General features: G+C 49.5%; 38 protein-coding genes and 1 other RNA gene. 22 read left to right on the forward strand and 17 right to left on the reverse strand.

The features are described from left to right. Positions 1-257: 257 nt before the first annotated feature. From LBF86_06725 to LBF86_06750, 6 genes are all read right to left on the reverse strand, one after another. On the reverse strand, positions 258-1,643 hold the full coding sequence (locus tag LBF86_06725; protein ID MDR0665197.1) for an efflux transporter outer membrane subunit: 1,386 nt from the start codon (positions 1,641-1,643) through the stop codon (positions 258-260). Further along, positions 1,636-4,770, reverse strand: a complete 3,135-nt coding sequence (locus LBF86_06730; protein MDR0665198.1) for a multidrug efflux RND transporter permease subunit — start codon at positions 4,768-4,770, stop codon at positions 1,636-1,638. Before LBF86_06730 ends, LBF86_06725 begins: the two co-directional genes overlap by 8 nt. Continuing rightward, entirely contained in the window at positions 4,771-5,844 is a 1,074-nt protein-coding gene (locus LBF86_06735) for an efflux RND transporter periplasmic adaptor subunit (GenBank protein MDR0665199.1), read from the reverse strand. Between the two features lie 96 nt (positions 5,845-5,940). Further along, complete coding sequence (locus LBF86_06740; GenBank protein MDR0665200.1) at positions 5,941-6,615, reverse strand: TetR/AcrR family transcriptional regulator; 675 nt, start codon at positions 6,613-6,615, stop codon at positions 5,941-5,943. Positions 6,616-6,620: 5 nt separating this feature from the next. Continuing rightward, complete coding sequence (locus tag LBF86_06745; GenBank protein ID MDR0665201.1) at positions 6,621-6,776, reverse strand: hypothetical protein; 156 nt, start codon at positions 6,774-6,776, stop codon at positions 6,621-6,623. Between the two features lie 175 nt (positions 6,777-6,951). Further along, on the reverse strand, positions 6,952-9,033 hold the full coding sequence (locus LBF86_06750; protein MDR0665202.1) for a TonB-dependent copper receptor: 2,082 nt from the start codon (positions 9,031-9,033) through the stop codon (positions 6,952-6,954). Between the two features lie 265 nt (positions 9,034-9,298). On the opposite strand from LBF86_06750, the gene polA reads away from it, so the two are divergent. The 3 genes from polA to LBF86_06765 all read left to right on the forward strand — a co-directional run bounded on the left by polA (position 9,299) and on the right by LBF86_06765 (position 13,853). After that, the gene (polA, locus tag LBF86_06755; GenBank protein MDR0665203.1) at positions 9,299-11,986 is read left to right on the forward strand and encodes a DNA polymerase I; all 2,688 of its coding nucleotides are present in this window, start codon (positions 9,299-9,301) and stop codon (positions 11,984-11,986) included. A 421-nt stretch (positions 11,987-12,407) separates the two neighbouring features. Next, positions 12,408-12,743, forward strand: coding sequence for a hypothetical protein (locus LBF86_06760; protein ID MDR0665204.1), 336 nt, complete (start codon positions 12,408-12,410; stop codon positions 12,741-12,743). Positions 12,744-12,872: 129 nt separating this feature from the next. Continuing rightward, positions 12,873-13,853, forward strand: a complete 981-nt coding sequence (locus tag LBF86_06765; protein MDR0665205.1) for a phosphatidylglycerol lysyltransferase domain-containing protein — start codon at positions 12,873-12,875, stop codon at positions 13,851-13,853. A 201-nt stretch (positions 13,854-14,054) separates the two neighbouring features. Here the strand turns inward: LBF86_06765 and LBF86_06770 are convergent, their stop codons facing one another. After that, positions 14,055-14,597: a 6-carboxytetrahydropterin synthase gene (locus LBF86_06770; protein ID MDR0665206.1), complete on the reverse strand. Its 543-nt coding sequence runs from the start codon at positions 14,595-14,597 to the stop codon at positions 14,055-14,057. Further along, a complete protein-coding gene (gene ruvC, locus LBF86_06775) occupies positions 14,598-15,074 on the reverse strand; it encodes a crossover junction endodeoxyribonuclease RuvC (protein ID MDR0665207.1) in 477 nt (158 codons plus the stop codon). Between the two features lie 103 nt (positions 15,075-15,177). Here ruvC and dnaA point away from each other — a divergent pair, with 103 nt between their 5' ends. The 5 genes from dnaA to queF all read left to right on the forward strand — a co-directional run bounded on the left by dnaA (position 15,178) and on the right by queF (position 21,621). Further along, positions 15,178-16,500: a chromosomal replication initiator protein DnaA gene (gene dnaA / locus LBF86_06780; protein MDR0665208.1), complete on the forward strand. Its 1,323-nt coding sequence runs from the start codon at positions 15,178-15,180 to the stop codon at positions 16,498-16,500. A gap of 130 nt (positions 16,501-16,630) precedes the next feature. Further along, a complete protein-coding gene (gene dnaN / locus LBF86_06785; protein ID MDR0665209.1) occupies positions 16,631-17,698 on the forward strand; it encodes a DNA polymerase III subunit beta in 1,068 nt (355 codons plus the stop codon). A gap of 21 nt (positions 17,699-17,719) precedes the next feature. After that, complete coding sequence (gene gyrB, locus LBF86_06790; GenBank protein ID MDR0665210.1) at positions 17,720-20,035, forward strand: DNA topoisomerase (ATP-hydrolyzing) subunit B; 2,316 nt, start codon at positions 17,720-17,722, stop codon at positions 20,033-20,035. Between the two features lie 12 nt (positions 20,036-20,047). After that, entirely contained in the window at positions 20,048-21,247 is a 1,200-nt protein-coding gene (locus LBF86_06795) for an HD domain-containing protein (protein ID MDR0665211.1), read from the forward strand. Next, on the forward strand, positions 21,244-21,621 hold the full coding sequence (queF, locus tag LBF86_06800) for a preQ(1) synthase (protein ID MDR0665212.1): 378 nt from the start codon (positions 21,244-21,246) through the stop codon (positions 21,619-21,621). Before LBF86_06795 ends, queF begins: the two co-directional genes overlap by 4 nt. Positions 21,622-21,762: 141 nt before the next feature. Here queF and ffs read toward each other — a convergent pair. Further along, positions 21,763-21,860: signal recognition particle sRNA small type (ffs, locus tag LBF86_06805), an RNA gene on the reverse strand. Positions 21,861-21,950: 90 nt separating this feature from the next. Between ffs and LBF86_06810 the strand changes: the two genes are divergently transcribed. Both LBF86_06810 and alaS read left to right on the forward strand, forming a co-directional pair. Continuing rightward, the gene (locus LBF86_06810; protein MDR0665213.1) at positions 21,951-22,496 is read left to right on the forward strand and encodes a flavin reductase family protein; all 546 of its coding nucleotides are present in this window, start codon (positions 21,951-21,953) and stop codon (positions 22,494-22,496) included. A 744-nt stretch (positions 22,497-23,240) separates the two neighbouring features. Then, positions 23,241-25,802, forward strand: coding sequence for an alanine--tRNA ligase (alaS, locus tag LBF86_06815; protein MDR0665214.1), 2,562 nt, complete (start codon positions 23,241-23,243; stop codon positions 25,800-25,802). Between the two features lie 600 nt (positions 25,803-26,402). On the opposite strand, the gene LBF86_06820 is transcribed toward alaS, so the two are convergent. Both LBF86_06820 and nusA read right to left on the reverse strand, forming a co-directional pair. After that, positions 26,403-26,900 carry a methyltransferase domain-containing protein gene (locus tag LBF86_06820; protein MDR0665215.1) on the reverse strand — a complete coding sequence of 166 codons (498 nt, stop codon included), beginning with the start codon at positions 26,898-26,900 and terminating at the stop codon, positions 26,403-26,405. A gap of 63 nt (positions 26,901-26,963) precedes the next feature. Beyond that, on the reverse strand, positions 26,964-28,070 hold the full coding sequence (gene nusA / locus LBF86_06825) for a transcription termination factor NusA (GenBank protein ID MDR0665216.1): 1,107 nt from the start codon (positions 28,068-28,070) through the stop codon (positions 26,964-26,966). Between the two features lie 84 nt (positions 28,071-28,154). Between nusA and LBF86_06830 the strand changes: the two genes are divergently transcribed. From LBF86_06830 to LBF86_06865, 8 genes are read left to right on the forward strand one after another with little or no spacing between them, the layout of a single operon-like run. Beyond that, on the forward strand, positions 28,155-28,397 hold the full coding sequence (locus LBF86_06830) for a hypothetical protein (GenBank protein MDR0665217.1): 243 nt from the start codon (positions 28,155-28,157) through the stop codon (positions 28,395-28,397). 6 nt (positions 28,398-28,403) lie between these two features. Beyond that, the gene (gene miaB, locus LBF86_06835) at positions 28,404-29,681 is read left to right on the forward strand and encodes a tRNA (N6-isopentenyl adenosine(37)-C2)-methylthiotransferase MiaB (GenBank protein MDR0665218.1); all 1,278 of its coding nucleotides are present in this window, start codon (positions 28,404-28,406) and stop codon (positions 29,679-29,681) included. Then, the gene (locus LBF86_06840) at positions 29,674-30,327 is read left to right on the forward strand and encodes a lysophospholipid acyltransferase family protein (protein ID MDR0665219.1); all 654 of its coding nucleotides are present in this window, start codon (positions 29,674-29,676) and stop codon (positions 30,325-30,327) included. The genes miaB and LBF86_06840 overlap by 8 nt, the downstream gene beginning before the upstream one ends. Continuing rightward, positions 30,278-30,787, forward strand: a complete 510-nt coding sequence (locus tag LBF86_06845; protein MDR0665220.1) for a hypothetical protein — start codon at positions 30,278-30,280, stop codon at positions 30,785-30,787. The genes LBF86_06840 and LBF86_06845 overlap by 50 nt, the downstream gene beginning before the upstream one ends. Then, positions 30,726-31,586 carry a tyrosine-type recombinase/integrase gene (locus LBF86_06850; GenBank protein ID MDR0665221.1) on the forward strand — a complete coding sequence of 287 codons (861 nt, stop codon included), beginning with the start codon at positions 30,726-30,728 and terminating at the stop codon, positions 31,584-31,586. The genes LBF86_06845 and LBF86_06850 overlap by 62 nt, the downstream gene beginning before the upstream one ends. Next, positions 31,583-32,647: a hypothetical protein gene (locus LBF86_06855; protein MDR0665222.1), complete on the forward strand. Its 1,065-nt coding sequence runs from the start codon at positions 31,583-31,585 to the stop codon at positions 32,645-32,647. The genes LBF86_06850 and LBF86_06855 overlap by 4 nt, the downstream gene beginning before the upstream one ends. Continuing rightward, entirely contained in the window at positions 32,644-33,174 is a 531-nt protein-coding gene (locus LBF86_06860) for a hypothetical protein (protein ID MDR0665223.1), read from the forward strand. The genes LBF86_06855 and LBF86_06860 overlap by 4 nt, the downstream gene beginning before the upstream one ends. Further along, a complete protein-coding gene (locus tag LBF86_06865) occupies positions 33,161-33,718 on the forward strand; it encodes a hypothetical protein (protein MDR0665224.1) in 558 nt (185 codons plus the stop codon). Before LBF86_06860 ends, LBF86_06865 begins: the two co-directional genes overlap by 14 nt. Here LBF86_06865 and tilS read toward each other — a convergent pair. From tilS to LBF86_06890, 5 genes are all read right to left on the reverse strand, one after another. Next, a complete protein-coding gene (gene tilS / locus LBF86_06870; protein ID MDR0665225.1) occupies positions 33,636-34,655 on the reverse strand; it encodes a tRNA lysidine(34) synthetase TilS in 1,020 nt (339 codons plus the stop codon). The two genes, LBF86_06865 and tilS, sit on opposite strands and share 83 nt — an antisense overlap. Then, entirely contained in the window at positions 34,652-35,359 is a 708-nt protein-coding gene (gene cmoA / locus LBF86_06875) for a carboxy-S-adenosyl-L-methionine synthase CmoA (protein ID MDR0665226.1), read from the reverse strand. Before cmoA ends, tilS begins: the two co-directional genes overlap by 4 nt. Before the next feature lie 27 nt (positions 35,360-35,386). After that, positions 35,387-35,662: a 30S ribosomal protein S15 gene (rpsO, locus tag LBF86_06880; protein MDR0665227.1), complete on the reverse strand. Its 276-nt coding sequence runs from the start codon at positions 35,660-35,662 to the stop codon at positions 35,387-35,389. 103 nt (positions 35,663-35,765) lie between these two features. After that, entirely contained in the window at positions 35,766-36,836 is a 1,071-nt protein-coding gene (locus LBF86_06885; protein ID MDR0665228.1) for an iron-containing alcohol dehydrogenase family protein, read from the reverse strand. Beyond that, on the reverse strand, positions 36,833-37,486 hold the full coding sequence (locus LBF86_06890; protein MDR0665229.1) for an MtnX-like HAD-IB family phosphatase: 654 nt from the start codon (positions 37,484-37,486) through the stop codon (positions 36,833-36,835). Before LBF86_06890 ends, LBF86_06885 begins: the two co-directional genes overlap by 4 nt. 128 nt (positions 37,487-37,614) lie before the next feature. On the opposite strand from LBF86_06890, the gene LBF86_06895 reads away from it, so the two are divergent. Beyond that, positions 37,615-38,517, forward strand: a complete 903-nt coding sequence (locus LBF86_06895) for a DMT family transporter (GenBank protein MDR0665230.1) — start codon at positions 37,615-37,617, stop codon at positions 38,515-38,517. 178 nt (positions 38,518-38,695) lie between these two features. Here LBF86_06895 and LBF86_06900 read toward each other — a convergent pair whose 3' ends face one another. Further along, on the reverse strand, positions 38,696-38,908 hold the full coding sequence (locus LBF86_06900) for a transcriptional regulator (protein MDR0665231.1): 213 nt from the start codon (positions 38,906-38,908) through the stop codon (positions 38,696-38,698). Positions 38,909-39,063: 155 nt separating this feature from the next. Here LBF86_06900 and LBF86_06905 point away from each other — a divergent pair, with 155 nt between their 5' ends. The 3 genes from LBF86_06905 to LBF86_06915 are packed head-to-tail and all read left to right on the forward strand — an operon-like array spanning position 39,064 to position 41,013. Then, entirely contained in the window at positions 39,064-39,369 is a 306-nt protein-coding gene (locus LBF86_06905; protein ID MDR0665232.1) for a hypothetical protein, read from the forward strand. Between the two features lie 4 nt (positions 39,370-39,373). Next, positions 39,374-40,693: a radical SAM protein gene (locus tag LBF86_06910; protein ID MDR0665233.1), complete on the forward strand. Its 1,320-nt coding sequence runs from the start codon at positions 39,374-39,376 to the stop codon at positions 40,691-40,693. Next, positions 40,690-41,013: a hypothetical protein gene (locus LBF86_06915; GenBank protein ID MDR0665234.1), complete on the forward strand. Its 324-nt coding sequence runs from the start codon at positions 40,690-40,692 to the stop codon at positions 41,011-41,013. Before LBF86_06910 ends, LBF86_06915 begins: the two co-directional genes overlap by 4 nt. The last annotated feature ends 472 nt before the right edge of the window (positions 41,014-41,485 follow it).

The following is a 41,485-nucleotide window of genomic DNA, read 5'->3' on the forward strand; positions in this document are numbered from 1 at the left end:
TCATTTATATTCTCCTTAAAAGTCTATTCGTCCAAATCAAAAGTAACATTGATATCGCCGGTATTTTTAAAAACTTCAACACCCGAATCAATCCGCCCGATTTTTTGCATACCAAAACGCTCGCTATTTTACGTAATAGAAACGCCATGTTTTGTCCTAAGTTTTTCATGTTGGCTATGCCTTCCTCATCCTGCCGAACATCGCCCGGATTTGTACCGTAGGCCATGTTCCAGTAAGTGGAACCGACCGCAAGAGAGTTAGTTTTCCGTATTATCAACCTTGTAGCCGCCGCCAAGCGCTTTATACAGCTCTACTTGAGCGGCGATGTTTTCGGATTCCGCGCCGTTTAGGTTGAGCTGCGCGGTAAGCAGATCGGTTTCCGCGTCGATCACGGCTATATAGTCGCTGTAGCCCGCTTCGTATTGCTCTTTGGTAAGTTTCAGCGCTTGGCGCAGATATGACGCCTGCTCCTTGAGTTGCGTAAGGCGGGCGGCGGCTTGCTCCCTGCGGCTTAGCGCGTCTTTTACCTCGCTGAAGGCGGTTGCCACGCTCTTTTGGTACTGCGCGATCGCGATCTCTTTCGCCGCGCGCGCCGAATCGACCTGCGCGCCAATGCGCCCGAACGAGAAAATCGGCAGATTGATCCCGATCCCAGCTCTCGCGCTTTGCGACTCGCTATCAAACAGATCGCCAAGCTCGGCGCTCCCAAATCCAGCCGTCCCCGTGAGCGAAATGGAGGGCAGATATTGCGCTCTAGCCGATCCGATCGAGTAGTTAGCCGCCTTTAACTCCTCTTCGGCGGCTTGAATGTCCGGACGGCGCAAGATCAGATCGCTAGGCAGATTGGCGCTTGGAAGCGCGCTGGAGGGAAATCTGCCATTAAGCTTGGCTTTTTCCTCAAAAATCGCCTTAGGCGTTCGCCCAAGCAAAATAGCAAAAGCGTTCTGCGCCGCCTCTTTTTGGCGCTTAATATCGATTAGCTGCGCTCTCGTGCCGTTTAGATTCGCCGCTACCTGACTTAGGATCAGCTCGGTTAGCGCTCCCGCTTTGGCTTGCGATTTTCTAAGCGCGTAGGCTCGCTCTTTGCCCTGCAACATCTCCTCTATATCGCGCTCGTTGTAGGTCAGCGCGAGCAGAGCGTAATAACTCTCAATCGCGCCGCTGATCAGCGAAAGCCTGATCGACTCCTGCGTGGCTTGCATAGCCAGCAGTTGCGAGAGCGCCGATTTTTTGCTATCGCCAAGCCTAGACCACAGATCAACCTCGTAACTAAGCGTTCCGCTCAAAGCGAAGCTGTCGCTATCGATAAACTTGGAGCTGTCCGTCGGATCGCGCCTCCATGCGCGAGCGCCTTCGCCCGAAGCCGAGAAATTCGGATAGCGCTGCGCCTTCGCCAACCCCAGAGCGGCGCGCGCGCGCGCCACGTTGCCCGCCGCGATCGCCAGATCGTAGTTGCGTTCTAAAGCCTCTTTTACGATCTCGTTGAGACTAGGATCGTTAAAACCCTCCCACCACGAATTGCCGATTTGCACGGCGTCGCTCGCGTTTGCGGGCAGTTCGTTTTTCGGCGCGACATAATTGGGCGCCAGCGAGCAACCGCAGAGAAAGAAAACGGTCGTCAATAATATAGAGAGGTTACGCATTGGCGCCCTTTTTGAACAATTTCGCAAAAAAGTCTCCTATCTTGCCCATATGGACATAAAACAACGGGATGTAAAAGACCGCGATAAAGGTCGCGGCGAGCATACCGCCGATCACGCCCGTGCCGATCGAGTGGCGAGAGGCTTCGCCCGCGCCGGAGCTAATAGCGAGCGGCAACACGCCCAGCATAAACGCGAGCGAGGTCATAATGATCGGGCGAAATCGCAGTTTCGCCGCCTCGATCGCCGCCTCGACGTGTCCGTAACCTTCCTCGCGCTTGTTCATCGCAAACTCGATAATAAGAATGGCGTTTTTCGCCGCAAGGGCGATCAGCACCACAAGCCCTATCTGAAAATAGATGTCGTTGTTAAGCCCTCTAAGCGCCACGGCGCAAATCGCGCCGAATACGGCAAACGGCACCGCCGCGACGACGGCAAGCGGCATTAGCCAGCGCTCGTATAGCCCCGCTAGGATTAAAAACACCAGTATTACGCCAAATACGAAGGCTTGGATGCCCGTGCCGCTCATCGCTTTTTCCTGATAAGAGCTACCAGACCACGCGAGCGTGTAACCTTCGGGCAATATCTTGGCGGCTATCTCCTCGATCGCCTCGATCGCCGCGCCGCTGCTGATCCCCGCTTTTGGCTCGCCCGTGATCTGCGCGCTATTGAACAGGTTGAAGCGTTGCACGACGTCCGGTCCCAACACGCGATTTACCGTTACTAGAGCGCTAAGCGGGATCATCTGACCCGTATTGGATCGCACAAACACGTCCTCGAGATTTTCGGGGCTTTTTCTGAAATCGCCCTGCGACTGCATCATTACGCGAAAGGCGCGGGCATACATATTGAAGTCGTTGACGTAATAGGCGCCAAACGTCGCCTGCATCGCGCCGAAGAGATCGCCTACCGATACCCCTAGCATTTTCGCCTTGTCGCGGTCAAGCTCGATCTGATATTGCGGCGTATCGACGTCGATTGTGCTTCGCACCTGCGTAAGCGACGGGTGTTGATTAGCCTCTCTGACAATCTCGTTTATATATTTCGCCAGATCGCGGACGCCGCCGCCCGTGCGATCTTGCACGTGCATCTCGAAGCCGCCGCCAATGCTTAGCCCCATAATAGGCGGCGGGTTTATAGCGAAGATCAGCGCGTTGGGATTGCGCATAAACTGCCCGATAAACTGCCCCGCCAACGCCTGCGAATGCTGTTCGGGTCTTGTGCGCTCCGACCAATCGATAAGGTTGATAAATCCAGCGCCCGCGCTAGGTTTAAGCGCGTTAGACATCATATCGATCCCGCTCATCAGCGTAGCGTATTGCACAAGAGGGTTTGCCGCCGCTATATCGGCGACTTCGTCCATCACCTCTTGCGTGCGCTCCAGCGACGAGGCGGGAGGCAGATTGGCGATCACCATCAAACCGCCTTTATCCTCCATTGGCACCAGCGCGCCCGGCACGCTGTCAAAGAGCCTGTAGGCGATATACATCAGCCCGATAAAGATCAGCACGAAAACCGCGCCGAAGCGCACCGTCTGACGAACCCCTTCGGAAAAATGCTGCGTAATCCACATAAACGCGCGGTTAAACAGACGAAGCGGCAGTATCGGCTCCGGATCGTGAGCGCGTAGCAGCACGCCGCACAGCGCGGGGGTAAGCGTCAGCGCCACGAAGCCGGAGATAATTACGCTAAGGACGATTGTCGTGGCAAACTGCTTATACATTTCGCCCGTGAAACCGCCCATCAGCGAGACGGGGATAAATACGGCGCACAACGTCAGCACGATCGCCACGATAGGACCCGTAACCTCGCTCATCGCTATGACCGTCGCCCGTTTGACGCTAAAATCGGGGTGCGTTCTAAGTATCCGCTCGACGTTCTCGATCACGATAATCGCGTCGTCCACCACGATCCCAATCGCCAACACCAGCGCGAAAAGCGTCAGCAGGTTGATCGAAAAACCTAGCGCGTAAAGTCCCGCGAACGCGCCGATGATCGACACCGGCACGGCGAGCATAGGTATAAGGGTGGCGCGCCAATTTTGTAAGAAAAAGTAGATGATTAGCATCACAAACAGAAGCGCCTCGACAATCGTTTTCATCACCTCGTTAATCGAAACGCGCACAAACTTTGTCGTGTCGTAAGGGATTACGTAACCGATCCCTTCGGGGAAGTTCTTGCTCAGGTTTTCCATAACGGCGGCTACCGCGTCGGCGGTCTCCAGCGCGTTCGCGCCCGATTGCAAAAAGATGCCGATCGGCACGGCGGGCTGCTTGTTTTGTCTGGCGTTGAAGCTGTAGTTTTGCGCGCCTAGCTCGATCGCGGCTACGTCCTTTAGCCGCAAAAAGGTTCCGTCCGCGTTGGCTTTTATAATGATATTGCCAAAACTTTCGGGGTCGGCGAGTCGCCCTTGCGAGACGATGGTGTAGGTGTACATCGCCGCGCCGTTTTCAAGCGGCGCCTGCCCAAATTGCCCCGGCGCGTATTGCGCGTTTTGCTCGCGGACGGCGTTTATCAGATCGGTGGGCGTAAGAGAGTATTTTGCCAAGAGATCGGGGCGCAGCCAGATTCGCATAGAGTAGTCTTTGCTGCCAAAAATCATCGCGTCGCCCACGCCTTTGATCCGTTTTAGATCGTCTAGCACGTTTAATAGCGCGTAGTTGCTGATATAGATGGCGTCGTAGCGATCCGGATCGCCGCGCATAGCGATAATCTCCAGCATAGTGTTGGTGCGTTTGCGCACCGTTACGCCCTGTTGCTGCACCTCTTGGGGCAGACGGGAGATCGCGCCTTGGACGCGGTTATATACGTTGATCGTCGCGTCGTCGGGATCGGTTCCCGTTTCAAAAAAGACGCTGATCATCACCTCGCCGCTCGCCGACGCGCTCGACTGCATATAGATCATATTCTCCACGCCGTTGATCGCCTGCTCGATAGGCGAGGCGACGGTGGCGGAAGCGGTCTCCGCCGACGCGCCCGGATAGCTAGTAAAGACCATAACCTGCGGCGGCACCACCTGCGGATACTCTTCGACAGGCAGGGATCGCATGGCGATCACGCCTCCAAGTACTATTATGATCGATATTACCGCCGCTAAAATCGGGCGATCGATAAAGATTTTCGAGAACATTTAGAGACCTTGCTCTGGCGTTTCGATTACGGGCGAGCCGGGGCGCAGTTTTTGCAGGTTGTTCAATATGATGCGATCGCCCTCTTTCAAGCCCGCGCTTATTATTAGGAAGCGATCGTTCTCGCCCTCTAGCGTTACGGCGCGCGTAACGGCTTTGCCGTTTTCGACCACATAAACGATCTTGCCTTCCGGCGTTTGCAACAACGCTTCCGAGGGAACGCGGAAGGCGTTCTTTCTGACGACGCCGCTTAACGCTACGCGCACAAACTGACCGGGCATAAGCTCTCCCTTGGGGTTTGGCATAACGGCGCGCGCTTTTACGCTTCCCGTATTCATATCGATCGACGCGTCGATAAAGTCGATTTTGCCCTCGTTTGGATACTCCTCGCCGCTTTCGCTCTTGACGAGAACCTTAACGCCTACGGGATTAGCCCAGCTGCCGTTTTCGATCGCGTATTGGGTTTTAAGTTTCTCTATGTTGGCAAAGGAAAACTCCGCGTGCAGAGGATCGGTCTTGGTGATCGTCGTTAATAGCGCGCCGGCGCTAATTAGGTTGCCCGCGTCATGTTCCGTCATGCCCGCAAAGCCGTCGATCGGCGCTTTTACGCGGGTATAGTCCAAATCCAGCGAGGCGTTTTTCAAAGCCGCCTCGGCGCTTTCGTAAGCCGCTAGAGTCGCGTCGCGATCCTTCTCGCTGATCGCGTTGCTAGAAAACAGCTGTCGCGCCCTGTTATACTCGCGGCTGGCTTGATTGAAGGCAGCCTGCGCCGCCGCTTTCGCCGCCTCATATTTGGCGGGATCGATGATAAACAAGAGCGCGTCTTTATCCACCCGCGCGCCCTCTTTATACTCGCGGCTAAGCAGAGCGCCGCCCACTTTGGCGCGCACCTCCACAAAACCCGAACTAACAAGTTTCGCGGGATACTCCAGCGCGATAGGCAGATCGCCGCCTTGCGCCGTAACGATTTTTACCGGTATGGGCGGCATTTGCGGCGCGCCGTCTTGCGCTTTGTCTTGCTTGCCTTCGCAACCTAGAAAAATTATACCGATCAGAACAATCAGCGCTTTTCTCATAATTGGTCCTTTTCTATTGTTTTCGACTCCCGATAATGTGTAACAATGGTTACACACTCAAAGCCGCTAATCCTACCCGATCTAAACTTAAACGAATTAGGCGTGAAAACCGTAAAGAAAAAAGCGCGTCGCCTCCGTAGCGAGCGCTTGCGTTTGCGACCTGTCCATAGTCTCCCACTCGCCCGTAACGATCGCGCGAATATGGCGCGATCCTTTTAGGCAGCCGACAAAGCGCATCGCCGCCACCAGCGGATCGCCCTCGCGGAGCAGCCCTTTTTCCTGTTGCTTTTGTATGTAGTCGGCGAGTATTTGCATATGCCCCTCGATCGCGGCTTTGGCTAACCTGCGCCCTAATTTCGCGTCGCCTTTGACTCCTTCGCTTATCAGCAAGCGGTGTATGCGCGCGGTTTTTTCGTTGAACATCAGTCCGAGAAGCTCCATCGCGAAAGCGTTTAAGCACTCCTCTAGCGGAGCGTCTTTGAAATGTTCGGCTACGCGCTCGAACTCCCGCGCAACACTTTGCATTTTATGCTCCAGCGCGGCGGCGAGCAACCCCTCTTTGCAACCAAACCACTTATAAACCGTGCTGAACGATCCGCCGCTTTTGCGGATAATTTCGCGCATGCCAACCTTGCTGAAGCCGCGATCCGCGAATTCGTCGAACGCCGCCTCCAAAAAGCGGTTGCGGTTGGGATATTGACGCTCCTCTTGACTCTCTTCCGCCCTACGCTCTTTTTTTAACTTTGAACGCAATAGTCTATCGATTATCATAGTTTTTAGTTCTCTTTGTAACTCGTAGATATTTTCTTGTAGTTTGCGAATCTTCCGAGCGCCGCATCCAAGAAGCGATCGCGCGGACGCCCCCCCCCCCCCCCGTTATAGGGCGCTCTTGTTAGTTGCGTTTGCTGTAGTTCAACTTTTGCCGTTTTCAAACCTTTCGCCATTTTTTCGCGGGCTCAACCCGTATCGGTCGCCTATAATACCTTAAATTCGCTATCGGCGGTTAAAAAATCGCTCTAAGGCGCGCGAACGCCGCTTTGGCGGCGCAAAAACGAAAACTCGCGCCGTTTGCCAAAACGAAAACAGACGCCTTTAACGCGACGAACGCTAATTTAGCGCGATTCGCGCTTGAAGCCATACCGTGCGACCGGGCTCGTTTATCCGTTTAGTTTGCTCGTAGCCCGCAACGTTCGATCCCGCTTTGCTGATAAACTCCGCGTAAGTTTTATCGAACAGGTTATCGACTCCCAGCGCGATCTCCGCCGTTTTGTTTAAGCGGTAGCCGACGTTAAGCGACGCTATACTGAACGACTTTGAGCTTCCTATATCCTGCCCTACGATATTGCCTTGTTTCTTGGCATATCGGGTTTGAGCGTCCGCGTAACGCCACGCCGCGCCCGCCGAAAAGGTCCCGTTGTCAAAATCTAGTCCAACGCGGCTTTCAAACGGCGGAATCTGCCCCAAAGGCTTATTGTCCGAATCGTTTTCGCCGCGCGTATAGGCGAGGCTCGTCGAAACCTTGAAGCTATCGCTTAAGCGGTAATCCAAGCCCGCTTCGCCGCCAAACGTCGTAGCGTCGATATTGCGCGCGATGCTTCTTGTGGCGGCGTCGATCAAAATATAGTCCGTAGCTTTGTTGTAAAACGTCGAAACAAAGGTTTGCAGCCGATCGGATTTGTAGGTAAAACCAATATCAAACTGATTGGTTTTTTCGGGATCTATCTCGTTAAAAGCGGCGTAATTCGAGGCGATCTTTTCGCTCTGCTTAATGACCTCCCAAAAATCGGGCGCCCTTTCGCTATGCCCAAACCCCGCGTAAGCCAAGCCGTTATCCAACACGCCAAACTCGTAGCGGATAAAGCCCGCAAATAGCGTTTCGTCTCGCTTTTTGCCCGCGGCGACGAGCGCGTTTTCTTTGCCCTCCGCTTCCCAAGCGTCGGCGCGCGCTCCGACAATCAGTTTATTCTCCGCGTCCGCTTGCCAAGCAAGCTCGCCGAATAGTCCGTAGTCTTTGAATAGGACGTTCTTGGCGAACTTATTTTTATCGTAAGGGTTCATAGCCGATCCCTGCGGAGCGCCGCTTCGACCTCTATGCAGATTGACCTCCATATCCGCGCCCGCTATCAGCGAAAGCGAGTCGGCGGGCAAAAAGGTAAGCTCCAGCCGTCCGCCTTCGGTTTTGCGATCGGGGTTGGAAACCATACCCATACCAGAGTTCGGACGCATACTGAAATTGTCCATAATATGATCGATGTAGTTATGGTAGGCTTGGGCTTTGATCTCGTATAGCGTTTTGCCTATTTCGGATTTATCGAATTTGATCGCGTAGTTTTCGCGATCGAACGCGCCTCCGTCCATGCCGCGATCGGCGTAAGCCGCGACCGCTTCGCTTCTTATGCCCGAAACCTCTAAGAGCGTATTTCTATCCGGCGTCCAGCCCAAAGCCGCGCTTACGCTTTCGCGCTCGTATTTTGAATGAACCTTTTCGCCGTCGCCGTCCTCGTAATCGCCCGATTTGGCGAAGCTATAAACGCTTTGGACGTATAAATCGGAATTGCCCGCTTTAATATCCGCGTATTGATCAAGGCGATCAAAACTTGCCGCCGTTAGCGCCAACGTAGCTTTCGCGCCCGCGCGCGCTCCAAACTCGTCGCGTTTTCGCTCGAACAACACCGAACCTGCCGAGGCGCCGGAGCCGTAGATAACGCTTTGCGGACCTTTTAGCAACGTTACTCGATCGTATGATTCGGGAAAAACGTAGGCGGTAGGCGGATCCATTCGCCCGCCGCAACCGCCAAGTATATGCGCGCCGTCAAGCAGTATATTTAAGCGGGACGCCGCCGCGCCGCGAAACATCGGATCGCCGTCCGTGCCGCCCTTGCGGGTTACGCTCACGCCGGGGATGTTTTTAAGAAAGCTCGCGCCGTCGTTTGCGGGCAGAGGCTGCTGCGGTTTTTTGGGATCTAGGCTAACCTCCAGCGCTTTGTTTGCCGTCGGCGCGGTAATAACGATCGGCTCGAACGATACGACCGAGGCGTTACGATCCGCGCCGTCGCCGATTGACTCGTTTTGATCGATATGCCCTTCATGATGCGCCTGCGCCGAAGAGGCAAAAAGCGCCGCCAACGCGACCGAGTAAGATATTTTTCGCGCAAAGATCGCGCTAAACGCGAATGTTGTCGAATGCATAACAACTCCTTTTTAAGTTTGAAAGGCGTTATCATATATAGTTGAACCTTAAATCTAAGAGTTAGGTTCAAGTTTTTTAGCGCTTATATCGGAGGAGACCGCGCGAATAGGCGTTTGAACGCGATACGCCAACGCTAAACAAGGCGGCGCTCGGCGATACGCGAAACGGGTTAAAGGCGGCTGGCGCGTAATCCGTTTACGCTCGTCTATGCCGATTCGGATTAGCCGTTACCGACTTTTTAAACGGCGGCGCTAAACTACGCCGATGAAAACAATTGAAATCATCGACGCCTTCGGCTTCTTTTTTCGCAGTTATCACGCTTTGCCCAAGCTAACAAGCTCCGGCGGCTTTCCGACGGGATTATTAACGGGTTTCGCCAACTTTATCGCTCGCCTATCAAAGGGCGGCGGCGATTATATTGTTTTTGCGTCCGAAAGTCCCGAAAAGACCTTTCGGCGCGAGATATTCGAGGGTTACAAAGCCAATCGCAAACCGCTGGAAGAGGATCTGGCGCGCCAGATTCCGATCGCGCTAGAGTGGATCGAAAAATCGGGCTTCGCGCTCGCGCGCAAAAGCGGCTTTGAAGCCGACGACGTTATCGCCTCGATCGCTACGCGGGCAAAAAACGACGGATTATTCGCGCGCGTAATTAGCGGCGATAAAGATATGTATCAACTGATCGACGACGGGCGAATCGCGGTTTTTGATCCGATCAAGCAAAGAGAGATAGACGGCGCGTTTTGCGTGGAAAAGTTCGGCGTGGAACCAAAGGATTTTATCGAGTTTCAAGCGATTCTAGGCGACTCCGCCGACAACGTGCCGGGCGTAAAAGGCATTGGTCAAAAGGGCGCGGCGAGACTGATCGTCGAATACAAAACGCTGGAGAACGTTTACGACAACATAGCGCGGATTACGCCCGAAAGAACGCGGCGACTGTTGATCGAGGGGAAAGAGGCGGCGTTTTTATCGCGCAAGCTGGTAACGCTGGATCTAAACGCCGTCGATCGGTTGAACTACGTCGATTTCGCGTTTCCGTCCGATCCTATCGCGCGAATCGCGGACGAGCTTATTAAATACGATATTAGATCGGCGTTAAAACGCGGCGAAGCGAGCCGTCCGATCGTAGCCGCGCCTCATAAAACTCGCCGCGAAAACGCCGCGAAAACGCTAACGAATCAGCCCTTTGAAAGCGTTCTGATCGCGGACGAAAAAACGCTGTTTGAAACGATCGACAGGGTTGCCGAAGGCGCGATCGTCGCCTTTGACACGGAAACCGACAGCCTCGATACGCGCGCGGCGCGATTGGCGGGCTTTAGCTTCGCTTGGCAAGAGGACAAAGGCTACTACGCCGCCGTCGGGCATCGCTATTTGGGCGCGCCGCCGCAAATATCGCTAGAAGCCGCGAAAGAGGCGATCAAAAGGCTGTTTGCCAAGGCTAAGATCATCGGGCAAAATCTTAAATTCGATCTGCATATCCTAAACCATACGCTAGGTCTTAGCGATCTGCCGTTTGAAAACGACACGCTTTTGATCGCGTGGCTGATCGATCCCGAAAAATCAATCGGACTTGACAAGTTGGCGCGGGAGTATCTAAACCATGAGACAATCAGCTTCAAAAGCGTTACGAAGGGCTTAAACGATTTTAGCGAGGTCGAGCTTGGCGCCGCTTGCCGTTACGCGAGCGAAGACGCGGTTATGACGTTAAGGCTCTATCCGATTTTGCTAAATCTGCTACGGACAAAAGACGAGGCGGCTCTGAAGATATTGCGCGAAATTGAACTGCCGTTTATGCGGGTTTTATTGGAGCTAGAGGATACGGGGCTGGAGATCGACGCGCCGTTTTTCGCCGCCTTGCAAACGAAAATGCAAGAGGAGATCGCCTATTTAACGGAGCGCATTTACGAGCTATCGGGCGAATATTTCAACATCAACTCCCCTCAACAGCTTGGCGTTATACTATTCGAGCGGCTAAAATTGCCTAGCGGCAAAAAGACGAGAACGGGCTACAGCACGGACGAATCTGTGCTGTCCGCTTTGGCGGCGGATTATCCGATCGCTGGCGAGATTTTGAGTTACCGCGAATTAACCAAGCTGCGATCAACCTATATCGAGCCGCTTTTGGCGATCGCCGCGCGCTCGAAGCGCGTTCATACGCACTTTTCGCAAATTGGCACGGCGACGGGCAGATTAAGCTCCAGCGAACCGAATCTGCAGAATATCCCGACGCGCACGGAAACGGGACGGCAGATACGGCGCGGTTTCGTAGCCAAAAAAGACTTTTTGCTACTTAGCGCCGATTACTCCCAGATTGAGTTGCGATTATTGGCGCATTTTAGCGGCGATCCGACGCTAATCGAAGCGTTCAAAAACCGCCGCGACATTCATTTGGAAACCGCCAAAGCGCTCTTTGGCGATCAGGCGCAAGCTATGCGGCACGTCGCCAAAAGCGTCAATTTCGGGCTGATCTACGGTATGGGGCGGCGCAAGCTCTCCGCCGACGTGGGCATTAGCGCCGAAGAGGCGAAAAGGGTGATCGACGACTACTTCGCAAAGTTTCCGACGATTAAATCGTATATCGATTCGATCAAGCGTAACGCGCATAAATACGGCTTTGTCTCCACGCTGTTCGGACGCAAGCGTTATTTTGATTTCGAGGGCGCGGGCGATCGGTTTGTCGCCGCGTTCGAGCGCGAAGCGGTCAATACGCTGTTTCAAGGAAGCGCGGCGGATCTGATCAAGCTCGCGATGCTAAATCTACGCCGCCTTTTTCGCGGCGACGATCGAATAAAAATGGCGTTGCAAATTCACGACGAGCTGCTCTTTGAAACGCGGGAGGATTTTGCGGACGAAGCGGCGAGAACTATCAAACTCGAAATGCAAAACGTTTACGCGCTAAACGTGCCGCTGGAGGTTTCGGTTTCGGCGGCGAAAAATTGGGCGGAGTTGAAATAATCGCCCAACGCCGCAGTCGTTGCCGTTTTTTTGCGCGCGTAAGGCGGGCGCTATCGAGCGCTTGTCAAACTTTATCTAACGGGAACTATGCCGCGCTATGCCTTCAAACGCCGATTTTGAAACTCCGCGCCCCCGTAAAGGCGCGAATAAAACGCGATGTAGCGGAAAATAAGAATAAAGCTATTCGCCGCGCCGATTTGTCGGCTTTTAAACCGCGTTTATCGCGCCCTTTGAGGGCGCGTTTCGTAATTCTGTCGATTGGTCGCGGCGCGAGCTTTTGCGCGATCGGTCAATATATACGGCGAGAGGTTCGCTTGCGTTAAAACGTTTTATGGCGCGGGTTATCGGCGCTTAAAGCCGTTTCTTGCTACATTGAGCAAATGGCGTTTTCGTAAACGCCGACTTCTCTAAAAGAGGAAAAATGCGGATTTTTTGGCTTGTTTTCGTAGCTCTAGCGCTTTGCGGGTGCGCCGCAAAATCGCCCAAATGGGAGGACCTCGGCGCGTGCTACGGTTACGGCTGCGAGCAATACGGACGCGCCAAAGCCATCGTGAGTTACGCGAGAGTTACCCGCTCGTCGGCGCAGGATTTGGAGCTGATATTGGACGACGGGCGGATATTTACCGTTTACGATTACGCGGCAAAACCGCGCTTTAAAATCGGGGATCGAGTGATTGTGGATTATCGTTTTCGCAACGCAAAAAAGATCGAGTTGATAGGCGACATATACGACGAGGGTTACTATTACGCCGATTGACGCGCGCAAAGCGATAGGGCGACGCCGCCTTAAATAAAAATTATGTAGCTTTTTAATGAAAAAACGCCGCAATTATTCGCAACTTTGCTATGCTTGCGCTCGCATTTTACCCTAACGTAAAGCCGACAAATGGTATCGCTTACTATCAAAGAATATCAACTGATCCCTTTTACCATCGAAGCTAAAGAGATTATGGAGCGCTATCTCTCCTTTGTTCAGACAGAGGCGAGCGACTATACTTTCGCCCAAAATTACGTATGGTTGAGCTACTCCAGCGGTTTTTACGCGATCGTGAAAGACGCGTTCTGTCTTTTTTTGCTAAGCGGCGAAGAGCTGACTATGCTTCTGCCTCCGCTTGGGAGTAAAGATCGCGTCAACGACGCGCTGATCGAGTGTTTCGCCATTATGAACGAGCATAACAGCTCGATCTACTATTCGCGCATAGATTACGTTTGCGAGTTCTTTTTGCAGGGTTTTGTCGATTATTTGGAAAAGGGCGCGGAGATTTTTGAAATTTTTGAAAATTTCCTCGTGGAAAAAAAATACGCCGATTATATCTATCTCGCAGACGATCTCATCGAGCTTAAAGGCAACGCGTTCCACGCTAAGCGCAACGAAATCAACAAGTTTCGCAAAACCTACCCGAACACGACGATCGAAATCCTAGAACCGCAAAAGCACGGCGAGGCGATCAACGAGCTTTTGAACCGCTGGATTGCCAACCGCATGCGATACCTGCCCAAAGATCAAACCGAACAGTTTTTAGACGGCATTAGCCACGAACGCTTTGCGATCAGGCGGATATTGAAACGCTATCGCGAGCTTTCGCTGATTGGAATCGTTTTGAAAATGGGCGAGGACACGGTTGGCTTCACCGTCGGGGAGAAGCTCGGCGAAACAAGCGCGAGCGTGCTGATTGAAAAAACCGATTTCGACGTGTTGGGCAGCGCGCAATACATTTTTCGCGAATTTTGCAAGATATTAAAAGCCGAATATAACTGTATCTATATCAACGTGGGCGACGATATGGGCTTTGAAAATCTGCGAAAAGTCAAACTTTCTTATCGCCCATATAAACTCGCGACAAAATACGCGATCTATCAAAAATAAATTGGTTGTCGCTGCGGCATATGCGTTTCTTTTGCCGCGCGAGATTTTATAGGACGCTTGCAAAACAATCCAATTTATAAAATATCGAGCGCGTAAATATGGCGGCGATATAGTTCCGTTTTTCGCGTTCCTAAAATATTAAAATCTAACCGTTTGCGGCGTTATTACAAATATAATTTAACGATAGTCGCATTAAAATCATTAAGATAAATCTAAAAATAATTTTTCAAAACGATCGCGTTTTTTCCAGTCTTTTCTAACCGCTTCCGAAAAACTAAAATCTTCATATTTTATAACGCCCATTTTTGGATTTGTTATATCCTCTTTAAACGCTTGGGCGTAGGAGCTTTGCGTTTCATGAACGATCACGCTGTTCACGTCGATATTTTTTTCGCCCTTTAGCGCGCGCCGCGCAAACCAAAATATAACTCTGGCAAACTGCTCCGCGCTTGGATTGACGGGCATAACGACCCATCGATCGCTATGCGCTTTCATAGCCTCGATATACGCGCTTTTATCTTTATTCCAAATCGCGACGCTATGATCGAAACTGTCTATAAACCAGCCGAACAACTCTTTAACTCTGGTAAAATCAAGCGCGATCTCGCCCGTTTTAAATCTGTCCGCCCAAAGCAACGTCTCAATTTTATAACTATGTCCATGAAGGCTTAGCGCGCACTTTTTACTAACCGATCCGCGGACGATATGCGCGTTTTCAAACGTAAACATTTTTCTTATAATCATCTACTTCCTTATTGCCGTTCGTTGCGCGTGCGTTATGGCTACGGCGATCGCGTCGGTTATATCGAGCGGTTTAATCTCGCGTTTTATGCCTAAAAGAACCTTAACCATATATGCCACCTGTTCTTTATTCGCCTTGCCTTTGCCCGTTACCGACTTTTTCACTTGCAGCGGGGTATATTCGTGAAAAACTCCAAAATCCTGAATTAGCTTTAGTAAAATCGCGCCGCGAAATTGGGCTAGTTTTAAAACTGTCTTTGGATTATAGGCAAAGAACACGTCCTCGACTGCCGCTTCGTCAATTCTGTAATTCTTAAAAATTACGTCTAATCCTTCTATAAGTTCTGGAAGTTGCGCCACAAGAGGGTTGGGAGCGATTTTAATAAAACCGGCTTCAATCAAACTCATCTTTTTCGATTCAACGTTCAAAAGCGAGTAACCGCACTTGACCGTCCCAGGATCGATGCCCAAGATCACCACTATTCTAAAACCTCGCCCGCTATATTTTCACCAGAATTTCACAATGTGAATAACTTATAAACGTTATGCTATAATTTTTTACTTTAAGAGGCGGAGAGGCGCTTTGTTAATCTTCGATTTGCTGTGCGGCGAGCTGAAAAAGCAGATTTCAAGCGACGAATTTGAACGCTACGTCGCGCCGCTTAAATTATTAGAAAAGCATTTAAAGTCCGATCTTGCCGTCTTTGAGGCGCCAAATCCTTATATAGCGTTATGGGCGCAGAGCAAATACGCGGCAAAAATAGCCGATTTTTTCGAGAAAGAGAGCGGCGTTCGACCAGCCGTACGCATAACGGCAAAGAACTTGGAACCAAAAAAATATCCGCAAGCGACGACAAAAGGCGACGGGATAACCATCAAAAGCGCGACGTTGAATTTAAGCTATACCTTCGACAGCTTCGTCGTCGGCGCGTCGAACAAATTCGCTTACACCGTCGCTAAAGCGGTCAGCGAAAATCTGGGAGCGGCTTATAATCCCGTAGTTATATTCGGAGGCGTGGGTATAGGCAAAACGCACCTGCTGCAAGCCATAGGAGCGAGCGCAAGCGCGCAGAAAAAGACCATTATATACCGCCAATGCGAACATATGCTAAATGATTTTACGGAACATATGAGACTAAAAACGATGGATCGCTTCCGCGAGCAATATCGAAATTGCGACGCGCTACTAATTGATGATATACAATTTCTTAGCGGCAAAGAGGGATTGCAAGAGGAGTTTTTTAATACCTTTGAAGAGCTTCATTCGCGCAAAAAACAGATTGTGTTAACGGCGGATCAGCCGCCAAAGATGATCGCGGGGCTTACCGAACGACTAAAAAGCCGTTTTATGTGGGGTCAATTAGCCGAAATCCAACCGCCGGAGCTTGAAACCAAAATAGCTATCATCAAAACAAAATGCGAAATACTTAAAATCTCGCTAGATAAAGAAATTATCAATCACATCGCAAGCCGCCTCGACAATAACGTGCGCGAAATCGAAGGCGTGCTTAGCAATATAAACCTATATTGCACCATGTTGGCGCGCCCCGTTTCGCTGGAGCTTGTCAAAGACATACTTAAAAACTACCTTAAAGACAAGCGAGAAAACGTTACAATAGATGATATAACGCAAACCGTCGCCAAAGAGATGAACTGTAAAATATCCGAAATCAAGAGTAAATCACGCGTGCAACAGATCGTGGCGGCGCGTAAAATGGTCATCTACCTAGCCAGAAAACTCACCCAAAACTCAATGCCGCTTATAGCGGAATACTTTGGAATGAAAGACCACTCCGCGGTAAGCCACGCCTACCGAGTCATAACGCAAATCATCGAAAACGACGCCGATTTTAAGCTAAAAATAGACGCTCTAGCCGGAAAAATAACGGAATCAAAAGAAACCTGAACAAAAATTTTGGTAAAAAGATCGTATAATCCAGAATTAAAACAAATCGCTCAACAAGAGAGTCGGCGCGCGTTTTTCACGTTTTCACGCCGCCTACTACTGCTACTAAAATACAAAGAAAGGAACTTGAGTGAAGTTCGTTATAGCAAAAGCGGAGCTTGAAAACACCCTATCTACCTTACAACCATTTTTAGAAAAAAAAGACAACTCGCTTATCACGGCGCACGTTCTCTTCGAGACTAAAAACGACGAGCTAAAGATACGCGCTACCGACAACGAAATAGGTCTAGTTATCAAAACTACGGAATTCGACCTAGAAAGCGAAGGTTCTTTTACGGTAAACGGCAAAAAAATCCTAGACGTGGTCAGGGCTTTAAACGACGATCAAATATTGTTGGAGGGAAATGCGGAATCGCTTCAGATCAAGCAAAATCGCTCAAAATACAAACTTCCGTCGTTTAATCCAGATCTATTTCCGCATTTTAATATGGAAACAGGCGATGGCGAAGTATCGATCGATGGTAAAAAGCTGATTCAAGCTTTAAGAAAGATTACGCCCGCGATCGCAAACGCTAATCCAAAATTTGAGTTAAACGGCGCATTGATCGACGTTCGCGCGAGTTCAATCAACGTCGTTGCAACCGACACAAAACGGTTAGCGCTCTACAAAATTGAACAGAGTTCGGATAAAAACTATCCTATTATTATTCCAAAAAAAGCGATAGCCGAAATGGTAAAAATATTTACCTCCGACTTAAAGCTGTATTACGACGAAACCAACTTAACAATTACCAACGATAACTATTTCTTTTACACTAGAGTAATAAACGGTAAATTTCCGGATTACGAGCGAATTGTTCCGCGAGAACTTAAACGATCGTTCTTGTTTAACGTAAATAAGTTTATAGACGCGATAAGACAGGTAAGCACGCTTTCGACTGAAATTAAAATTACCTTTGAAAGCGGTTTAATAAGGTTTGAGACTCTTAACGAGAGTATCGAAGAGGCAAAAACGGCTATCGAGACTGATATTTCGGTAGAAGATCCTATTTCGATCGCGGTGAATAGCAGATTTATTCTTGATTTTCTTACACAAACGCAGAGTGAACAGTTTGCTATTGGCGTTAACGACTCGTCTTCGCCGTTTATTTTACGATCGGAAAATTTTTCCACGATTGTAATGCCAATCATTTTATAAATACAAAACTTGGGTTAAACTATGAGCGAATACAGCGCTAGTAATATTAAAGTATTAAAAGGTCTCGAGGCGGTTAGGAAACGCCCCGGCATGTATATAGGCGATACTTCGGTCGGAGGGTTGCATCATCTTGTATACGAGGTTGTTGATAACTCGATAGACGAAGCTATGGCGGGTTATTGCGATGAGATTTGCGTAACGTTAACCGCAAATTTTAGCGCGATTATTTCCGATAACGGGCGCGGTATTCCAACCGATATTCACCCTGAAGAAAAAATAAGCGCGGCGACGGTTGTTTTGACCGTTTTACACGCCGGCGGCAAATTTGACAAGGATACTTATAAAGTAAGCGGCGGTTTGCACGGCGTGGGCGTTTCCGTAGTAAACGCGCTTTCAAAAAGTCTTAAAGTGACTATATATAAAAAAGGGCAGATTTACGAACAGAGTTTTAATTGCGGCGTTCCGACTGCGCCGATTGAAATAACGGGAACCACGCGCAAAACGGGAACAATTATAGAGTTTACGCCTGACGACTCGATCTTTGAAACGATTGTTTTTGATAGAGAAATTCTATCCAAGCGTTTTAAAGAGCTTTGTTATCTGAACCCTAGAATCACTATTAAACTTAAAGACGAAAGAGACGGATTCGTCGAAGTTTACCGTTTTGAAGGGGGACTTTCGCAGTTTGTCGCCGATCTGAATGAAAATAACGCTTTAACTAAACCTATCTTTATCTCTGAAAAATTGGAGGACGTCGAAGCGGAGGCGGCTATTTTATATAACGACGCCTATTCTGAAAAGTGTCTATCGTTTGTTAATAATATAAAAACGCCGGACGGCGGCACGCACGAGTCGGGTTTTCGCGCCGGTCTTACGCGCGCTATAACTCAGTATATTGAAAAAAACGCAAACGCTAAGGAAAAAGACGTAAAAATAAGCGGAGACGACACTAAGGAGGGATTGATAGCGATTATTAGCGTTCGCGTTCCCGAACCTCAATTTGAAGGGCAAACAAAAGGTAAATTAGGCAGCAGCTACGTTAAACCGCTAGTTCAAAAGTTTATCTATGAAAAATTGGTTAAACATTTTGAGGAAAATCCAAACGACGCGCGCGGCGTTATGCAAAAGATACTTCTTGCCGCTCGCGGTCGAGAAGCGGCGAGAAAGGCGCGCGATCTCACTCGCAAAAAAGATAGTTTAGGAGTAGGCGCTTTACCGGGTAAATTAGCGGATTGTCAAAGCAAAGATCCCGACGCGAGCGAAATATATTTAGTGGAAGGCGATTCCGCCGGCGGATCGGCTAAACAGGGACGCGATCGCGTCTATCAGGCAATTTTGCCGTTAAGAGGAAAAATTTTAAACGTTGAAAAAGCGCGCATAGATAAGATACTTTCCAGCGACGAAATTAAAAATATGATTACGGCGTTCGGATGCGGTATTGGCGAAGAGATGGATATATCCAGACTTCGTTATAGAAAAATTATTATTATGACGGACGCGGACGTTGATGGAAGCCATATTCAAACGTTATTATTAACTTTTTTCTTCCGTTATATGCGAAAAATTATTGAGGACGGTTGCGTTTATCTTGCTCAACCGCCGCTTTATCGTTATAAAAAGGGCAAAATAGAGATTTATCTTAAAGACGATAAAGCCCTAGATGAATTCCTTATCGAAAATGGGATAAGCGGTTTTGAGTTTAAAAATATAGGCGATCGCGACTTAAAAGAGCTATTAAAGATAGCAGCGCGCTACCGAGCGACGCTAAATCAACTCGAGAAACGCTATTCGTTAATTAAGCTAATAAGACTGTTTATTGAACAAGATACTTTACTCGCGCTGGATAATAAAGAGTTGTTTGCGGAGATTGAAAAGTTTTTAACCGACGCGGAATATAATATTTTGAACTATCAGCTAGACGATCGGCGCATTCACTTATTTGTTCAGACGCAAAAAGGGCTTGAAGAGTTACTTATTAACGAGGATCTTTTCTCAAATTCTCTTTTTGCCGAAGGTAAGTTTATATTTAATCGCCTATGCGAGCTGGGGCATCAAAAGTTATTTGGCGAAAAAGATATATTAAGCGTTCTATCGGAAGTTGAGGAAGCCGCGAAAAAAGGCGCCTATATTCAGCGTTATAAAGGGCTTGGAGAGATGAACCCAGAGCAATTATGGGAAACCACCATGAATAAGGAAGATCGGCGTTTATTACAAGTCACAATCGATAATTTTGAAACCGCCAGCGCCAATTTTAATTTGTTTATGGGAGACGAAGTAGAACCGCGACGCGCGTATATTGAACGGCACGCAAAAGACGTTGCGCATTTGGACATATAGTTATTTATAATAATGATCTCGCCAGAGTTAATAGCCTTTTTTTATAATACCGCGTCGATACAGCGATGGAACGATTATCCGCGTTTTACGGACTTAACGGAACTTGACAAGCAATCGCATAAATTTATTATCGCATTTTTTCTAGCTTCGCAGAATGAGCAAATTAACTTAAAAAAACTAATCGAGGCTGGCATTTTTGAATTTTTGCGTCGCGCGATAGTTACCGATATTCGCCCCGACGTTTATCGTCGCGCGATCAAAGAAAAAGAAAAAGAAATTAACGAATGGTTTTTGAATAAAATTAGACCTGTAACTAACGGCGATTTTTTTATGAAAATAGAAACCTATTTCGCTGATATTAGCGCTTATAAAAACGAGAGAAAACTATTAGAAGCGGCGCATTATCTATCGACGCGATACGAGTTTAAAATTATTTATCAAAGCGGCGGTTTTTTAAGCGATATAGAGGAGCTTCGTCAATCTGTCGAGTCGGAAATTTTCATACATTTGGATTGTAAAGGCGTAGAGGAGGTAGGATTAAACGGCAATCTGGCGAAAATTGTGGATCTATGCGGAAGATTACGTTATCAAATCAGATGGTCGCAAACGCCGCGCCTGCCAAAAACCAGCGTGCTTGGACATCAACTTATAGTCGCGCTTTTTTCGTATTTTTACTCCGTGTCGGCAAGCGCTTGCGAAAAGCGGCTGGCGAATAATTTTTACTGCGCGTTATTTCACGATCTGCCCGAAGTTTTAACGCGCGATATTATCTCTCCCGTTAAATACAGCGTGGGCGGGCTTGAACGTTTTATTTCAAACTACGAAATCGAGTTGATACGCACCCGTATTTTGCCGCTTGTTCCGGACAATATTCAGGGCTATTTCGCTTATTTATTGGGACTTGATAATTCGCGCAAAAACGAGTTTATGAACCGCGTTATAAAAGATGGAAAAATTGTGGAGATTGACGATTGCGCCGATTATAACGACGATATATTTGAACCGATCGACGGAGTTGCGCTAAAGGCGTGCGATCATCTCGCCGCTTTTACCGAAGCCGCCCTCTCCAAAAGCTACGGCATTCGATCAAAAGATCTTGAAAACGGATTTGCGGTTAAAAATAAACATCGATCGCCAATCGGCGGCGTTAATTTTTATGCTATTATGAGCAATTTTGAAAAATATTTGGGAATTAACGAGGAGAGCAGATGAGATACGGCGAGAAAATTATAAACGAATTTAGCGTCGATAAAGATTTGGAGCTATGGGATAATCCAAATCCAGAAAACGATTACGAAATAAATATATCGCTTCCAGAGTTTACCGCATTATGTCCTAGGAGCGGTTATCCGGATTTTGCCATGATAAATATATCCTATGTTCCCGATAAAAAAGTAGTTGAATTAAAAGCGCTTAAACTCTATATTAACTGCTTTAGAAACCGTTATATTTCGCATGAGGCGGCGGCAAACGAGATATATAACGCGCTACTGACGGCGCTTAAACCTAGATCGCTTAGACTAACCGCCGATTTTTCCCCTCGCGGCAATGTTCATACGACTATTATTGTCGATAGTAAAAAATAAGCGCAAACCGTATAACCGTTTTATTCGCCGTTCGGTATTCGATTATGCGGTTTGCCGCCCTTTTATCGCATCTTTAATCAATATAGGTCGTATAAAATCTATCGTAGCGGCTTTATAACTTTTGCGAGGAAAGCAAAAGGCTTCTTCCCAGATGGCTGCGGCGCACAGTCTAGCAAGCTGGGCTGCTCGGTTCCCCGCCTGACCCGTTTTCTTTTAAAACCGCCGCACAGGTCTAAGAAGAAGCGCGTAATTATACATAATTTTATTGTATTTATGGCGCCGGCGTAAAAATTGTTATACAATAAACTATGCGAAAAAGAAACAATCTTTTGGAAGCGTTTGCTCTGGATCGGGCGTTTACCTTTTTTGAATGCGGTCCCGTTATGCTGCTTAGCACGGCGATCGACGGGCAAAATAACGTTATGACCGCTAGCTGCCACGCCTCGATGGGTTTTGAGCCGACAATAGGCGTTATGTTGGGTCCTTGGAATCATTCATATCATACGCTGCTAAAAACGGGCGAATGCGTCGCGGCGGTTCCCGGCGCCGATCTGATGAAAAAGACGATCGCCATAGGCAACTGTTCGGGCGCGGACGTTGATAAATTTAAGACCTTTCGCCTTACGCCGCATCCGTCAAAAATCGTTAAAGCGCCGCTAATCGGCGAATGTTTGAAATGTTTGGAGTGCGTTCTTGAAAGAAAAATCGCGGTAGGAGGCGCGTATCTGTTCGTTTTGCGCGGCGTTGCGGCGTGGCGCAATCCTCTTAGAAAAGATCAACGCGCTTTTCACGCGATGGGCGACGGAACTTTCGTTATCGACGGCAGAGTCGTCGATCTGCGCGAGGAAATGACAAAGTGGCAAGACCGCATTTAAAACGTCGTTTAGCCTAGATAAAACCGATCGTCCTACTTAACGCGGAGTTTGAAAAAAACGAATAAACTAGATCGTTCGGGTCTATATAATTAACGCGCAAGCTACGATTAACGGGCGAAAAATAGAATGTGATCGCTCGCTGGAGAAATCTAACCAACGCGCATATACAAACGGCGCGTTTTCGCCGACTTTTTCGATAATATGTCTCTTTATTGGCGGCGGCGGATATTTTCTAGCGCGTTTATTTATTTGGGCGGCGCGCGCAGATCGCTAGATCGCATAAAAGAGGCGTTGGGGAGGAGATTGGTTAGGTTCCGTAACGAGCGACGGCTTACGACAAAAGCGGCTCTCTTAAACGGTTACCGCCCTACGCTACAAAGTTAGAGATGGGTCGCGCTCCTTGCGGGCGCGCGGGTTGAAACTACCCTACGTTATAAAAATTAGGGGGCGGGCAAGCATGTTGGGCTAAGTCTGGCGACGGGCGAAAGTAGCCGATAAGGACGTCGAAGGGGGATCGAGTAGTTAAAACGCGCGGGTAGCCATAACCGCGTTACGCTACAAGGTTGGGGGCAAACAGCGGCAAAGGCGCCGCCGCGCCGCGCGCTTAGGTTATAATCGCCAGCGTTTGTCTTTTGTGGAGTTAATCTAGCCGAAAACATAGATGGTTTGCCGCTTATTTACTCGACTATTTTGGGCGGATTGGTTAAAATGTTAAAAACCACAAGGGCTTTGGAGCGCTAGATAATGGATATTCGTAAGGCGTTTTTGGACTTTTTCGAGGCTAAGGGACACACTAAAGCGCCCTCGTCGCCGCTTGTGCCAAACGACGCTACGCTACTATTTACCAACGCGGGCATGGTGCAATTTAAGCCGATATTTTTAGGCGAAACGCCCGCGCCGAATCCGCCTCGCGCCGCCAGCAGTCAAACCTGCTTGCGCGCCGGCGGCAAACACAATGATTTAGAGAATGTCGGCTACACGGCGCGGCATCACACCTTTTTTGAGATGTTGGGCAACTTTAGTTTCGGCGACTACTTCAAACAAGAGGCGATCGCTTTTGCTTGGGAGTTTTTAACGCAAATTATCGCCCTGCCCAAAGAGAAGCTCTACATTTCCGTCCATGAGAGCGACGACGAAGCCGAGTCGATCTGGCTGGATTTAGTGTCGCCGGATCGCGTTAAGCGTTTTGGCGATAAGGACAATTTTTGGCAGATGGGAGAGACGGGTCCGTGCGGACCTTGCTCCGAAATCTACTTCGATCAGGGCGCGGAACATTTCGGCTCGAACGAGGACTACTTTGGCGGCGACGGCGATCGCTTTATCGAGATATGGAACCTCGTCTTTATGCAGTATAACCGCGACGAAAACGGGGTTTTACATCCGCTTCCCAAGCCGTCGATCGATACGGGAATGGGGCTTGAGCGCATTACGGCGGTTAAAGAGGGCGCGTTGTCCAACTATGAAACGTCGTTGTTTAAGCCGATTTTAGACGCTATAGTTGGGATTACCGGCAAGCCCTACGAGCCAAAAAACGGCTCTAGCCATCGCGTGATCGCCGATCATATTCGTTCGGTTTGCTTTCTGCTGGCGCAGGGGGTGAATTTCGACAAGGAGGGGCGCGGCTACGTTTTGCGCCGCATTTTGCGCCGCGCCGCGCGGCACGGCTATCTGTTGGGACTTCGCGCGCCGTTTTTACACGCGCTTGCGCCCGCGCTCGCCGAAACGGTTAAAGAGAGCTATCCGTATATCAACGAGCGTTTAAGCGCGATCTCCGAACAGATCAAAGAGGAAGAGAGCCGATTTTTTGCCACGATCGACAACGGAATGAAGCTGTTTAACGAAGAGCTTGCCAAAAATCCGTCCGTTTTCAGCGGCGAAACGGCGTTTAAGCTTTACGACACCTTTGGATTTCCTCTCGATTTGACGCAAGATATGCTTAGAGCAAGCGATACCGCGTTGGATTTGGCGGCTTTTGATCGGGCGATGGAGCGTCAGCGCGCGGCGGCCAAATCGGCTTGGAAAGGCAGCGGGGATAAAAACGCGCGGGGCGATTTTGGCGCGCTGATCGATAGTTTTGGCAAAAACGAGTTTGTCGGCTATGATCGCCTAAGCGCGGAAACGGAAATTTTGGCGCTGTTAAACGACGATTTTAAGCGCGTCGATCGGCTTGAAACAGGCGAGAACGGCTACGTTATGCTAAAGCAAACGCCGTTTTACGCCACCGGCGGCGGGCAGATTGGCGACGAGGGAGAGCTAATCGTCGGCGACGAGGCGATCGCGAAGGTAATCTCGACCGATAAATATTTTGGACTGAATATCTCCAAAGTCACACCGCAAAAGGCGATCGCCGTCGGCGCGGCGATCGAGGCGAGCGTAGGCTTTGGGCGCGTTATGACGGCGCGTCATCACAGCGCGACGCACCTTTTGCACGCGGCGCTAAACGAGATACTTGGCGCAAACGCGACGCAAGCGGGGTCGGAAGTTAGCGCGAATCGTTTGCGCTTCGATTTTAACTATCCGCGCGCGCTAAGCAAAGAGCAGTTAGAGGCGGTGGAAACGCGGGTGAATAAGACGATCTTAAACGCCGTGGCGGGACAAATCCGCGAGTTGCCGATCGACGAGGCTAAAAAGCTGGGCGCGAAGGCGCTTTTTGGCGAAAAATACGACGCGCTTGTGCGCGTGGTGAGCTTCGGCGAAGAGAGCGTCGAGTTTTGCGGCGGCTCTCACGTAAGCAACACAAGCGAGATCGGACTATTTGTTATAACAAAAGAGACGGGAGTCAGCGCGGGCGTGCGGCGGATCGAGGCGGCGGTCAGTCAAAGCGCCTACCGCTATCTCAAGGAGTTCAAAAGCGGTTACGAAGCGATTGTCGCGCAGCTGAAAAATCCCGATCCGATCGGCGCGATCGCAAAGCTGACAAACGTAATTAAAGAGCAGAAAAAAGAGATCGAAAGATTGCAAAGCGGCGGCGATCGGCAGATCGACATAGCGGATATAAACGGCGCGAAGGTGGTTATCGATCTTATCTCAAGCGGCGATCCAAAAGCGCTAGTCGACGATCTAAAAAACCGCTTTGATCGGATCGCGGCGATGATACTTTGCCAGAGCGAGAACGGAATTACCGTAACCGCCGGCGTAAAAGGGCTGAGCTTAAAAGCGGGCGAATGGCTCAAGGCAAGCGTCGCAGAATTTGGCGGCAAGGGCGGCGGGCGCGACGATTTTGCCAGCGGCGGCGGCGTGGCTATCGAGCGGATCGAGGCGCTAAAAGCCAAAGCGCTCGCGCTTGCTAAAGCGAGAATCGTCTAACGCTACAACCGCCTATCAGTAGAGATCGTTTAACGTCGCTCGCTTTTCAATCCGCTCGCTCGTTAAGAAGCGCGACGATCGCAAACGTCGTCGTTAAGGGAATTAACGACTTGTTTCAATCCGTTTTGTTTTAACTATTCGACTTCCCGCGCCTTCCGACGTCCTTATCGCGCGACTTGCGCCCGTCGCCAGACTTAGCCCAACATGTTGTTTGCCCGCCCGCCCCCTAATTTTTATAACGTAGGGTAGTTTCAATCCGCGCGCTCCTTAACGAGCGCGACGATAAAAAGATAATTCGACTGCACAAATGCGGCGTTTCAATCCGCGCGATTGTTAAAGAGCGCGATAATAGCGTCGGCGCGTTTCTCGCCAAAAACGCCGAGTTTCAATGCGCTCGCTTTTTCGATCCCCTCGCGTTTTGATCGCTAATCGCGCTCGAATGCGTTCGCGCAAAAATAGAAATAATCGCGCCCGATAGGCGGCGCAACGATCGCTGCGAGTTTCCTTTTCGCCCGCGTTTTAAGCGGCGCGACGAGCGAAACGGGCGACGTTAAAGGGCTAGGATTTGGTTTCGATCGGCGCGATCGCGCGAAGGAGCGATTAGGGCTTTACGCATTCGACGTTTAGGCTGACTAATATGCCGTTCTCTTTGTCCATATGCGGGATATAGGCTTGCGAATAGTCGTCGATCGCGGCGTGTTCGGTTTCGCGCCAGTCGTAGCGGCGAATCTCGCCCCCCCCCCCCCCCGTAAAACCCGTTTCGACAAGGAGTTTTGAAAGAGAGGCGTAATCAAATACGTTGTAATGAATGTTGTATAGATAATCCTGCCGTCCGTAGATCAGACCGACTACTAGATCCAATCTGCCGTATTTTTGATAAACTTCGCATGCCGCGCCAAAATCGGGAACCGCGAGGCGCAAAACGCCTTTTGGCTTTAAAACGCGCTTCCATTCGGCAAGAACGCGCGCCGTATCGCTTCGCTTGAAATGCTCTAAGACGTGGCAGGCGTAAATTAGATCGACGCTGTCGTCGGCGATAAACGGCAGGCTGTCTATCTGGCTTACATGATCGACATGAGGATAATCTACGGCGTCAATATGAACAAACCCCGGAATATATCGTTTGCCGCACCCTAGGTGTAACCTCTCATCGCTCTTTCCTCAATTGTTGAACAGCGCGCTTAGCGCGCTCGAGTCTTCGCTTTTTTCGCTCTCCCTCAGATCGCCGCCGATCTCTTGCAATTCGATTTCGTAGCCGGTTAGCATAGAGGCTAAACGGATATTAACGCCCGCTTTTCCGATCGCCTTAGCTTTCTGCGCCGAGTCGATTACGGCGATCGCTTTATTGTCGTCCTTGCAGACCACGCTGCTTACGATCGATGGTCTCATAGCGCGAGCGATAAACTCTTCGGGGCGATCGGAATAGACGATCGCGTCTATATTTTCGCCGTTTAGCTCGCCGCCAACGGCGTTAATCCTCATTCCTTTTGTGCCGACCGTGGCTCCTACCGGATCGACGTACGGTTTGTGGCTTATCAGCGCGACTTTAGCGCGCTCTCCGGGTATTCTCGCGCACCGCTCGATACTGACGGAGCCGTCGGCGATCTCCGGAATCTCGAGGCGCAATAGCTCCTCTAAGAATTTTGGCGTGGTGCGGCTAAGCTCTATTCTGATCCCGTCTTTGATATTCATCGTTACGCGCCTGACAATCGTTTTGATCGTTTCGCCTACCTTAAATTTTTCGCCTTTGATCCTGTTCTTTTTCGGCAAAATCGCCCGCACCTCGCCCATCTCCACATAGGTGTTTTCATCGCTATCGACGCGCTCCACTATGCCGTTGATCAGCTTGCCGACTTTGGATTTATAGCTTTCGTAAACCGCGTTTTCCGTTACCTTTTGCAACGCGCGCTCAAGCTCGGCGTGAAAAGCCATAGCCGCCGTCCGCCCGAAAGCCTCTAAGCCGATCTCCTTTTTTATCTCGTCGCCGACTTCGGCTTCGCCGTCCGTTTTAAGCGCCTCTTTTAGGCTAATTACGCCGTCTTTTTCTTCCGTGCTAAGACGCGGATCGTCGTTTGAGACCACCTCGATCTCCTGATAGAGACGGTAAGCCTTTTTCTCCTCGTCGAGAATCGCGTCAAACTCCAACTGTTTCCCTAAAATTCGTTTCGCGCTGTTTATATAAGCGACCTTCAGCGCGCTATGCACCGCTTCCGAATCAAGTCCTTTTTGGTTTGCTATAGAATCGACCACGTCTAGTATTTTTTCCAAAATCAATTTCCTTTTCCCGAACGATATTTTATGCGAAATCGCGCTACAATAGCCCTAATCAATTATAACAAAAGGCGTATTCAAATGGAATTGAAATTGGCGAGAACCGAATTGACGGCTAAACCGAAGAGCGTTTTGATCGATAAACTACTAGAAACTATAAAGCAGAATAACGCGGCGATTTTTTATTTTGACAAGACCAACTCGCATAAAGATCTGATGGCGGCTATCAAAAAATTTGAAGCCGAAGGCTTTAGCGCGTATCTAAAAGAGATTCGTTACGGGCTTGATCAAGAGGATTATCTCTATCAGGTTCACGTTTTATAAATTGCCGTGCCGAAGGTTTTTATAAAAACGCTTGGTTGCGCGATGAATACGCGCGACAGCGAACTGTTATTCGCCGAACTGCGGGATAAGGAGGGCTACGAGAAAGCCTCTAGCGCCGAAGAGTCCGATTTGATATTGATTAACGCCTGCAGCGTGCGCGAACGCCCGATAAGCAAGCTCTTTAGCGAGCTTGGCGCGTTTAATCTGATTAAAAAACCGACCGCCAAGATCGGCGTCTGCGGTTGCACCGCCTCTCATCTGGGCGCCTCGATCTTTCGCCGCGCCCCGTATGTCGATTTTGTGTTGGGCGCGCGCAACGTTTCCAAAATAACGACGGCGCTTAAAGAGCCGCGATCGGTCTATATCGACGCGGCGAACGACGACAGCGAATATGTTTTCGCCGATTATCGATCCAATAAATATCAGGCGCTAATCAATATCTCCTTTGGTTGCGACAAGCGGTGCGCCTACTGCATTGTGCCATATACGCGCGGCAAAGAGGTAAGCGTGCCGTTTAAGATAGCGTTGAACGAAGTCAAAAGAGCGGCTGATAACGGCGCGATCGAGGTTGTGCTATTGGGGCAGAACGTCAATAGCTACCTTGACGATCGCGGCGAAAAGATCGATTTTCCGACGCTGCTAGAGAAGGTCGGCGAGATAGACGGCATAAAGCGCATTCGCTTTCAATCGCCGCACCCTTTGCATATGGACGATCGCTTTTTGGACGTTTTCGCGAATAACCCTAAAGTGTGCAAGCATATGCATATGCCGCTTCAAAGCGGCTCTACCCGCGTTTTGAAAGCGATGAAACGCGGCTACACAAAAGAGTGGTTTCTGCAAAAGGCGGAGAGGGTGCGCTCTCTCGCGCCCGAAGCGACCATTTCTACGGATATTATCGTCGGTTTTCCGAGCGAGAGCGATAAGGATTTTGAGGATACGCTAGACGTAATGAAAATCGTTAAATTCGAGCGGCTCTTTTCGTTTAAGTTCTCGCCGCGCCCGATGACGCTCGCCGCCAAAATGGAGAACCGAATCGACGATAAAACCGCCTCCGCTAGGCTAAATATCGCGCAATCGCTCTACAAAAAACATCTTGGCGAGGCGATGAACGCGCAGATCGGCAAAACCTTCGAGGCGTTTTTAGAGGAAGCCGACGAGGGATTTTTCGCTAAGACGAATAATTTTTACGCCCTGAAGGTGCTGGAGGGCAAAGCGGGAACTTTTGCGCGGGTAAAGGCGACGAGAGTCGATCGCGGCGCGTTGCAAGGCGAAATCGTTGGCTAAAAAAAGACCTTTTTGGCAGCGATTTGTCAGGGGCGCGGGGCTGAAAATCCTGCCTTTTTTCGGCTATTTGCTCGTTTGCCTTATCTATATAACCAGCCGCAAACGCTTTGTTGGGCTGGACACGATCGATCCCGACAAACCCGTAATCGTCGCCTTTTGGCACGAGCATATTCTTATGGCGTCTTTTCACTGGAAGAGACTGCGCGGAACAAAACGAAATCCGCGCGTTTTCGCGATGGTAAGCGATCACAGAGACGGCGAATATATCGCTAGAATCGTGAATTTTCTCGGTATAGGAACGGTGCGCGGCAGCAGCAACAAAGGCGGCGCAAAGGCGCTGATCGCGGCGTTAAAAGAGCTAAAAAACGGCGCCGACGTAGCCTTTACGCCCGACGGTCCGCAGGGTCCAAGACACAGCGTCGCCGACGGAATTATTCTCGCGGCGCAAAAAAGCGGCGCGGAAATTCTGCCGATGCGCTACGAGGCGAGCGCGTGCTGGAGGCTTACTAGTTGGGATCGTTTCGTCATACCAAAACCGTTTGGTACGATCACGTTTATGGCTTACGGGCTAATCGACGTGAAAGGAGAGTCGGCGGATGTCGCAAGAGAGCGAATCAAAGCGGCGCTCGAGCGTTTGGAGGCTTAACGTAGGCGCGCTTGGCGTCGCGTGTCTGGTCGGGCTTTTTCTGCTAGGCTACTACCATTTCAGTCCCACATACGGCGGCGCGAGAGAGGCGAGAGCGCTATACGATCGCGGTTTATTTGACGAGGCTTCGGCGTTGGCGCAGAGAGTTTATGGCGAAAATCCCTATAACGTGCTTGCCTATTCGGTGGCGGAGCAGTCGAAAAAAGCGATTCGCTGGAAACGTTACGCGCTGGATTCTCAAGGTTACTCGCGGCGTATTCAGATCATTACCGCCCAAGAAAATATCGATCCTGCCGATATGTTAACAATAAAAATAATACTGGAGACGGCGATCGCCGATTACGCCAGACTTGGCGAGTCGGACACGATGTGGGATCGCGAGTTGGTCAGGGAAGCAAATGGGTATCATCAAGAGTTCTCCGCCCTTTACCAAAAGCTATTTCGCGGCGCGAATCGATAATTTTCTAATCTATTTGCAGAAAAATCGCGGGCGAGGCGCTTTGACGATCAAGGTTTATAAGCAGGCGCTCAAAGAGGCGTTTGACGCGGCGATCTTTGACGAGCGGCTAAAAACGATAGATTTTATGCCGTATAGAGAGGCTATTTCAACGCAAGCGCCCAAAACGATCGCCAAAAAGTTAAGCGCGATCAGATCCTATTTGGATTATATGCGAAGTTTTGGCTCGCGTTTTCACGCTTACGCGCTTGAAAGCGCGAAAGTTCCAAAAAGTTTGCCAAAACCCGCCTCGCACAAGCAGATTATGCAAACGCTAAGCGGCGGCGGCGAAAACGCGCTACTGATCGAGTTTATATACGGGCTTGGCTTGCGAATTAGCGAGGCGGCGAACATAAAAGTAGGCGATATTAAATCCGATTGGTTAAGAGTAACGGGCAAAGGCGGTAAAACTCGTCAGATTCCGATCATAAACGAGCTTAAAACGAAAATAGATCGCTACTTGCTGGAAAGAAAACCGAGAGTTTTTCTCTTTGAAAAAAACGGCGAGCCGTTAAGCGACAATCAACTAAGATACAAGATTGTTAGGTCGTTTAAGGGGGCTGGTCTGAAGATAACGCCGCATCAATTGCGCCACGCGTTTGCCACCGAAATGCTAAACGGCGGAGCTAGGATTGCGGACATAAGCGAGATTATGGGGCATTCTCAAATGGCGACGACGGAGATATACGCCAAACTATCCTCGCCGACAAAACTTAAAAACTATCTGCAAGCGCATCCGCTCTGCAAAGGCGGTTTTGGATGAGCGGTTATATTGGCAGATTGTTGTTCCCGCTGCTTCGCGTAGCTTACGCGGGGATCTATTTGAGCCGCAAAAAGGCGAGTTTGCATACTCGCATATATCAAAACAGAAAGCTGATCAAAGAGGAGCGGCGCGAGTTCGAGGCGCCAAACGGCGTTCCAAGCCGCGCTATGTTCGAGTACCTGCAAAAGCTGGAAAAACGTAGCGCCTACGTTTATGTCGCCGCCGCTTTGGCGAGCATCAATCAGGGCGCGTTGCCAAGTTGCGATCCAAAGTTTTTTCGCAAAATGCGTATAGAAACCGACAATATATCCACCGTTTATATAGACGATAAATGGTCGATCTACGCCAGCGTTTTCGATCTTGAGGAGATGCAAAAAAAATACGCGCCGATCGACGGTTTAGATTATATTTTTCCTACCGAAGCGGTAATTGATTATTATAGGCGAAAGATCAAAATAGAAAACGATAAAAACGACGCGATCGCCTTTTTACTATACGCAAAATCCAGCTCCACGTTAGCTATATATCAAAACGACGCGATCATGTATAGTTCGCACATTATTTTCGACGAGGACGACGAAAACGAAGAGGCAAACGCGCAAAACGATATGGCAGATTTTTTTGACGAAACGTTAAGCGACGAAACGCTAACGGATAACGCGGCGGAATTAAGCGCCGCGGGCGATGATTTCGGCTCCATAGAAGACCTTAACGATTTTATCGCCTCCGACGATCCGTCCATTTTAGACGCCCCCTCCGAACCCGCGTTGAGCGACGATCAAGAAGCGCCGGAACTCGATCTTGACGAAAACGCTCCGCGATTTAATATGCGCAGAGATATGTTGTTGTTTAATTTTTTAAAAAACTCTTTCACCGCATACTATAAGAACGAAAATTTTGCCAGCGCGTTTATCAATTTCGCCGCCGTTTTTGAAGGCTACGAAGGCGCGAAAAGCGCGATGGATTTTCTAAAAAAAGAGCTGTGCATAGACGCCAAAATTTATCCGATCGATATCGACGAAACCGTTTGTAAAATGGCATACGACGAGGCGGCGTTATGAGATACTCTCTAACGCAAGCGCGCGAGAAAAAACTCTTCAATACGGATACAAAGCTATGGATACTGTTTTCCTGCTCTATGATCGCGCTGTTTATCGCGATAAAAATACTGTTAACCGTTTTGATAGCCGCGCAAGAGGTTCAAATGGAATCTTCCCGTCGGGAGCGGTTGCGATACGAGGCGCAAATAGGCGAGTTGCAAGAGCAAGCGCAACTAATTATGCAAGATATCGAAACGGTATCCAGAACCGCCGCGAAAAACAAGGTGATTAAAGATAGCTTAATAAACCTTTTGGATCTTATTCCCGATCAGATATATCTTACCGAAGCGCAGGCTTCGGAAAAAGCGCTTCGCATTAAAGGTTACACGCCAAGCCAAGAGATATATAACTATCTGTTAAAACCGCCGCTAGAATCAATATTCGCTAAAACTAACGCGTCGTTTTTGCCCAACGGCAAAGGCGGATATGTGTTTGATAGTTTAAGCGTGATGGACGACGAGGAAAGATTGTTTTATGGCGAACAATAGACCGAGAAATATAGACGTTACAAAAGCTACCTTGTTTACGCTTTTTATTTTTTTTACCATATTGGCTCTGATCTATTTTTTCTTTGTTCCGGACGTGCGCCGTCTAAAACTTGTTACGATGTCCAAAAGTCGCTCGGATATATCGCTACAGCAGATCAAAGCGGAGTTGAAACTGCGCGAATCCAACTTAGAGGGAACAAAACTTGAACATAACGATAGGCTAAAAGCGCTAGCAAACGATTTCCCAATCGACGATTTTCATAAAGAGGCTTCGCGTTTTTTCTCAAAGTTCGATCTAACGCCAGTTAAGATAAATTCCGATTCCCCGCCGAAATCGCTTCGCGTAAATATTTACGAATACAATGTCGGCGCCGAATTAAGAGAGCCTAGCGATTTCTACGATTTTGTAGAATTTATAAATAATTACAGAAATGCGATAGAGTTAACGTTGCCGATTACGATCAAAGCCGATCAAAACAATCGCCTATCGTGGGACTTTGGCTTAAAGGTATATCGATCGAGCGCGGATCGATCCGAGCGTTAAAGATATAACCCCTTATATGAGGCGGTATCTTTAGTTTTCTGCATAATTCGCGAAACTCTTTGATCATTGTCGCTTTTTCATAGGGCGCAACCCAAATAAAAGCGCCGTCAAAGCAGACGGCGATCTTGCGCGAGGCGATAAAATTTTCCTCTTTTTGCATCTTTAAGCGTTCGGCTTTGCTTGGCAAAACGCCCGATTTCTTCAGCGTTAGATCCGTTTGGAAAATCGCGTCCGGCGCGCTCTTATCTATAACGGTTAATCTCTTTGTGGTTTTTTGCGAGGTAGTCGTTTGGAATCTATCGCGATCGCTATGTAACGCCGCGAAGGTTCTTTTGATCCCCTCTTTATATCGATCGATTAACGGCGCGGCAAAATCGGCGCGAAACCTATTTCTTAGAAAACGCCGATCGGCGTTGCTAGAATCTATAAAAAACTTTACCCCGAGTTTTTCTATATAATCTTGCAGTTCGTCTTTGCTTATATTAAGAAGCGGGCGGACTAATCGATAAGCGTCTCGATCTTCCTCGCGCCGCATCCCGCTTAACTCGAAAAACCCCGCGCCTTTGCATAGCTGCATTAAAAACCATTCCAGTCGGTCGTTTAATTGGTGCGCCGTAATTAACGTATCGTAACTATGTTTGCCAATAACCTCTTCAAAAAAATCATATCTAATTTTTCTCGCGTTTGCCTCAAAATTGCTTTGCTCCAGTTTCGCGTCGCGAATATATAGAGTTTTATCGTATTTTTCGCATAGCTCTTTGGCGTAAGATACCTCTAAATCGCTCTCTTTTCGCGTATGGTAATTAACGATCGCGCAATCAAAGGCTATCTTGCCGTCCATTAGTAGAAAAAAGAGCGCGGTCGAATCTACGCCGCAAGAAAACGCCAACAAATTTTTGCTATTTTTTAGCGCGGATAACAGATTGCGATCGATCATTTAACGGCGATAAAAGCGGCGAAATTATTCCACCGCAAAACGCACTCGACAAACGAAAAACCCGCGCTCAACATCATCTCTTTATTCTCTGTTTCGTTATACGGCACCAGCACGTTTTCCAGCGCTTCGCGCTTTTGCGATATTTCATAGTCGCAATAGCCTTGATCGCGCTTAAAATCATAGTAGCGATCGATCAGTATTTTATCCAGTTTCTTATGTTCGCAGGCAAGTTTTTCGCTAAAAACAAAAATCGCGCCGCTTTTTAGCCAACCGTAGATCTTTTTTACGAACTCGCCGCGTTTTGGCGGACGTATAAATTGCAAAAGATAGTTCGCGCATACGGCGTCGATACTATCAAACGATAATTTAGTCGCGTCGGCGGTTATAAGTTCAATCGCCGCTCTAAACGCCGCCGCTTTTTCTCTTGCTTTGTCGATCATCGCTTCGGAGTTATCTACGCCGATCAGTTTTAGTTTGGGATTTATTTTATGTAGTTTCAAAAGAAGCGTCGCGGTGGAGCAACCCAGATCGACGACAGTTCCGCCGCCAATCCACCGCGTAATCAACTCCGCCGCGTAGTCTAGGCTCTCTAAATATCGCGGCACGCTTCTAGCGAGCATATCGTCAAACACGCCCGCCACCGCCGCGTCGAACTCGAACTGCTTCTCTCTAGGTTTTGCGAAACGATTATCTGCCGCGGACATAAGAGCGGGGCGCGTTTAACGCGGAAATTAGGCTTTGTCTTTTAGACCAAGCTCTTTAATAACCGAAGCGTATCTGTGAATATCTTTTTGTCTAAGATAACGCAAAAGCCTTTTGCGCTGTCCGACAAGTTTCAACATTCCAAGTTTTGAGCTGTGATCTTTAACGTTGCGTTGCAAGTGCGCGGTCAGCGACTCGATTCTTTGAGTCAGCAACGCGATCTGAATAGCGGGCGAACCCGTGTCCGATTCTTTGGAGCCAAATTTACCGATAATCTCGGCTTTTTTCGCCTTATCCAAAGCCATAACGACCTCCTGATAGGTAATTTAACGGCGAAATAATACCCGCATCGCCTTAAACCGCGCCGCCGCCGGCTGTTCGCGCGGATTTTTAAGCGTCTTCCGCGCGCTAAACAATCGCGCGCTTTAGCGTTTTGTCGGTTTCTATCAGCGCCAAAGCGCGCTCGTAGCTGTCGCTTTCGCTTAAAATCGTGTAGTAGTCGCTTTTGATCGACGGCGCGGATTTTAGCGCGGCGATAAACTCCTCTTTAGCGATCGGATCGCGCGCGGCGAACTCCCAAAAACCGATCTTCTCCAGAGTTTCGTTTAGCAACGGCGCGTTAGGATTGTTTTGCAAAAGCGCGCACAGATAGGAGGCGATCGCAGCCTGAACGCCGTGCAATTTCGGTTTGGCGCAGATCGAATCGAGCGCGTGCGAGATTAGATGCTCCGATCCGCTCGCGGGGCGCGAAGAGCCGGCGACCTCCATCGCGATGCCGCTAATAGTTAGCGACGAAGCGAGCGATCGCTGAAACTCCGGCGCGTAAATATCGAAGCTGTGCTTTAAAAAGAGCAGATCAAGCGAGTTATACGCAAGCATAGAGGCAAAATCGTTGAAACGTTCGTATCCGCGGTTAAACGCCTCTTTCCAGTCAAAAAGCGCCGTAATTTTTGAAACCATATCGCCCGCTCCCGAATAAAGAAAACTCGCGGGCGATCCTTTGATAATATCTAAGTCGATCACGACGCCAAACGGCATTTTGGATTTGACCGATTTGCGTTTGCCCTCCACAAGTAGCGACGATCCGGACGAACAGAAACCGTCGTTTGAGAGAATCGTGGGCGCGCATATGCACGGTTTTTGCAGTAAAAACGCCGCGTATTTCGCCGCGTCCAGCGTCTTACCGCCGCCGACGCCAACAATCGCGTCGATCTCGCTTGGAAGCGAAAAAGCGGCATGCGCGATCGCTTCTAATTCTATTGATTCGACCGTCTTTTGCTTCAGTATCGTTATTCGGTATTCGCTAATCGCGTTTGAAAAATGCGGCTCTATCAAATTCAACGTGTTTTTGCCTAAGAAAACCGCGATCTTTTTCATCTCTTTGTCAAACAGATATTTGCCGATTCTTCCAATTTTTCCCGCGCCGATTTTTAATAGATACGGAATGTTAATCTGTTTAGCTATGGGGGCGATTGTCATATCTCTTCTCTTAATAAAGACGCTATATCGCCGAAGTTATCAAATTTTCTCGTTTTTATATTTGTCGCCGCGCACTTTTCCAACAAGATTTTTTTGGCGAAAACTATATCCGAAATCCGCGCCGGCTCAAAATCCGGAGGTCCGTCGCCCGCAAAGATCAATCTATAACCTTGATCTTTAAGAGTTTTTGCGAGCTTATATTTTGATACGCCTACTAATGGATCGTAAAACGGATCGCTTGTGTCGGGCGCGATCATCGTCAGCCCGCTCTCCTGCGCGTATTCGCCGCGATTGCTTAACAGCGTTATTTGAAACCTGTCGATCAGATCGCCTATAAGCCTTTTAATATAATAATCGCACCCCGCGCTAGCTATATAGATCGGTATCTTTTTTTCGCGGCAGAGCGAGAAAACCTCGCCTATGCGCGGATCGATCCTCACGCCGTTGATAAAGGCGTCGAACTCGCCGCGAGAGAGGCGAAGCGAGCCGAACATCTCTTTAAGCGCGTCAAAATGGCTCTTCTCGCCCGCCAAATACGCACGCCACGGCGCAAGCGCGTCGTCGTCAAAAAACGCTTGGGCTGTATAGTAAAAGAAATCGTCGTCGCTGATCGTGCCGTCAAAATCGCTTAGAAAAACATATTTGTTCAATTATTCCTCGTTTATGCTCGCTTGTTTGAGGTCTGATTATAGGCTTTTTCAAAAAAACGCGGCGCGGCAAAACGACTTTGCGCGTATAATTCAGTTTTTCTTTATATTGTCGATAAATAAGGTCAAGATTGAAGAATAATCTATTTTTGCTCGCCATATTTTGCGCGATGATCGCGTGGGGCGTTTCGTGGCCATGCATGAAAATATTGAACGAATATTTAGACGCGGCGGAGCTTGTATTTGTGCGTTACGCGCTGACGGCGGCGGCTCTGATCGCAATCGCGGCGGTCGCGCGTCAAAAACTCGCGATCGATCGCCGCTCGCTTTTGATCGCGATCGGCGCGGGAGCGATCACCGATATTTTTGGCTATCTGGTTTTTGTCGGAGTTACCTTTGGCGCGGCGGGACTCGGCGGCGCGTTTATCAACGCCGTTTCGCCGATTATCACCTACGCGCTGACTATGGCGCTGTTTCGGCGCAAAGCCGCGCCGCTTGATCTCGCCGCGCTGGCGATCGGTTTTAGCGGCGCGCTACTTATACTGAACGTCTGGGAGTTCGAGGCGAGCGAAATTTTTTCTAAATACAACGCCGTATTTATCGCCGCCGCGTTTCTGTGGTCGATCGTAACGCTGCTAAGCGCGCGATCGCGCGCCAATATGATCGCGTTTTCGTTTTACCTGTACCTATCCGCGACGCTGTTTGCGACGGCTTTCACAGATTTTGGCGCGATTGATTTGGCAAAAATGGACGCGCGGTTTTGGGGCGCGGCGCTGTTTGTAAGCGTAATTTCGACGGCGCTCGCCTCTACGCTCTTTTTTCTGGGTTCAAAAAGGCTCGGCGCCGATCGGGTTAGCGTCTTTATGTTTGTTACGCCCGCGAGCGCGATCATTGCGAGCGCGATCGCGCTAGACGAGCGGTTAAGCCGCGCCGAATTGGTAGGAATCGCGCTTGCGATCGCCGCCGTTTATATATTAAACCGCGCCGCGTTTTGCAAGCCGAAAACGGAACGCGCCGATAGCAAACGATCTTAAAAAGCCTCGCGCGCGAATAAACCGCCCTACATTGCGGAAACGAACGCCGCGCCAAAGGCAAAACGAGCGTTGCGCTAACGCGATCTATTCGCGCCCATTGTCGGCTAAATCGTTATAAAAATCCGTTAAAAGCGGTAGAAAATAGCGAAAGATCGCAAATAAGCGGCTTGCGCTTTTGCTAAATATACGAATTGGTTTGCGCGGCGCGGGGTTCCTCGTCGGTTTGGGCGATCTTTTGCAACGCTTCATAATGCCGCCGCGCCTCTTCGAGCGCCTTCTCTAGCTGAAAGCCCTGCATTACCTTTTTATATAGCGCGGGACGGTTCTTTTTCCAGTTGTGGAGGGTTTTTACATCGACGCCCAAGAAGCCCGCCATATCTCGATTGGTCATTGCCGCCGTCCCTTTTGGGCGCAATTTACAAAAGAAGCTCTGATGAAATCAACAGCGGAATTATTCCCTGTTTTAAGCCTATTATAAGGAATAATTACATATCATTTACGCCAGAGAGGGAATAATTCCTCTCCAACCCACATAAGGAGGTTGCTGTGGCAACTGGATCTAAAGACGAAACGACCAATGTCGGTCGTCGCAAGTTTTTAAAGGTTGCCGCCGTTAGCGCGGCTACGGCGGCGGGCTTTCTGGCGACCGCGACGTTTAACGCCAAAGAGGGCGTGAAAAGCTCCGATTCGACAAAGGGTTTAGGAAAAGGCTACGGCGAAGGCGCGTCGCTTGTCGCTACGTGCGGAATGAGCTATAGTTGCGGCGGAGGCGGCGGTCAATGCGGAATGAGCTATACTTGCCGTGGCGGCGGGGGAACGTGCGGAATGAGTTACTCTTGCTCTGGCAGTTAAAATTATGCTACCTAAACTTGCCGACGGGATTTTTCATTTTGAAAAGTCCGAGAAGCAGCTATTTTTAGTTCCCGATCGCCCCGATTGGATAGTCGTTAACACAAACGGCGCGATTTTGCTTTTCGCTTGCGACGGGACTCGCAACGAGGAGGATATTATCGCGTCGTTTGGCTTGAGCGATCAGGCTCGTTTGGACGCAAAAAAGCTGTTTGCGCGGGCGCGAGAGCGCGGCGTTTTGCAAAGCGAGGATCAAGGCGGCGATACTTCGCTCGCCCCCGCGTCGCGCAAACCAACCGGCGTAACGCCGCTAAGAACCGTGCATATCGAAATGAGCGACGGCTGCAATTTGCGCTGTAAATATTGCTACGCAAAATGCGGCAAATCCTCCAATATGATAAGCGCCGAAACGTTGGATAACATTCTCGACGAAGTCGGCGCGATTTCTGATTTTGTCGAATTTGTTCTCTCTGGCGGCGAACCGCTGTTAAATCCGCATACGTTAGACTTTGCCGAAAAAGCGGCAGCGGCAGGCGATTTTGTTCATCTGCTTACCAACGGAACGCTTATCGATTCCGACAAGATCGCCAAACGTATAGCCGCCTCCGCGAAATTAGTCAAAATCAGCATAGACGGCTCGACGGAAGCGATTCATTCGATTACGAGAGGCAAGGGCAACTTTGACAGAGTAATACGAGGCGCAAATCTGTTGATCGACGTCGGCGCGAACGTAACGATCGCAATGGTAGTAACTAGCAAAAACAAAGACGATATCGCCGCTATGAGCGAGCGTTGGGGCGGGCGTTTGAACTTCCAGCCGCTATTTCCCGCGGGGCGCGGCAAGGGGCGATCGGATTTAGCGATTAGCGGCGGAGAATATTACGGCGCGATGGCGGCGGTAAGAGGCGTAGCGCCAATGGCAAGAGTCGGCGCGACGCTTGAGTCTTTGCGCGGCAGAGGCGTAAAGAAATGCGCGTTAGCCGATCGAGAGATCAGCATATCGGCTACAGGCGACGTCTATCCGTGCCAATTGCTTCACGCGCCCGAATTTCTGGCGGGAAATATCCGCGAGCGCCCGCTTAGAGAGATCTACCGCGAAAGCGACGCACTGAAAAGAGCGAGGGGCGTTACAATCGATACGCTTGAAAAATGCTCGCGTTGTCCGATTCGTCTGCTCTGCGCCGGCGGTTGCCGCGCTAGAGACTACTACGAAGTTGGAAGCATAGAGAACGTGGGAGAGTTTTGCGAATACGAACAACTTGCGTTTATCAACGCTTTGTTTGATAATTCGGAATTAGCCGATATGGCAAGCGAGGAACGACAATGAAAAGAGCGATGCAGAGCGCGAGAATATGCGCGGCGATCCTGCTCGCAATCTCAATCGCTCGCGCCGATTGCGAAATGGAAGGCGTCGATAACTGGAAAACGACAGACGGGCAAAGTTTGCTGTTGTATCAAAACGACAAGGCGCTCTGCCTAATAGAGTTAGACGTTTATTTCTGCGGGCTTAGCGGCGGCTTTACCAATAAGGCGGAGATTATTTTTACGGGCGCGTCAATCAAACGCGATTCAAAAATTATCATTGACGGGCATGTTTGCGATGTTTCCAAAGCAGAGCGCGTTACATTGTTTAAAATTGAAAAATAAACGGCAAAGCATTCCGTATTGGCAGTCCAAGAGGGCGCAAGTTTTTGCGGCTTGCTCGCCCTCGCGTAAGTCTCCGCCCGCATTTTGTCCGTCGTCCTTGCCGCGCAAACCCTTTTATGCCGTCGCCAGCGTCATATGTAGCCAAAACGTTACGCGACATTTGCCCTGAACGTTTTGTGAAAAGCGGATAAAATATATTTAATCAAGAAGCGTCAAAAATAAAAAAATAAGATATTTCAAATAATGTTACCGCTAGTTAAAAAGTAAGGCATAAAACATTCAGCGTTTGGCTGACTAAGAAGGCGCGAGTTTCTTTTGTCGATAATTATTCTAGCGAGAAGCGCTTACAAGCGCGGAGAGTAATTATCGGTCAAATTCGAAGGCGAAACAATCCCAGTTTGGGGGGGGGGGGGGGGGGGGGGGGGGGGGGGGGGGGGGGGGGGGGGGGGGGGGGGGGGGGGGGGGGGGGGGG

This window comes from Helicobacteraceae bacterium, from assembly GCA_031258155.1.
Lineage (GTDB): Bacteria > Campylobacterota > Campylobacteria > Campylobacterales > SZUA-545 > JAIRNH01.

Bases quoted from the DNA above. Each gene is read 5' to 3' on its own strand.
- LBF86_06725 (MDR0665197.1), bottom strand. From the start codon at position 1,643: ATGCGTAACCTCTCTATATTATTGACGACCGTTTTCTTTCTCTGCGGT.
- LBF86_06730 (MDR0665198.1), bottom strand. From the start codon at position 4,770: ATGTTCTCGAAAATCTTTATCGATCGCCCGATTTTAGCGGCGGTAATA.
- LBF86_06735 (MDR0665199.1), bottom strand. From the start codon at position 5,844: ATGAGAAAAGCGCTGATTGTTCTGATCGGTATAATTTTTCTAGGTTGC.
- LBF86_06740 (MDR0665200.1), bottom strand. From the start codon at position 6,615: ATGATAATCGATAGACTATTGCGTTCAAAGTTAAAAAAAGAGCGTAGG.
- LBF86_06750 (MDR0665202.1), bottom strand. From the start codon at position 9,033: ATGCATTCGACAACATTCGCGTTTAGCGCGATCTTTGCGCGAAAAATA.
- polA (MDR0665203.1), top strand. From the start codon at position 9,299: ATGAAAACAATTGAAATCATCGACGCCTTCGGCTTCTTTTTTCGCAGT.
- LBF86_06760 (MDR0665204.1), top strand. From the start codon at position 12,408: ATGCGGATTTTTTGGCTTGTTTTCGTAGCTCTAGCGCTTTGCGGGTGC.
- LBF86_06765 (MDR0665205.1), top strand. From the start codon at position 12,873: ATGGTATCGCTTACTATCAAAGAATATCAACTGATCCCTTTTACCATC.
- LBF86_06770 (MDR0665206.1), bottom strand. From the start codon at position 14,597: ATGATTATAAGAAAAATGTTTACGTTTGAAAACGCGCATATCGTCCGC.
- gyrB (MDR0665210.1), top strand. From the start codon at position 17,720: ATGAGCGAATACAGCGCTAGTAATATTAAAGTATTAAAAGGTCTCGAG.
- LBF86_06795 (MDR0665211.1), top strand. From the start codon at position 20,048: ATGATCTCGCCAGAGTTAATAGCCTTTTTTTATAATACCGCGTCGATA.
- queF (MDR0665212.1), top strand. From the start codon at position 21,244: ATGAGATACGGCGAGAAAATTATAAACGAATTTAGCGTCGATAAAGAT.
- alaS (MDR0665214.1), top strand. From the start codon at position 23,241: ATGGATATTCGTAAGGCGTTTTTGGACTTTTTCGAGGCTAAGGGACAC.
- LBF86_06830 (MDR0665217.1), top strand. From the start codon at position 28,155: ATGGAATTGAAATTGGCGAGAACCGAATTGACGGCTAAACCGAAGAGC.
- LBF86_06845 (MDR0665220.1), top strand. From the start codon at position 30,278: ATGTCGCAAGAGAGCGAATCAAAGCGGCGCTCGAGCGTTTGGAGGCTT.
- LBF86_06850 (MDR0665221.1), top strand. From the start codon at position 30,726: ATGGGTATCATCAAGAGTTCTCCGCCCTTTACCAAAAGCTATTTCGCG.
- LBF86_06855 (MDR0665222.1), top strand. From the start codon at position 31,583: ATGAGCGGTTATATTGGCAGATTGTTGTTCCCGCTGCTTCGCGTAGCT.
- LBF86_06860 (MDR0665223.1), top strand. From the start codon at position 32,644: ATGAGATACTCTCTAACGCAAGCGCGCGAGAAAAAACTCTTCAATACG.
- LBF86_06865 (MDR0665224.1), top strand. From the start codon at position 33,161: ATGGCGAACAATAGACCGAGAAATATAGACGTTACAAAAGCTACCTTG.
- tilS (MDR0665225.1), bottom strand. From the start codon at position 34,655: ATGATCGATCGCAATCTGTTATCCGCGCTAAAAAATAGCAAAAATTTG.
- cmoA (MDR0665226.1), bottom strand. From the start codon at position 35,359: ATGTCCGCGGCAGATAATCGTTTCGCAAAACCTAGAGAGAAGCAGTTC.
- rpsO (MDR0665227.1), bottom strand. From the start codon at position 35,662: ATGGCTTTGGATAAGGCGAAAAAAGCCGAGATTATCGGTAAATTTGGC.
- LBF86_06885 (MDR0665228.1), bottom strand. From the start codon at position 36,836: ATGACAATCGCCCCCATAGCTAAACAGATTAACATTCCGTATCTATTA.
- LBF86_06900 (MDR0665231.1), bottom strand. From the start codon at position 38,908: ATGACCAATCGAGATATGGCGGGCTTCTTGGGCGTCGATGTAAAAACC.
- LBF86_06910 (MDR0665233.1), top strand. From the start codon at position 39,374: ATGCTACCTAAACTTGCCGACGGGATTTTTCATTTTGAAAAGTCCGAG.
- LBF86_06915 (MDR0665234.1), top strand. From the start codon at position 40,690: ATGAAAAGAGCGATGCAGAGCGCGAGAATATGCGCGGCGATCCTGCTC.